Source organism: Mitsuaria sp. PDC51 (genome assembly GCF_900113225.1).
Lineage (GTDB): Bacteria > Pseudomonadota > Gammaproteobacteria > Burkholderiales > Burkholderiaceae_C > Roseateles.
This window is the reverse complement of record NZ_FOZE01000001.1, coordinates 111,573-167,790: the sequence shown is the minus strand read 5'-3', so window position 1 is coordinate 167,790 and position 56,218 is coordinate 111,573. Positions and strand designations below refer to the sequence as shown.

Sequence of the window (56,218 nt, the reverse complement as noted above, 5' to 3'; positions counted from 1 at the left end):
CAGCTCAGCACCGACAGCACGTTGACCACCGCGCCGCCGCCCTGTTCCTTGAGCACCGGCGCGAACGCGCGGGTCAGCTCGAGCGGCCCCACGACGTTGGTCTCGAACTCATCGCGCAGCGCGGCGATCGCCTGCTCGCCCAGCAGCGGCGAGCCGCGGGTGATGCCCGCGTTGTTGATCAGCAGCGTGACGTCACCCGCCGCCCGCACCGCCGCGGCGATCTGGTCCGGCTTGGTGACGTCGAGCCGGAGCGGCGTCACGCCGGGCAGGTCGACGGACGCCGGATCCCGCGCCGCCGCGTAGATCTTCTTCACGCCGGCGGCCTGCAGCGCCTTGACGAAGCTCTTGCCGAGACCGCGATTGGCGCCGGTGACCAGCGCGACAGTGTTCTTGAAGTCCATGGTGAATCCTTGAGCAGTGGAACGGGGTGGAGTGGCTTTTTTCAATTTCACTCGACATGAATAATGTAATGTCGACCATCATCTAAACACCGGGCCGCCCACGCCTTGCCCCTGTCGGCGGAGGGGACGTCGCCGAGCCGCGTGGACCGATGTTGGCGCTCCGGCTACTCGCGCGCGCAGCTGGGTCAGGGGCAATAATCCCGGCCATCCCGTCGTCCGGAGAAGCCGTCGATGCCCACGATGCCGCGCCGCCCGCCTCACCGCCTCTTCCGTTGGAATGGGGTCCGGATCGGTCGCCAGGCCGAGGCGGTCCGCGCGGCCGGCCCGGCGACCCCGCAGGCTCCGGGGGCTCGGGAAGCAGGTCGCGCGAATGCCGTCCTGGCGCTGCTGGCCGCCGCGGCCCTCGCCGCCTGCGGTCGCGAACCGCCGCCAGCCTGGTCCGGTTATGCCGAAGGCGATCCGGTCTACGTCGCGGCGCCGGTCGCCGGCCAGTTGCTCGACCTCCAGGTGCAGCGCGGCGACACCGTGGCGGCCGGCGCGCCGCTGTTCAGCATCGACGTCACCCCGATGCGCGCCGCCCGTGCCGAAGCCGATGCGCGACTCGCCGCTGCCCGCGCGGAGCAGGCCGATGCCGCCAAGGGCCGCCGTCCCGACGAGATCGCGATGAGCCGGGCCCAACTGGCACAGGCGCGCGCGCAGTCCGCGCTGGCGGAGACCGACCTGGCGCGGCAGCAGCAGCTGATCGGCCAGGGCTTCATCTCGGCGGCGCGGCTGGACGACGCCCGGGCCGCCGCGGCGCAGGCGCGCCAACGCGTGCGCGAGCTCGAGTCCTCGCTGCGCGTGGCGGAACTACCCGCGCGCAGCGATCAGCAGGCCGCCGCGCGCGCCAATGCCGAAGCCGCCTCGGCCGCGCTCGAACAGCAGCTGTGGCGCGAAGCGCAGACCCGGCAGCGCGCGCCAACCGCCGGCCTGGTCGACGACACCTTCTATCGCGTCGGCGAGTACGTCAACGCCGGCCAGCCGGTCGTGGCGCTGCTGCCGCCGTCGCAGCGCAAGGCGCGCTTCTACGTGCCGGAACCGGAGCTGGCCTCCCTGCGCCAGGGACAGGCGGTGCTGCTGAGCTGCGACGGCTGCGGCGCGCCGATCGCGGCGCGCATCAGCTACATCTCGCCGCAACCGGAGTACACGCCGCCTGTGATCTATTCCAACAGCCAGCGGGCGCGACTGGTGTTCCTGGTCGAGGCCCGACCCGATCCCGCGCAGGCGACGCGCCTGCATCCGGGACAGCCGCTGGAGGTGCGCCCGTCTGCGGGCGCAGCGCCTGCGACGGCCGGTGCCGCGGCGTCGACGGCATCGGCCGCTTCCGGCGGACGCCCATGACCGAGCGCAGCGCGCCGACGACGCTCCCCGGCGACGGCGCCGGGTCGTCCGCGAGCGACCTGGCCATCGACGTCCGCGGCCTGACCAAACGCTACGGCCAGCGGACCGTCGTGGACCACGTCGACCTGCAACTCGGACGCGGGCGCATCTGCGGCTTCCTCGGCCCCAACGGCAGCGGCAAGACGACCACGATCCGGATGCTGTGCGGACTGCTCACGCCCGACGAGGGCGAGGGCCGTTGCCTCGGCCTGGACATGCGCCAGCGCGCGGCTGAGATCAAGCGCCAGGTCGGCTACATGACGCAGCGCTTCGGGCTCTACGAGGACCTCTCCATCCGCCAGAACCTGGACTTCATCGCGCGGCTGTTCGAACTCGACGCGCGGCCTCGCCGCGTGGACGAGGCGCTGGAACGGCTCGGACTGAAGACGCGGCAGGACCAGCTCGCCGGCGCCCTGTCCGGCGGATGGAAACAGCGGCTGGCGCTGGCCGCCTGCCTGCTGCATGACCCTCGCCTGCTGCTGCTCGACGAGCCGACCGCCGGCGTCGATCCGAAGGCGCGCCGCGACTTCTGGGACGAGATCCATCGGCTCGCCGCCGACGGCATCACGGTACTGGTCTCGACGCATTACATGGACGAGGCCGAGCGCTGCCACGAGCTCGCCTACATCGCCTACGGCCGGCTGCTCGCGCGCGGCACGCAGCGCGAGATCATCGCGCAGGCCGGCCTCACCGTCTGGGCGCTCCACGCCGATGATCCGCAGCGACTGACCGCCGTCTCCGCCGCCTTGAACGGCGCCGAGGGCGTGCTGAGCGTCGCCGCGTTCGGCAGCAGCCTGCACGTCGCGGGACAGGACGCGGTCGCGCTCGACCGGGCGATCGCGCCGCACCGCGCCGGCGACGGGCTGCGCTGGGCGCGGGCGGAGGCCAACCTCGAAGACGTGTTCATCAGCCTGATCAGCCGCACACCGGACAACTTCGAGGCGGCGACCGCGACGCCGTCCCACCCGGCAAGGCCCACGGACCGGGCGGGCGCGCGATGACCGATCGCCGCTTCAGCCTCGCGCGCGTGGTGGCGATCTTCATCAAGGAGGTCCAGCAGATGCTGCGCGACCGGCCGACCTTCGCGATGGCGGTCGGCGTGCCCATCCTGCAGCTGCTGCTTTTCGGCTACGCGATCAACACCGACCCGAAGGGACTGCCCACCGCCGTGGTGACGCAGGATCGCGGGCCGATGGCGCGCAGCCTGGTGGCGGCCATGGAACAGAGCGGCTATTTCCGCATCCAGTCCCGTCCGGCCTCGGAGCATGACGGCGACGCGATGGTCGAGGACGGCGAGGTGCAGTTCCTGATCGTGATCCCGCCCGACTTCAGCCGCCGCATCCTGCGCGGCGAGCGGCCGGCGGTGCTGGTGAGCGTCGATGCGACCGATCCGTCCGCGTCCAGCAACGCGCTGGCGGCGCTGGCGCAGCTTGGCGCGCAGGCGCTGCGGCGCGACCTGGTCGGCGCGGCGGCGGCCGGGACATCCGGCGGCGCCGGAGGCGGCATCGCCCCGACGACGTCGATCGCCACGGGCAGCGCCGCCGGCCAGCCTTTCGAGTGGCGCATCCATCGGCGCTACAACCCGGAGGGCCTGTCGCGCTACAACATCGTGCCGGGCCTGATCGGCACCATCCTGACGATGACGATGGTGATGCTCACCGGCCTGGCGATGACGCGCGAGCGCGAGCGCGGCACGATGGAGAACCTGCTCGCGACGCCGGTGCGACCGCTGGAGGTCATGGTGGGCAAGATCCTGCCCTACATCGTGCTGGGTTACGTGCAGCTGGGCGTCATCCTCCTGGCCGCGGCGCTGCTGTTCCAGATCCCGATGGCGGGCAGCTTCACGCTGCTGCTGGCCATGATCGGCGTGTTCATGCTGGCCAACCTGGCGGTGGGTTTCACCTTCTCGACGCTGGCGAAGAACCAGCTGCAGGCCCTGCAGGCGACGTTCTTCTTCTTCCTGCCGTCGATGCTGCTGTCGGGCTTCATGTTCCCGTTCCGCGGCATGCCGCGTTGGGCGCAGGTGATCGGCGAGGCGCTGCCGCTGACCCACTTCCTGCGCATCGTGCGAGGCATCATGCTCAAGGGCAACGGCTTCATGCAGCTGTTGCCGGAACTCTGGCCGATGCTGGTGTTCCTGCTGGTCGCCGGCACGATCGCGCTGATGCGCTACCGCCAGACACTCGACTAGCGCCGGATTGCTCCCGCGCCCGCTTGCGGGACAGCGCCGCGGCGCGGGGCGCGGGGCGCGGGAATTCTCCCTCTCCCGCTTGCGGGAGAGGGCGGGGTGAGGGCCAGCGTCCGCTCGCAGTCCGCGGGGAAGTCCCGACCCCGCCTTCAGCCGCCCTTCAGCACCGCTTCAGGAGCGCTTCAGCGGCGCCGCGCACTGTGGCGGCACGCGCTTGAAGGACGGAGGACGGCATGGGACACGCGACACGACGTGTTTGGCAAAGCGCTCGGGAACGGGCTTGGCAACGCGCCTGGCGGCGGGCCGGCGCGCTGGCGGCGCTCGGCATGAGCGGGCTGGTCGCGGCGGCGCCGTCCCTCCCGGATGCGGCGGCCTCGGCGCCGGACGTCCTCGCCCCGGCCTCGCCCGCGTCGGAAGCCGAGATCGACACGGCCGCCAATGCCGCCCGCCGGCCGCTCGCGCTGCAAGCCTCGCTGGCCGCCCTGCGCGCCCGCATGCAACCCGGGCGCCCCTCCGCCGGCACCAACGGCAGCAGCACGATGCTGCACCAGGCTCTCCAGATCCAGGTCATCGAACTCCCCCGCGAGGGCGCCCCGATCGGCCCGCCGCCCAAGCGCGCGCATCACGCGCTGAGCATCGGCATGGAAGGGCCGAAGCAGCTGCTCCGCGGCCTGGGCCTCGATGCCACCGAATGTGCCGGGCGCTTCCGCATGCCGTCCAAGCTCGGCCGCAAGGGCGACGGCTCGACGCAGGTCGACATCGCGGCCCAGCTCGGCATGGCCTGCAAGTTCTGAGGCGGCAACGCCACGCGAGGACGCGAGACCGCGTCAGGCGTACAGCGTCGCGCGTCCGTCGCGAACGAAGCCCGCCAGCCGCAGCCCGCAGGCCTGCGCGGTGCGGATCGCCAGGTGCGTGGGTGCGCTGACCGCCGCCAGCATCGGCATGCCGGCAAGCGCGGCCTTCTGGACCATCTCGAAGCTCGCGCGGCTGGTCACCGCCGCGAACCCTTGCGAGGCATCGACGCCGTCGCGCGCCATCGCGCCGATCAGCTTGTCGAGCGCGTTGTGGCGCCCGACATCCTCGCGCACGCATCGCACCGCGCCGTCGACGCCGCACCACGCGGCGGCGTGGATGCCGCCGGTGCGCTGCTGCAGGGGCTGCGCGGCCGCCAGCTCGCGCATCGCGCGCGACAGCGCCGCCACCAGCGCCTCATCCGCCGCCAGCGCGTCCGGCAGCGGCGGCACGGGCCGCTGCGGCGGCCGGAAGACCTGGTCGAGGTTGTCTGTCCCGCACAGGCCGCAGCCGGTGCGCCCGGCCATGCTGCGCCGACGCTCCTTGAGCAGCGCCTCGCAACGCGCGGTCACGCGCAGCTGCAGGGCCACGCCATTCGGACGCGTGCGAACTTCCACGTCGAGCAGGTCCGCCGGCGAGGCCAGCAGGCCCTCCGTCAGCGAGAAGCCCAGCGCGAAGTCCTCGAGGTCGAGCGGCGTCGCCAGCATCACCGCATGCGACAGGCCGTTGTACTCGAGCGCGACGGGCACCTCCTCGGCGACGAATTCCTCCTCGGCCGCGCGCGTGGCGCCGAGCCGCGTCGGATGCACCGCGACCAGCGCGGCGGGCAGTGGTGCGTCGTCGTCGTGATCGCCGACGCCGCCCTCACCGCGGCCCTCCGCGTCACCCGGCAGTGCGCAGGTCCCGCTCATGCCGTCGACTCCCCGTCGCCGGCAGCGGGCGCCTCGTCACCGCGGCCCACCGGCGTGATCCGCGCGATCCAGCGCCCGTCCTCGTCGACGTGAAGCCGCACCCAGCCGGGCCCCGGCTCGTCGCCGACGCGCGCGTCGCTCATCAGCGTGTACAGGCGCAGCAGCACGCTGACCCGCAGCCCGGTGCGCTTGGCCAGCCGCGGCAGCGACACGCCGTTGCCGGCGTCCAGCTCGGCGAGCGTCTCCAGCGCGAAACGCGCCTGCGCGGCCATGTCGCCCGGACCACCGTCGTCGCCGCCATCACCGTCCGCGCCCTCCCGGTCGTGGACCTCGTCGCCGGCGGACGCGTCAGCGCGGCTCATGCGGCGATCCTCAGGCCCGTGCGTCCGCCACCGAACGCGCCTGCGCCTGCGGCACCGGCTCGTCCTGCGGCCGCAGCGTCAGCACCACCGGGATGGACTTGGACGTCGGCGTGCCGGCCCCGATCGAGATGCTGCTCAGCGGCACCAGCGCGTTGGTCTCGGGGAAGTAGCTGGCCAGGCAGCCGCGCGGGATGTCGTACTCGATCAGCACGAACTTCTCGGCGCGACGCGTGTCGCCGTCGCTGTAGACGCTGGTGATGTCGACCCACTGGCCGGCCTTCATGCCGATCTGCCGCAGGTCTTCCTTGTTGATGAAGACCACGCGGCGATGGCCCCAGACGCCGCGGTAGCGGTCGTCCATGCCGTAGATCGTCGTGTTGTACTGGTCGTGCGAGCGCACCGTCGCCAGGTTGAACACCACCGTCTTGTGCTCGATCGCCCGCGCCTGCGCCAGATGGAAGGGCGTGTCCGTGGGCAGCGCGTGGGTGATGAAGTTGGCCTTGCCGGTGGGCGTGTTCCAGACCCGCTCCGACGCGGTGTTGCGCAGCCGGAAGCCGCCCGGCTGCTTGATCTTCTCGTTGAAGCCCTTGAAGTCGTCGAAGACCTCTTCGATCTTGTCGCGGATGCGCGAGTAGTCCTCCACCAGCCACAGCCACGGCGTCTTCGAGCGGCCCTTGAGGGTCGCGGCGGCCAGGCGGGCGACGATCATCGGCTCCGACAGCAGGTGCTCGGACGCCGGCGCGTTCATGCCGCTGGAGATGTGGACCATGCTCATCGAGTCCTCGACGGTCACGCCCTGCGGGCCGGTGGCCTGCATGTCGATCTCGGTGCGGCCCAGGCAGGGCAGCACCAGCGCTTCCTTGCCGTGGATGGTGTGGCTGCGGTTGAACTTGGTGGTGACATGCACCGTCAGCTCGGTCGAGCGCAGTGCCTTCCAGGTGGCCACCGTGTCCGGCGTCGCGGCGGCGAAGTTGCCGCCCAGCGCGATGAAGACCTTGCCCTTGCCGTCGAGCATCGCCTGGATGGCCTCGACGGTGCCATAGCCGTTCTCGCGCGGCGGCTCGAAGCCGAAGACCTGGCCCAGCCGGTCCAGCAGCGCCTTGGGCGGCTTCTCGTAGATGCCCATCGTGCGGTCGCCCTGCACGTTGGAATGACCGCGCACCGGGCAGGCGCCCGCGCCGGGACGGCCCAGGTTGCCGCGCAGCATCAGCAGCGCCGCGATGTGCTGGATGGTCGCCACCGAATGCTGGTGCTGTGTGATCCCCATGCCCCAGCAGATGATCACGCGCTTGGCCTGCGCGTACAGGTCGCCGGCGGCGCACAGCTGCTCCTGCGACAGGCCGGACTCGGCCTCGAGCGCTTCCCAGGATTCGGCGCGGATGCTGGCCTCGAAGGCCTCGAAGCCATGCGTGTGCTCGGCGATGAAGCCCAGGTCCAGCACGCGCTCGCCGCCGGCGGCCACGGCCGCGTCGTCCAGCTCGAAGACGCGCTTGCACAGCGCCTTCATCACGGCCATGTCGCCGCCGATGCGCAGCTGGAAGTAGTGGGTGGAGATCGGCGTGCTGCCCAGCGTCGCCATCTCCATCTTGTCCTGCGGATCGGCGAAGCGCTCCAGGCCGCGCTCGCGCAGCGGATTGAAGCTGACGATCTTGCAGCCGCGCTTGGAGGCCTCGCGCAGCTCGCCCAGCATGCGCGGGTGATTCGTGCCGGGGTTCTGGCCGAAGATGAAGATCGCGTCGGCCTGCTCGAAGTCGTGCAGCGTCACCGTGCCCTTGCCGATGCCGATGGTCGGCTTCAGGCCCTGGCCGGACGGCTCGTGGCACATGTTCGAGCAGTCGGGGAAGTTGTTGGTGCCGAACTCGCGCACGAACAGCTGGTAGAGGAAGGCGGCCTCGTTGCTGGCGCGACCCGAGGTGTAGAACATCGCCTCGTTGGGATCCTTCAGCGCGTTCAGCCGCGCGGCGATCAACTCGAAGGCGTCGTCCCAGGCGATCGGCACGTAGCGGTCGCTGGCGGCGTCGTAGACCAGCGGCTCGGTGATGCGGCCCAGGTTCTCGAGGTCGAAGTCGGACCACTCGGCCAGCTCGCTGACGGTGTGGCCGCCCAGCACCTGCGCGGTGGCGCGGTGCGAGGTCGCCTCGGCGGCGATGGCCTTGGCGCCGTTCTCGCAGAACTCGAAGGTCGAGCGGTGATCCCGGTCGGGCCAGGCGCAGCCCGGGCAGTCGAAGCCATCGGGCTGGTTGGCCGACAGCAGCGTCTTGGCGCCCTTGACCGCGACACCCTGGTGTTGCAGGTGCTTCGCGACACTGCGCAGCGCGCCCCAGCCGCCAGCCGGCCCTTTGTAGAAATGGATCTTCTGCTCGGTCATTGTTGGTGCCCCCGGATAGAACGGGCCGCGGCCCGTTCTATCCCCCCCGAGGGGGTGGCGGGCCGGCTTGGGGCGGCCCGGCGCTCGGCCCGCCCCTCGCTAACAAGGAAGAATGGCAGACCGAGGTCTGCCATCGATGATCACAGTATCGGCGCTGCCTGGCGGCGCCGTACGGTGAGGGTCAATTGAAGAACTTCGCGACCGTCAGCAGGGTCTTGTAGATGCCCCAGGACAGCGGGATGCCGACGGCCAGCCAGGCCAGGACCACCAGGCCCACCGGCGTCGCCTTGCCGGCACCCGGGCCGCTGCCGACTTCGCTGGCAGCGGCCTTCTCGTGGGCCAGCTTCTTCTCGATGGCCAGTTCCTCGTCGCTCATGAAGTGCTTCGCGGCGACCGGGCGGATGGCCAGGTTGGCGATCAGGCCGATCACCAGCATGCCGACCAGCACATACATGGTCTGGTTGTAGACCTGCTCGCGGGGAATGCCCAGACCCAGCTGGTAATCCCGCATGTAGCCGATCACGACCGGGCCGAGGATGCCGGCGGTGGCCCAGGCGGTCAGCAGGCGGCCGTGGATCGCGCCCACCATCTGCGTGCCGAAGAGGTCACCCAGGTAGGCCGGCACGGTGGCGAAGCCGCCGCCGTACATCGACAGGATGATGCAGACCGCGCCCACGAAGGCCAGCTTGTGGCCGGCTGCAGCGCTGCTCGGCAGCGAGGCGTACAGCAGGCCGCCCAGCACGAAGAACACCGTGTAGGTCATCTTGCGGCCCAGCTTGTCCGACAGCGAGGCCCACACGAAGCGGCCGCCGATGTTGAACAGGCTCAGCAGCGCGGTGAAGCCGCCGGCGATCGCGGCGATCGCAGCCAGTTGGGTCTTGTCCAGGTCAGAGAACTTCAGGTCCACGCCGATCAGCGAGCCGCCGAAGATCTCCTGCAGCATCGGGCTGGCCATGCCGATCACGCCGATGCCGGCCGACACGTTCATGCAGAGCACGATCCACACCAGCCAGAACTGCGGGATGCCCCACACCTTCTTCACGTGCACGTGGCGCTGCGTGATCATGGCGTTGTTGGCCTGCGCCGGCGGCGGGGTCCAGCCCGCGGGCTTCCAGCCGGTGGGCGGCACGCGGTAGCCCAGCGCGCCCGCGACCATGAAGACGAAGTAGATCAGCGCCATCACGACGAAGGTCTGCGTCACGCCCGGGTCGGTCGGGGTGGCGAACTTCTTCATCAGCTCGACGGCCAGCGGCGAACCGATCATTGCGCCGCCGCCGAAGCCCATGATGGCCATGCCGGTGGCCATGCCACGGCGGTCGGGGAACCACTTGATCAGCGTCGACACCGGCGAGATGTAGCCCAGGCCCAGCCCGATGCCACCGATCACGCCGGAGCCGAGGATCATCATCCAGAACTGGTGGGTATGGATGCCGACCGCGGAAATCAGCATGCCACCGCACCAGCACACGGCCGACACCAGGCCTGCCTTGCGGGGACCGGCGCGCTCCAGCCAGCCGCCCCAGATCGCGGCGGCGCAGCCCAGGAACACGAAGAACAGCGTGTACATCCACTGCAGCGTGGAGATCTTCCAGTCGCAGCCCGTGGCGAACAGCTCGGCGAAGAAGCTCACGTCCTTGCCGCAGGCGGCGCCGGCTCCGGCGGTCTGCAGCATCTTGGACAGCGGCAGCCAGAACACCGAGAAGCCATAGGCCATCCCGATGCACAGGTGAATGGCCAGCGCGCTGGGCGGCACGAGCCAGCGGTTGAAGCCAGGAGCGGCGATGGTGCGCTCCTTGTCCAGCCAGCTCGAGCCAGCGGATCCGACGCTCGGGTCGGTCAGCACAGTAGACATGGGTCCTCCTCAAACAATGAATGGCGACCGCGACGCGGCCCGCTGATGGGCGACCCTCTCCGAACCCTCAAACGGGATGGGTCGGCCGCGTCCCGCGTTCCGGGGTCCCCGTGTCCCTTTCGGCATCAACGACCTGCAAACACAGCAGGGGTTGGTTACGGCCTGAAAGAGTTGAGGCAGAACGCTCGCGGCGGGCGCGATCTTGACGCATGTCATTGACATTCATTGACAACCACACATAGCAAACGGACATCTATCGCACGAAACCGACAGCCGGTAACTATGGGGCGGCCGGCGGTTACCCGTAGAGCCGGCGTTAATTGGGGCGAATCGCGCACACCACCCCCGGTTTGGGGGCGATCCCCGGGGCGGCGATTGTTGAGCGCGCCACAACGGTGCATTTCCGCTCACGCATTTTTACGGTCCGGGTCTTTGCCTATTGTTGGGACCGTTCCCCCGTCTCCGAAGGCGTCCATCAGCGCCTTCTTCACCGGACCGCCTCATCGAGGTCGTCCGGTTTTTTATTGCGCGGGAATCGCGTTTGCCCCGATGAACACGAGGATGTATCGGGGTGAAACCTGCCGTTTGTCCTACAAGACCTCGCGTCCTCTGCCCACGTTCCGCTCCCCGCCCACGGTCCACAGTAGGTCCTAACCGATCTCACCGATCGGCCCCTCAAGCCCAAAGGAGAGACTAGATGAACGCGACCAAATCCCTCGTGACCGGTGCCGTTGCCCTGACCGCCTTCGCCAGCGTGCTGGGCCTGGCTTACGCCCAGGTGGAGAACTCGACCGAGTCGACCCAGACGCAGACGACGCAGGAGCAGTACCCCGCCACGCAGACGGAGCAGCAGGCCCCCGCTGACCAGAGCATGACGCCGGCCGACCAGGCGGCCCCGGCGACCCAGTCGACCGACCCGCAGTCGCAGACCCAATCGGAAGCGCAGTCGCAGCAGGCTCAGCCGCAGTCCTCGGACCAGTGGCAGAACCAGCAGTCGCCGTCGTCGCAGCAGCCGCTGCCGAGCGAGCCGACCAGCGCTGGCGAGCCGGCCCCGCGCGCCGACCGCAACTGAGCGTGACCCGCTCATCGCCGTCCAGCCCCGCTGACGCCTTTCCCTGAAAGCCCTCCATGCTGCGCGCCTCCAGCGGCTATTTCTTCAGCGATCCCCCGCCGGCCGAGCCGGCGCGGCGGCGGATTCCTGAAGCGCTGAAGGAACGCGCCGGATGGGCGGCGCAGGGATTGGCGATCGGGCTGGCCGGTGCGCTGCTGGCCTGGCCGGCGGCGACCTTCCTGATGAAGCAGCTGCGCCCGGCGCCCGTCGCCGTCGCGAAGCACGTCTCCTCTTCCCCGGTCCAGCCCGTCGTCCAAGCCCCCGCGCCAGTGCCGCGGACCGGCACGGCCGATTTCGGCAAGACCAAGGTTTCCAAGCAGGCCCGCCAGCTGGCCCAGTGGGTGATGGCGGGCTGGGATCACAACGGTCGTCCGTTCGCGATCCTCGACAAGCGCCAGGCGCGCGTGCTCGTCTTCAACGCCGACGGCAAGCTGCAGGCCACCACGCCGGTGCTGCTCGGTTATGCCGCGGGCGACGACAGTGTCGCGGGCATCGGCCTGCGCCCCATCGCCGAGGTCAAGCCCTCCGAGCGCACCACGCCGGCCGGGCGTTTCGTCGCGCAGCCGGGCAAGAACGCGCTGCACGAAGACGTGCTCTGGGTCGACTACGACGCGGCGGTGTCCATGCACCGCGTGCGACCGACCAATCCGGCCGAGCGCCGTCTCGAGCGGCTCGCCTCCCCGACGCCCAAGGACAACCGCATCAGCTTCGGCTGCATCAACATGCCGGTGAAATTCTTCGAGCAGACCCTGTGGCCGACCTTCGGCAAGCGCGGCGGCATCGTCTACGTGCTGCCCGAGAAGAAGTCGATGGAGCAGGTCTTCGCCGAGCAGATGCGCCGCGCCAAGGCCGGCCCTTCCACCTGACGCCCGGTCCATGACCGCGCGCCGCTCCGCCCGCCCCGCCCGCTTGTCCCGCCACGGCTCCGCCTGGCTCGTCGCGCTCGCGCTGGGCGCGGGCCTCGACGCGCCGGTGTCGGCGCAGGTCAGCCGCGCGACGGTCCGCGGGCTGGTCAACGCGCCGGCCGGCACGCAGTCCGGCGGACTGACGATCCTGGCGGTCAATGCTGCCACCGGCGCGCGTTATCGCACGGCCACGCGGGCCGATGGCCGCTATGCGCTGATCGGCCTGGCCCCCGGCGACTACACCATCACCGTGGTCGGCCCCGACGGCGCGACGCTCCGCTCCGAGCGCATCACGCTGTCCGTCGGCGAGAGCGCGGCGCTGGACCTGGGCGATGCGCCGGCGGCGCCCGGCGCGGCCGATGCGGTGCAGCTGGGCCGCGTCACCGTGCAAGGCAATGCGACGCGCCAGGGCGTGAAGGATTCGCAGCTGGGGACCGTCGTCTCGCAGCGCATGATCGAGGCGCTGCCGCAAAGCACCCGCAACTTCCTCAGCGCCGCGGACCTCGCGCCCGGCGTGGCCTTCTCGACCGACGCGGGCGGCTTGAGCCGGGTGCAGTCCGGCGCGCAGGACTTCGACCACCTCAACGTCTTCATCGACGGCGTGGGCCAGAAGAACAACATCCTGCGCGGCGGCGTCAGCGGCCAGTCCGACACCCGCGGCAATCCGTTCCCGCAGTCGGCGATCTCCGAATACAAGGTACTGACGCAGAACTACAAGGCCGAGTTCGACCAGGTCAGCAGCGCCGCGATCACCGCCGTGACGAAGTCCGGCACGAATGAATTCCACGGCGAGGTCTACGCCGATCGCACCGGCACCAACTGGCGCTCGATGAATGCGCTGGAGAAGGAACGCGAATCGCAAGGCGTGCCGCGCCCGTCGTCGCAGAAGTACGAGTACGGCGGCAGCATCGGCGGCCCCATCGTCAAGGACAAGCTGCATTTCTTCCTCGCCTACGACGGCAAGCGCATCGAGGACTCGCGCCAGATCGCCGGGCAGAACTTCGAGAAACTGCCCGAGGCCGGCATCATGCCCGCACTGCGCGCGCGGCGCGGCGGCCAGGTCGACCCGTTCCATGAGAACCTGCTCTTCGGCAAGCTCGACGCGCAGATCAACGACGAGCACAAGCTCACCCTGAGCGCGCGCCTGCGCCGCGAGACCGATCGCATCGCCGAGGACCGCAACCTTTCGCTGCCCGGCAACGACAAGGAACGCCGCAATGACGAGACGCGGGTCGACCTGAAGCACGAGTGGTCGCGCGGCGACTGGCTCAGCGAGGCGCGCCTGGGCTACGAGGACTACCTCTGGAATCCCAAGTCGGCCGCGGACGCGGCGCTGGTGCGCTACAAGGTGTCGACCGCGTCGCCGCAGGTGCTGACGACCTCGCAGGACGTGATCCTGGACGGCGGCTCGCCGGATGCGCAGCGGCGCCAGCAGCGCGGCGTCTTCGTGTCGGAGGAACTCACCTACACCGGCTTCGACGGCCACGTGATCAAGGGCGGCGTGAAGCTCAAGACGATGCGCTACGACCTCAGCGGCACGGCGAATTCGGTCGACGCGGTCGACGTGCTGATCGACACGGCCACCGGCCTGCCCTATTGGGACGGCACCAACTGCACCGGCACCAACGTTTCCAACAACGGCAGCAGCAGCGACGAGTGCAACATCCGCCGCGCCACCGCGCCGGCGCAGGCCCGCTTCAATAACCGGCAGTGGGGCCTCTACCTGCAGGACGACTGGAGCGTGACGCGCCAGCTCGAGCTCAACCTCGGCGTCCGCTGGGACTACGAGGACAACATGCTGAACAACGCCTATGCGACGCCGGCCGACCGCGTCGCGGCGCTGCTGGCGGCGGACGTGCCGCGCTTCGGCATCGCGCCGCCGGCGGGGCAGAGCTACGCGCAGTCGCTGGCCAAGGGCGGCATCGACGTGTCGCGCTACATCAGCAGCGGCAACTCCCGCAAGGCCTTCAAGCAGGCGATCGCGCCGCGGCTGGGCTTCTCTTACGACGTCTTCAACGACCGCAACACGGTGGTCTTCGGCGGCTACGGGCGCAGCTACGACCGCACGATGGCCAACCACGCGCTCGACGAGCTGCAGAAGAACCAGGCCCCGGGCGGCGAGATCTGGTTGATCCGCAACGACCTGAAGATGCCCTACGCGGACCAGTTCAGCATCGGCGTGCGGCAGGCGCTGTCGCCGACCTGGAACGGCGAGATCGCGCTGAGCCGCATCGAGGCGAAGCACCAGTTCGTCTGGTTCAGCGGCAACCGCGACGCCAACGGCGGCTTCGCGCAGCAGTCGGCGCTCGATCCGCTGTGGGGCGGCCCCGATGGCTTCGGCCAACTGGTGCTGGGCGACTCGATCGGCCGCACGCGCACCGACTCGGTCTTCGTGAAGGTGGACCGGCCCTACAGCGCGGCCTCGGGCTGGACGGCGACGCTGGCCTACACCTACAGCGATGCCAGGACCACCAACCTGCAGTGGAGCAACGACACCTTCGACTGGACTTACGGACGCGCGGGGCGCGGCTGGAATCCCAGCACGCTGGTCGACAGGCACCGGCTGGTCGGCGCGTTCATGACCGACAAGCTGCTGCCCTGGGGCCTGAGCTTCTCGGCCAAGGGCACCTACGCGAGCGGCTTCCCGCGGCGGCTGACCAACTGCATTGCGGGCACCGCGCAGTGCTTCCTGATGCGCGGCGATGCGCCGAGCTACCGCCAGGTCGACATCAGCCTCGGCAAGGCCTTCAAGTACGGCCTGCACCAGGTGGCGCTGCGGCTCGATGTGCTGAACGTCTTCGGCGCCGACAACTACGCCGGCTTCGACGACTGGGTCGGCATCGCCCCGCCCGCGGGCCAGCCGACGAATCGCCTGGGCGGCGACAACCTCAACCTCGACAAGCCCAATACCGCCCGCGGCGACAACCGCGCGCTGCGGGTGGTGCTGACCTACAAGTTCTGAGGCGTCTGGAGCGGCCGGAGCGGCGTATGCTCGCCGCCTTCTCCCCTGCCCGGCGACCGTCATGACCACTGCCCTGCTCATCATCGACCTGCAACGCGCGCTGTGCGTGGGCGAGTACGCCTGCCACGAGGTGGACGCGGTGATCGGCCGCGTCAACGGCCTGATCGCACAGGCGCGCGAGACCGGCACGCCCGTCGTCTTCGTGCAGCATGAGGAGGACGGCTGGGAACCGCTGCGCCATGGCAGCGAGGGTTGGCAGCTCGACGACCGGCTGCAGGCGCGGCCGCAGGATCCCCGGGTGCGCAAGACCTCGCCCGACTCATTCCACCGGACCGAGCTGGACGCAGTGTTGAAGGGCCTGGGCGTGACCCACCTGGTCGTGTGCGGCGCGCAGAGCGACTTCTGCGTCGACACCTCGACGCGCCGCGCGCTCAGCGCGGGCTACGACGTCACGCTGGTCGAGGACGGTCACACGACGATCGCCAACGGTGCGCTGACCGCGCCGCAGATCATCGAGCACCACACGCTGATCCTGCGAAACCTCAACAGCTTCGGTCCCGCGATGAGCGCGAAGCCGGCGGCGGAGATCCGCTTCGGCGCGGCCTGAGCCGACGGCTGCCGAGCGTCCCTCCCGCCGACCGCTCCCGCCGGCCTCCCGCCGCGCTACTTCAACGCCGTGCGCGCGCTGGCCAGGCGCGACAGCGTCATGTCGCACTGGTCGACGGTGCCGATGCAGTCCAGCCCGCGCGACTCCACTTCGCTCATCAGGCTGAGCCAGGCGTTCAGGCCCTCGAGCGTCACCTTCGTGCGCGAGGTCCGGCTCCAGCCGCGTTCGGCGAGCTGGCCCAGGTAGATCCAGGTCTGCCGGCGCGACAGGCCCGACAGCTGCCCGATGCAGGCCTGCGACACCGGCAGCGCCAGGCTGTTGCTGGCCGCGCCGCCGCGCTGCGAGCTGCTGAGCGCCGCCGCCAGCGTGGCCAGCACGCTGATCAGGCGCTGGAAGCCGTTGCCGGCCAGTCGCATCGTGATCTGGTCCTGCAGCCGCGACGCGGTCGCCGCGTACAGCTCGCCGGTGGCCGCGTCGCGTTGCGGGGCGTGGGTGTCCTTCATCCGCGGCAGCGGGATGTGGATGGTGGTGACGTCGACCAGCGCCGTCACGTCGTAGCGCGCCGCCAGCTGGCCCAGCGGCGAATCCGCGCCGATGACGTCGCCCAGCCACAGCGCCGCCACCGCCACGCGGGTGTCGGCCGCGACCTTGGCCGCGAGGAAGGCGGCACCGCCGCTGATCGCGATCCATTCGGCCAGCGGGCTGCCGGCCTCGATGATCTTCTGGCCGCGTCGATAGGTCCGCACCTGGCCGTCGGCCAGCCAGTCGTCGGGGTTGTCCGTCTCGCCGTTGTGCGGCACCTGCGTCGCCTTCGTGTTCATGCTCATGCTGGATGGGATCCACCGGGCCAGGCTCCGCCCTCCGCGCTGCATGCGGAAGGTCGGCGAAGGCCTGACGGCGAACCGTGGGTTATAGAAGCGGACCGTCCCCGCCGATCGGTCGATAAGGCCGGTGAGGTCGGCCCGGTTTGCCGGTTGACCGCGCGCCGGTCACCAGATGGACAGGCTCCGCGCCAGGACGCGCTGCAGCCAGCTGCGCGACGAGGCCTCGGACACATCGCCCTGCGCGACGCTCTCCAGGCTGGCGTTCACCACGTCGCGGGAAGCCACGACGTTGCCCGGGCGGATGTCGCGCGGATTGACGATGCCGGAGAAGCGCAGCGTGTTGACGCCCTTGTTCAGGCCCACGTTGCGCTCGCCCGCCACCAGCAGGTTGCCGTTGGGCAGCACGTTGATCACGCTCACCGCCACCTGCGTGACGAAGCTGTTGTCGGTCTCGGTCGTGCCCGAGCCCTTGAAGGCATCGCTGCCCGAGGCGGTCGCGTCGATGTTGAGCAGCCGCTCCACCGCGCCGACCTTGCTCTGGCCGCCCGGCCCGCGCACCGCGAGCCGGTTGTCGCGGCTGGTGTCGGTGGTCTGCTTCTGCGTGGCCTTGAGCGTCTCCTGGATGTCGACCTTCAGCGTGTCGCCGATCGCGCTGGGCCGCTTCTCGCCCGAGAACAGCGAGGTGGGCGACATGCCGGGCTGGTAGATCGCGCCGTTGCTGGGCCGCTCGATGTACATCGGCGCCTGCGGCGGCGCGACCAGCATCGGCCCGGGCACCGTGGGCGGCGCACCGGCGCAGCCGCCCAGCGCGATGAGCGCGCCGGCGGCGACCGCCAGCGCGGCGGCGCGGCAGGCCGCGCGCGTGCGGCGGCGAGATTGCTTGCTCGAGATCACATCCCTCTCCCTCAGCTCTGGAAGCCGGTGACCAGCGCCTTCACGACCGGCGCGATCTTGTTGCGTGTCCCGGCCCATCGGGCCAGGCCGAAGTTCTCGTCCGCGACGTAGCTGCTGGTGGACAGCAGCGTGCCGTCCGACCGATGCAGGCTCAGCGACGCGGCGCTCAGGTTGGCGCGGTAGCCGCTGGCCATCGGCGGCACGCCCCATTCGATGGTGGCGACGTAGCGCAGCCAGACGCCGCATTGCTGCAGGCCGGTGCCGGGCTCGTAGACGCGGCTGTCGACGCCCTGCCCCTTGAGCTCCACCTGCAGCGCCGGGACCAGGTCCTCGAGCGGCGCGTTGCGGTTGAATTCGATGCACACCGCACGCACCGGCGCATCACCGTGATGCACGGTGTTGCTCGCCCGGGCCGGCGCGGCGGTCGCCAGCGCGGTCGAGGTGGCCGCGCTGGCGCCCTTCACCAGTTCCCAGGCAGGGACCGGGCTCAGCACCGCGCAGCCGCCGAGCGCCATCGCCGCGGCGTGGGCCATGACGACGGCGGCGAGCGGCCGGACGAAGGACGGGCGCATGGCGGCGGGCCTCACACCAGCTCGTCGAGCACGGCGCCGCCGCCCAGCGCGGCCATCACGCCGTAGGCGACCACGTTGCCCAGCACCTGGCCCACGGTGCCGGCGACATCGCCGACGGTGTCGGTCACCGTGTCGGCGGCGGTCTCGACCGCGTCCAGCGTGTGGTCGGCCAGCGCCTGCAGGCCCTGGGCGCTGATGGTGGCGGTGACGCCGAGCACCGGACCCAGCGTCAGGCCCGGACCGCCGCGGGACGGGCCCGACGACGCGCCGGACAAGGTGGCGCGGCTGGCCTCGGCGGAGGGACCGTCGGACGAGGTGGCGAGGCTGGCCAGGCCGGACAGGAAGGGTACGCTGCTCAAGGCGGTCTCCCGGCGGGGTTCAAGGCCGCGCGGCCAGCGCGGCCGTGTCCAGCGACAAGGTGCTCGGCACCGGCGAGGCGGGCGTCGGCGAAGCAGCCATTGAAGGAGTGGGCGCCGCGGTGGTGGCTGCAGCGTTGGCCGCGCTCGCGACGGCCGACGCGAAAGGCGATGCGACGGGCGCGGTCGCGGCCGGACCGGGGGCGGCCGCCTTGGCCTCGTTCAGCGCCTTGGAGAAATCGGCTGCGCCCGACTTGGCGCCCTTGGCCGGTCCCGAAGGCGCCGGCGCGCCGGCCCGGACGGCCGGCGACGGAGAAGCGGAGGACTTGACGTGCATGGCGAAGCGCTCTCGTTCGTTGGGGTGAACGGATTCTTCGCCGCGGCCGTCGGGCGGCATGCGCGGATGAGCGCGAGGAACTCAGCGGTCGCCGCGAGCTCGGTGAACTGCGTCACCGAGGCCAGGAACTGGGCGGCGTCGACCCCGTTCCCTCCGCTCAAGTTCGCGCGGAAGCGGCGTCGTGCGGGCGATCAACGCCCTCGGCGCGCGAGGCGCGTGCAGGCGGCCATGAAGGGGGGAAGGGAACGCGGAGGGCGGTCAGGGGCGACGCTGGAGTTCGAGCGCCTCGGTCCACTCATCCCAGCTGGACTCGCTGACCTCCAGGCCTTCCAGCGCGGGCGTGTCCTCGATGGGCCAGCCGGACGGGCTGAACGGGATGCGCCGCTGCAGCAGCAGTTCGGTCTGGCGCAGGATGTGCTGCATGACCGAACCGAGGGGGTGACCGGCGTCGCCGGTCGGGGGCGCGAATCGTTGTCGCATGGTCCTCTCCTGTCGAACCCCCACTATCGGCGGGGGCCGGCGCAAGTGCCATCCCACCATAGGGTGGACCTGGAGGGATGCAGGCAGGAGCAGGACGAAAGGCGGTGGGGGGCGGTCGAGCGGTCACGGGGGGATGCGACACGCGCGCCGACAGGCCGTCGCAGGTTCAGATCGATCATTTCGAGGTGATCGATCTGAACATCCCGGTGGCTCAGATCACCTGTCGCAGCAGCGCGTACAGCGCGATGCCGCCGGACACGACAGCGCAGGCGGTCTTCACCGAGCGATTGGCCACGAAGGCGCCGATCAGGCTGCTGACCAGGATGGCGGCGAGGAGGTAGTTGGTTTTCATGGGCCGCGATTGTGGCGGCGTGCCGGTGCCGGTCGACCCGGCGCCGCGGCGCGGATCAGACAGTCGCGCTCGCGGGCCGGTTGATCTCGACGGTCACGTGAACAAGTTCCTCATGCACGGACAGCAGGCGGCGGACCTCGTCCGGCCGTGCCTCGGGATGGTCGGTGACCAGCGACACGATGCAGGCGTACTGGGCCCGGCCCACGCGCCACACATGCAGGTCGGCGATCACCGCCGGCCATGGGGCGGCGGCGATGACCTCGCGGACCTCGTCGACGACCGGCGCGTCCATCTCGGCGTCCAGCAGCACGCGGCCGGTGTCGCGCAGCAGCCCGCGCGCCCAGACCGCCACCAGCGCCGCGCCGGCGATGCCCATCGCCGGATCCAGCCAATCGGCCCCCCAGAACCGCCCGCCCAGCAGGGCCACGATGGCCAGCACCGAGGTCGCCGCGTCGGCCAGCACATGCAGATAGGCGGCGCGCAGGTTCAGGTCGTCATGACCGTGGGGCGCCGCGTGCGCGTGCTCGTGGGTGTCTCCGTGCTCATGCCCGTGGCCGTGGCCGTGGCCGTGGCCGTGGCCGTGGCCGTGGCCGTGGCCGTGGCCATGATGATGGTGCTCGCCGCGCAGCAGCCAGGCGCAGGCGAGGTTCACGATCAGCCCGAGCGCCGCCACCGCGATGGCCTCGTCGTAATGGATCGGCGTCGGCGCGAGCAGCCGCTCGATCGACTGCCACAGCATCAGCCCCGCGACGCCGATCAGCAGCAGCGCGCTGCTGTAGCCGCCCAGCACCTCGATCTTCCAGGTCCCGAACGCGAAGCGGCCGTCCTTCGCCCAGCGCCGCGCCGCGCCATAGGCCAGCACCGAAACGCCCAGCGCCACCGCGTGCGAGCTCATGTGCCAGCCGTCGGCCAGCAGCGCCATCGAGTTGAAGAGATAACCGCCGGCGATCTCCGCGACCATCATCACGACGGTGAGCAGCACGGCCCAGCGCGTGTTGCGGGCAGCGAGCGGGTTGCCCTCGTCAAAGACATGCGTGTGCTGCCAGGCGGCGATGGAGCTCGTGGAAGGCATGGGGAAAAGCCGGTCCCGGCCGGCGTTGTCATACTCCCCCCCAGTATATGAGCCGACTGCGCGGCGTCGCTAGAATGCCGCGCCATGGCACACACGACCACCGGCCGGAAGAAGCTGCTCACCCGGATCCGCCGCATCCAGGGGCAGGCGGCGGCGCTGGAGCGCGCCGTCGAGCAGGACGCGGACTGCATGGCCGTGCTGCAGCAGATCGCCGCCATCCGCGGCGCGGTCAACGGGCTGATGGCCGAGGTGCTGGAAGGCCATGTGCGCGAGCACCTCGGCGCGCCGGGCCTGAGCGCCGAGCGGCGCGCGGCCGAGACCGACGCGGTCGCGGCGCTGCTGAAGTCCTATCTGCGCTGAGCGCCCACGGGCGCGGGGCGCGAGGGGTAGACTCCGCCGCACCTTTCAAGACAACGGGGTCTCGGGTGGATACAGAGGAGCGGCGTCCCTTGCGGGTGGTGGTGCTGGGCGGCTCGGCAGGCAGCATCGACGCGCTTGGCGCCATCCTCGGTGCGCTACCGCACGAACCGGGCTTCGCGGTGCTGGTCATCACGCACCTCGATCCCAACGAGGAATCCCATCTCGCCGAGGTCCTGCAGGAGCGCACCACCCTGCCGGTGGAGCGGCTCGAGCACCTGGCCAAGGTCGAGCACGGCCGCGTCTACGTGCTGCCCGAGAACGCCGGCGTGATCGCGCTGGACGGCCACTTCCGCCTCACCCGCCGCCAGCCGGGCCTGCACCTGCCGATCGACGGCTTCCTCGCCACCCTGGCGCAGGACCCGGACCAGGACGGCGCGGTGGTCATCCTGTCCGGCACGGGCCAGGACGGCGCGGCCGGCATCGTCGACCTGAAGGCCAGCGGCGGCTTCGCGATCGCGCAGGCGCCGGGCACCGCGGCCCATGACGGCATGCCGGTCGCGGCGATCAACACCGGCCTCGTCGACGAGGTGCTGCCGCCGGCCGACATCGCCGCCGCGCTGGTGCGGCGCTTCGGGCAGCCGCACCAGGAAGGCGGGCTCCCCGGCTTCGCCTCCGGCACGCAGGACGCCGATGCGCTGGAGACGGCGCTGTCGATCGTGCAGCAGAAGGCCGGCGTCAACCTGGGCTACGTGAAGGACGTCAACCTGCGCCGGCGCTTCCTGCGCCGCGTGCTGCTGCAGAAGGACCGCGACGTCGCCGCCTACCTGCAGCTGCTGCGCAGCGACCCCTACGAGGCCGCCGCGCTGCGCGACGACGTGCTGATCGGCGTGACGGCCTTCTTCCGCGATGCGGAGTTCGTCAACGTGCTGCGCCAGGTCGTGCTGCCCAAGCTGCTGGCGCTGCGGCATGACCCGATCCGCATCTGGGTGCCCGCCTGCTCGACCGGCGAGGAGGTGTACACCATCGCCATGCTGCTCAAGGAGGCGATGAACGCCGAGGGCATCGCGCGCCGCGTGCAGATCTTCGGCACCGACATCAACGAGGCCTCGATCGAGACGGCGCGCGCCGGCCGCTACGGCGCGGCGGCGCTGGAGAACGTGCCGCAGGCCTTCCGCGACGCCGCCTTCCTGCCCAGCGCCGGCGGCTACCTCGTGGCCAAGGACCTGCGCGAGATGTGCGTCTTCGCGCGGCACAACCTGCTGGCGCATGCGCCCTTCTCCGGCATGGGCCTGATCAGCTGCCGCAACATGCTGATCTACCTGCGCAAGGAAGCGCAGCAGCATGTCTTCGAGGTGCTGCACTACGCCTGCCGCAACGACGGCTTCATGCTGCTGGGCCGGGCCGAGGCCGCCTCGGTCGCCGATGGCTTCGAGCATGCCGGCGCGCCGCACCTGTACCGCAAGCTGCCGAACTCGCGCCGCCAGCGGCCGCTGTTCCCGATCGACGCGCTGCGCCCCTGGGTCAGCGACAGCGATGCGCCGCGCGTGCCGCAGGCGCCGCCGCCGGACCTGGTCAGCGGGGCGGCCGACCGCGTGGCGCTGGCGCGCTACGCGCCGCCCGGCTTCGTCGTGAACGAGAGCGGCGACGTCGTGCAGTTCCGCGGCGACGTGGCCGCCTTCATCGCGCCGGCCAGCGGCGAGGCGACGCTGGCGCTGCCCCGGCTGCTCGACGCCGAGCTCAACGTCCCGGTGCGCACCGCGCTGATCGAGGCCAAACGCACCGCGCAACCGGTGCGGCGCGAGCGGGTGGCGTTCCGCGATCGCCGTTATGCGCTGGAGGTGCTGCCGCTGGAGACGGGCGAGGCGCTGCAGCATTTCCTCGTCACGCTGGCGCCCGAGCCGGACGAGCCGGTCGCCGGCGTGGCCTCGGCGCTGTCGGCGCCGCCGTTCTCGCCGGGCGGCGCGCGGGCGCGCGTCGACGAGCTCGAGCGCACCGTCACGACGCTGTCCGATGAACTCGAGGCCACGCAGGCCCAGCTGCGCACGCTGGTCATCGAGTTCGAGTCGGCCAACGAGGAGCTGCGCACCGCCAACGAGGAGATGCTCAGCACCAACGAGGAGCTGCAGAGCGCCAACGAGGAATTGCAGAGCGCGAAGCAGGAACTCGAGTCGGCCAACCAGGAGCTGATCTCGCTGAACGAGGAGCTCAAGTCGCGCAACGACGAGCTGGACCAGGTCAACGACGACCTCAGCAACCTGGTCGAGGGCATCCCGCTGCCGGTGGTGCTGCTGGACCGCCAGCTGCGCCTGCGCCACGCGTCGCCGCAGGTGGCGCAGCTCTTCGGCTTCGAGCCGGCGGCCATCGGCCAGGCGATCGGCCAGCCGGTCGCGCTGGTGACCTCGCGCTTCGCGGTCGGCCAGCTGGAGCAGCTGGTGCAGGCCGCCGTGCAGGGCCTGGCGCCGGTGGAGCACGAGCATCAGGACAACGAGGGCCGCTGGTGGCTGATCAACGTGCGGGCCTACCGCACCGCGGATGAGCGCATCGACGGCGCGGTGATCGCCTTCCAGGACATCCACGAGCTCAAGTGCGCGCTGGGCTCGGCCCAGCATGCCCGCGACGACGCGGAGCGCGCCAACACCGCCAAGGACGACTTCCTGGGCATGGTGTCGCACGAGCTGCGGGCGCCGCTCAACGTGATCGCCGGCTGGGCCTCGGTGCTGAAGCAGTCGCAGGAGCGCGGCGTGCTCGCCGAGGCGACCGCCACCCGCGCGATCAGCACCATCCTCAAGCACTGCCAGGCGCAGGCGCAATTGATCGACGACCTGCTGGACGTGTCCCGCATCGCCTCGGGCCACCTGACGCTGGAGTTGCGGCCGCTGGACCTGTCGGCTTGCGTGCGCGCGGTCGTCGACGGCCTGCAGCCCACCGCCGAGGCACGCGGCCTGACGCTGAGCGGGACCGGCCTGCAGCAGCCGCACCGCATCCAGGGCGACCAGCGCCGGATGCAGCAGATCGTCTCCAACCTGGTCGGCAACGCGCTGAAGTTCACGCCGCGCGGCGGCCGCATCGGCGTGACGCTCAGCCGCATCGGTCCCACGGTCGAGCTGGCGGTCGTGGACACCGGCATCGGCGTCGCCGTCGAGTTGCTGCCGCGGCTGTTCGACCGCTTCACCCAGGCCGACATCACCCGCACCCGGGAGTACGGCGGGCTGGGCCTGGGGCTGTCCATCGTGCGCCACCTGGTGCTGGCGCACGGCGGCACGGTGACCGCGCACAGCGAGGGCGAAGGCCGCGGCACGCGGCTGACGGTGCGTTTCCCGGCGGCGGAACTGGTCTCGGACACACTCGACACGCCGCCGCGCGAAGGCGTCACCGCCGACCTGCGCGGCCTGCGCGTGCTGCTGGTCGACGACGACCCGCATGCGCTGGACGCGCTGCGGCACCTGATCGAACTGGCCGGCGCCCAGGTGCGCGCGGCCGGGTCGGTCGACGAGGCCTGGGCCGCGGTCTCGGCCGCGGCGCCGGACGCCGCGCCCCATGCGCTGGTCAGCGACGTGGCCATGCCGGGGGCGGACGGTTATTCGCTGATCCGTCGGCTGCGGGCGCATGAGCGCGAGCGCGACCGCGATGCGGCCGGCGGCCCGCCGCTCTATGCGGTCGCGCTGACCGGCCTGGCCACGCTCCAGGACCGCGATGCCGCGATCGCGGCGGGCTTCGACGACCATCTCGCCAAGCCAGTGGACGTCGACCTGCTCGTCGAGAAGCTGCTGATCGCCAAGCCGCGCTGAGCGGGCCCCGAGCTCACGCCATCACGCGGCCAGGTCGTAGCGGCGGATCAGTCCGCCGCCTGCGCGATGACCGCGGGCACGATCACGCTGCGGCGGCGGGCGCGCTTCACGTCGTACATGCGCTCGTCGGCCAGGTGCAGGGCCTGTTCGACGCTGAGCCCGGTCGGGTCCAGCGCGACAACGCCGACGCTCGCGCCGGCGTACTGCAGCGCATGGCCTTCCAGTTCGAAGCGCCCGACGCTGGCGAGCGACGCGCGCTGCTCCAGCGTGCGCGCCGCCTGGGCCGGCTCGCCACGATCGAGCAGCGGCGCCTGCGCGGACGAGGCCCCGCCCAGCGCCACGCCGGGTCCGACGACCACGAACTCGTCGCCACCGACCCGCGCCAGCATGTCCGAGCCGCGCAGCTCCAGCGACAGGCGCTGGGCCATCTCGCGCAGGAACAGGTCGCCGCGGTGATGGCCGAGCTGGTCGTTGACGGTCTTGAAGCCGTCCAGGTCGATGCAGCCCAGCAGCACGCAGGTGCCGTCGCGCGCGGCTCGCTGCAGCTGGCGCTGCAGCTCGTCGAACAGCGCGCGGCGGTTCGGCAGGCCGGTCAGCGCGTCGGTCAGCGCGTAGGTCGCCAGCTGCTCGTTGGCGGCGCGCAGGTCCGCCACCAGCCGCTCGCGCTGCAGGAATTGCCCCACCAGCGAGGAGAACAGCCGCAGCAGCGACTCCGCCTCCGGTGCGATCGGCCGGCGCTGCGCGCTGGCCGCGCACAGCGTGCCCATCAGCGCGCCGCCGTCGTCGCGCACCGGCGCGCTGACATAGGTCTGGATGCCCAGCTGTCGCGCCGCGTCGGAGTCCCCCCAGCAGTCCGCCACGTCGCTGGTGGCCATGCGGCCGGCGTCCAGCGCGCGCTTGCACAGGGTGTCGGACCAGGCCACCGTCAGCCCCTCGGGGATGGTCATCGCGCCGGTGTTGCGCGCGATCAGCACGTGCTGCTCGCCGGCGCGCAGGTCGATGGTCGTCAGGTAGGTCGATTCGAGTCCGGTGATCGAGCCCAGCATCTCCAGCAGCGGGCGGGTGAGCTGGTCCAGGTTCCGGGCGACCGGCACGGTCGAGGTCAGGCGGGCGAGCAGGGCATCCAAGATCGGCATCGAAGGTCGGGACTGAAGCCGCCGATGTTGTCACAACTGCGCCGCGTCACCGGACGCCGTCCGTCATGGCGTTGGCGCCGTCCGCCGGATGCGGCCGAGGACATCGCCGTCCCGGCGCGGCGGGCTACGCCCCTGCATGTGCGCCGAGCGCGCCCGCCGGGCCTGGGGCGTCGGGGTCCGCATGCGCGCCGGGCGTGTGAATTGCCGCGAACGCTTCATCGAAGGCACAGGGAGAACCCCCATGCAACGCGACGGACAGTACCGCGGCGTCTCGTACCGGGTCGAATCGACGCCCACGCCCGGCGGCGCCTACCTTGGCCGCTACCAGCTGCTGGATACCGGGCGACGGCGCCATGACGCGACCGATCATGAATTCCTCGGCGGCGGACCGGCCGCCAACGACGCGTTCGGTGAGGAGCTGGAAGCACCGCCGGCACGGCGCGCGGCGATGGACGCCGCTCCGGCGCGCGAGGCAGCGGCGTCCGGCGGGGCCGCGCTCGGAGCCGGCCCGGCGACCGGCGCCGAGGACGTCGTCCACCCCTCGCTCGACGCCGTCTGGGCGACGGAGAACGAAGCCCTCAGCTACGCCACCGAAGCGGCCTGCCACGCCATCGAGATCATGCAACTCGGCCGCCCGCAGGCCCAGGGTCGCGGCAGCGGCTCGAGCTGGCGCCGCACCGACACGCTGGGGCAATGAGCGCCGGATGAAAAACGGCGCCGGCCGCGATGCGGTCCGGCGCCGGAGCGCGGGCGGGGCCGCCGCCGGCCTCAGGACGGCTGGCGCGCCGGGTCCAGGCCGCCGCCCAGCACCTTGTAGAGCTGCACCTGGTTCTGCAGCTGCGCCAGGCGCACCTGCAGCGCCGCCTGCTGCGCCGCGAAGCTGGCGCGCTGCGCGTCCAGCAGGTCCAGGCTGGACGCCGCGCCGTTGCGGTAGCTCAGGTCCACCAGCTCGAGGCGGGTCGCCTCCGCCGCGGCCTGCGCGTCCTGGGCGCGGAGCTGCTCGTCCAGCGTCGCGCGGCCCGCCAGCGCGTCGGCCACTTCCTTGAAGGCCGTCTGCACGGTCTTCTCGTACTGGGCGACCGCGATCTCGCGATTGGCCCTGGCCGCCGCGACGTTGTTCTTCACCCGTCCCGCGTCGAAGATCGGCATCAGCGCCGAGCCCGCGATGCTCCACGCGCTCTGGCTGAACAGGTCCTTCAGCGCGCTGCTGGCCGTGCCCACGCTGCTGGTCAGCGTGATGCTCGGGAAGTAGGCCGCGCGGGCGACGCCGATGTTGGCCTCGGCCGCCACCAGCTGCTGCTCGGCCTGGCGCACGTCGGGCCGGCCCACCAGCACCTGCGAGGGCACGCCCGCCAGCAGCGCGCCCATGGTCTGGTCGCTCAGCGGGCGCGCTTGCGGCAGCGCGTCCGGCAGGGTCTGCCCCACCAGCAGCGTCAGCGCGTTCAGGTCCTGCTGGCGCGTGCGCTCGGCCTGCGCGAGGGTGGCCCGCGCCGATTCATAGGATGACCTGGCAGTGCTCAGGTCCAGGTTGGACGCGGCGCCGTTGTCGAACTTCAGCTGCATCAGCTTGAGGCTGTCCTCGCGCGTGGCCAGCGTCTGGCGCGTGAGCGCCAGCAGTTCCTCGTCGGCCTGCACCGCCAGGTAGGCCTGGGCCACGCCCGCGACCAGGCTGATCCGCGCCGAGCGCGCCGCCTCGTCCGTCGCCAGGTACTGGGCGAAGGCCGCGGCGCTCTGGTTCTTGACCCGGCTGAACAGGTCGAGCTCGTAGGACGTGACCTGCAGCCCCGCCTGGTAGACGCTGACGATCTGGCTGTCGCCGCTGGACGTGGTCTGCGGACCGCGCTGCGCCGACAGTCCGAGGTTGACCGTCGGCCAGCGGTTGGCCGCCGTGACGTTGGCCTGCGCCCGCGCCACGTCGACATTCAGCAGCGCCACGCGCAGATCGCGGTTGTTCTTCAGCGCGAGGTCGATCAGCTGCTTGAGCCGCTCGTCGCGGAAGAACTGCTGCCATTGCAGCTCGGTGGCGGCCTTGGCGTCGGCCGCCTCGGCGCCCGGGCCCTGGGGCCACTGCGGCGCCACCGGCGCCTCGGGGCGCTGGTGCTCGGGCGCCAGGTTCACGCAGCCCGCCAGCAGCGCCACCGTGGCGGCGGCCGCGGCCATCACTGAGAGTTTTCTTTTCATCATCGTCAGACTCCGTCCGCGTTCTTCGCGGCGTGGGCGGCCCGGGTCGCGTCAGGGCCGTCGAGCTCATGCGAGTACAGCTTCTGCTGGCGCTCGCTGCCCTTGAAGAAGCGGCGCACCACCAGGAAGAACACCGGCACGAACACCACCGCCAGCACCGTCGCGGTCACCATGCCCGACAGCACGCCGGTGCCGATCGCCCGCTGGCTCGCCGAGCCCGCGCCCGAGGCGAAGAACAGCGGCGTCACGCCCAGGATGAAGGCCATCGAGGTCATGATGATCGGGCGGAAGCGCAGGTGCGCCGCCTCCAGCACCGACTCCACCAGCCCCTTGCCCTGCGCCTGCAGGTCCTTGGCGAACTCGATGATCAGGATCGCGTTCTTCGCCGACAGGCCGATGATGGTGATCAGGCCGACCTTGAAGTACACGTCGTTGGGCATGCCGCGCAGCGTCGCGCCGAGCAGCGCGCCCAGCAGGCCCAGCGGCACCACCAGCATCACCGACAGCGGGATGGACCAGCTCTCGTAGAGCGCGGCCAGGCACAGGAACACCGCCAGCAGCGAGAACGCCAGCAGGATGCCGGCCTGCGAGCCGGAGAGCTGCTCCTCGCGCGACAGGCCGGTCCACTCGTAGCCGATGCCCGGCGGGAGCTGGCGGATCATCGACTCGAGTTCCTTCATCGCCTGGCCCGTCGAGGCGCCGGCCGCCGCGTCGCCGGCCAGGCGCATCGCCGGATAGCCGTTGTAGCGGGTGGCCTGCATCTGGCCGGTGATCCAGCGGCTGGAGGCGAAGGCCGACAGCGGCACGTTGGCGCCCTGCGCGTTGGTCACGTTGATGGCCAGCACGTCCTCCGGCGTCATGCGCTTGGGCGCGTCGGCCTGCACCACCACGCGCTGCATGCGGCCGGTGCTGGGGAAGTCGTTGACATAGGTCGAGCCCAGCTGGATGCCCAGCGTGCGCGCGATCGTGTCGTAGCCGACGCCCAGCGCCTGCGCCTTGTCGCGGTCGATGTCGACCTGCAGCTGCGGCGCGTCCTCCAGGCCGTCGGGCCGCATGCCGGTGATGATCTTGCTCTTCTGCGCCATGCCCATCAGCTGGTTGCGCGCGTTGAGCAGGGCCTCGTGGCCGAGGCCGCCGCGGTCCTGCAGGCGCAGCGCGAAGCCGGTGGCGGTGCCCAGTTCCGGGATCGGGGGCGGCGAGAGCGGGAAGATGAACGCGTCGCGCACGCCCACCATCATCGCGCCCATCACGCGGCCGGCCAGCGCCTGCGCGCTGTGGTCCTTGCCCTTGCGCTCCTCCCACGGCTTGAGCGGCACGAACACCAGCGCGGCGTTCTGGCCCTGGCCGGAGAAGGAGAAGCCGATCACGCCGATGGTGTCGGCCACTTCCGGCTGCTTGTGCAGGAAGTTCTCGACGGCGGCGACGGCGGCCTCGGTCCGGTTGGAGGTCGCGCCCGGCGGCAGCTGCACGTTGACGATCAGGTAGCCCTGGTCCTCGTTCGGCAGGAAGGAGGTGGGCATGCGGATGTACAGCCAGCCCACCACCGCGACGACCGCGGCGAAGGCCACCATCATCGTGCCGCTGCGCTTGAGCAGCCTGGCCACCCAGCCCTCGTAGCCCTTGGCGGTGCGCGAGAAGCCACGGTTGAACCAGCCGAAGAAGCCGCGCTTCTCGTGGTGGTGGCCCGCCTCGACCGGCTTGAGCAGCGTCGCGCACAGCGCCGGCGTCAGCGACAGCGCCATCAGCGCCGACAGCGCCATCGAGGCCACCATCGCCAGCGAGAACTGGCGGTAGATGTTGCCCACCGAGCCGGCGAAGAACGCCATCGGCACGAACACCGCGATCAGCACCGTGGTGATGCCGATGATGGCGCCGGAGATCTGGCCCATCGCCTTCTTGGTCGCCTCGCGCGGGCTCAGGCCCTCCTCGCTCATGATGCGTTCGACGTTCTCGACGACGACGATCGCGTCGTCGACCAGGATGCCGATCGCCAGCACCATGCCGAACAGCGTCAGCACGTTGATCGAGAAGCCCAGCGCCAGCATCACGCCGAAGGTGCCCAGCAGCGCCACCGGCACCACCAGCGTCGGGATCAGCGTGTAGCGCCAGTCCTGCAGGAACAGGTACATCACCAGGAACACCAGGATGATGGCTTCCACCAGCGTCTCGACGACCTGCGAGATCGAGATCTTCACGAACTTCGACGAGTCGTACGGGACGGTGTAGACGACGCCCGCGGGGAAGTACTTCTTCAGCTCCTCCATCCGCTGCTTGATCGCGGTGGCGGTGCCCAGCGCGTTGCCGGTGGGCGAGAGCTGCACGCCGATGCCGGTGGAGGGCTGGCCGTTCAGGCGGGTGTAGGTGGCGTAGCTCTGGCCGCCCAGCTCGATGCGGGCGACGTCCTTGAGCAGCACCTTGGAGCCGTCGGTGTTGGCGCGCAGGACGATCTTCTCGAACTGCGCCTTGTCCTCGAGCTGGCCCTTGACCACGATGGTGGCCGACATCGTCTGGCTGCTCGTGTTCGGGCGGTCGCCCAGCACGCCGGCCGGCACCAGCGCGTTCTGCGCGGAGACGGCGGCGCTGACCTCGGCCGGGCTGAGGTTGTAGGACTGCATCTTGGCCGGGTCCAGCCAGATGCGCATCGCGCGCTCGGAGCCGAACAGCTGCGCCTGGCCCACGCCGGGGATGCGCTGGATCTCGGGGACGATGTTGCGGGCGGCGTAGTCGCCCAGCGCGATCGGGTCCATCGAGCCGTCCTGGGACGCCATGGTCACGAACAGCAGGAAGTTGGAGCGCGACTTGTCCACGCGCACGCCCTGCTGGGTGACCGCTGCCGGCAGGCGCGGCGTGGCGCGCGAGAGGCGGTTCTGGATCTCGACCTGCGCCAGGTCGATGTTGGTGCCGGACTCGAAGGTCACCGTGATCGAGCCGGTGCCGTTGGCCTGGCTGATCGATTCCATGTAGGCCAGGCCGGGCGCGCCGTTGAGCTCCTGCTCGATGACGGAGACCACCGCCTCGTCCAGCGTCTTGGCCGACGCGCCGGGGTAGGCCACGGAGATCACCAGCGAGGGCGGCGCCACGGTCGGGTACTGCGCCACCGGCAGCTGGGTGATCGCCACCCCGCCGAAGACCAGGATGAACAGGGCGATCACCCACGCGAAGATGGGGCGATCAATGAAGAAACGTGCCATGTCTTGGATCCTTCCTGAGCGTCAGGCGCTCAGCGGCTCGCCGCGCCGGAGGCGGCGGGCGCCGCGCCGGAGGCCGCTCCGGACGCCGCGCTGGCCGGGTTGAACGGCACCGGATTCACCGGCGCCCCCGGCACGAACATCTTCTGGAAGCCGTCGGCGATGACCTTCTCACCGGGCTTGAGGCCGTCCAGCACCACCCACTGGTTGCCGATCGCGTTGCCGATCTTGACCTTGCGCGGGGCGGGCTTGTTGTCGGGGCCGACCACCAGCACCGTGTCGCCGGTGGAGCCGCGCGTCACCGCCTGCTGCGGCAGCAGCACCGCCGAGGGCAGCTCCGCCTGCGCGACGCGCACCCGCACGTACTGGCCGGGCAGCAGCAGGCCGTCGGGGTTGGGCACCTCGGCGCGCAGCGTCACCTGGCCGGAGGTCGGATCGACGCTCAGGTCGGTGAACAGCAGCTTGCCGGTGCGCGGGTAGACGGTGCCGTCGTCGCCGACAACCTCGACCTGCGCCGCATTCGCGCCCGCGCTGCGCAACTGGCCCGCGGCCAGCGCGCGGCGCATCGCCTGCACCTCGTTGGCCGACTGCGTGAAGTTGACGTAGACGCTGCTGACCTGCTGGATCAGCGCGAGCTGCGTCGCGTCGGACGCGCCGACCAGCGCGCCCTCGGTCACCAGCGCGCGGCCGATGCGGCCCGAGATCGGCGCGTACACGTGGGCGTAGTCCAGGCTCAGCTTGGCCTGCACGACGGCGGCCTTGGCGGCGGCCACGTCGGCCGCGGCGGCCTTGGCGGTCGCCACCGAGGTGATGTATTCCTGCTGGCTGATCGCCTTCGCGTCGGCCAGCGGCTTGTTGCGCGCGGCCTGCGCGGCGGCCTGCGCCTCGTTGGCCTGCGCCTTGGCGAGGTTGGCATTGGCGCTGTCGAACTGCGCCTGGTAGGGCGCCGGGTCGATCAGGAACAGCGCCTGGCCGGCCTTGACCTCCGAGCCTTCGGTGAAGAGCCGCTTGAGCACCACGCCGTTGACGCGCGCCCGGACCTGCGCGGTGCGCAGCGCCTCGACCCGGCCCGGCAGCTCGGTCTGCAGCGCGACCGCCTGCTGGCCCACCGTGACCACGCCGACATTGGCCGGCGGCATCCCGCCGCCGCCCGGCCCGCCCTTGCCGGCCGCCGCCTCGTCCTTGCCGCAGGCGGTCAGCACCGCCGCGATCGAGATCACCAGCGGCAGCAGGTAGAGCATGCGCGCGCCGGCCTTCAGGCTCGGGCGCTCCGACCCCGGCGTTGCTTTTGTCAGAGGGGTAGACATCACGATGGGATTCCTCTCGCAGTACAGATCAGTTCTTCGGATGAGCGGCCCGGCGCGACGTCGCCAGGCGGGAGATCGGCGGCCGCTTCCGGCAAGCCCGGGCCCTCCCCGCCACGACGCCTGGCGCCGTCACGGTTCGACCCAAAGTCGCGCAGTATATACATACATTCATGCATGTATGTTTCTGGAACGTGCTTCTACAATCGCGCCCCATGGCCCGCCGAACCAAACAAGAAGCCCAGGAAACCCGCGCCCGCCTGCTGGACGCCGCGGAGCAGCTGTTCCATGAACGCGGCGTCTCGCGCACCTCGCTGCAGGACATCGCGCAGGCCGCCGGCGTGACGCGTGGCGCCGTCTACTGGCACTTCGAGGACAAGGTCCAACTCTTCAACGCCATGATGGAACGCGCCACCATGCCGCTGGAGGAGGACTTCGAAGCCTCGGTCTCGCCCGGTCCGGACCGGCCATTGGACGACTTGCGGCTGCGCCTGATGAACGTCATGCACTGCGCAGCGTTCAACGCTCGCACACGCCGCGCCTTCGAGATCGCCAACACGCGGGTCGAGTTCGTCGGCGAAATGGCCACGGTGCGCGAGCGCAAGGTCGCCGCGCACCGCGAATGGACCGGCCACAACCGCGAGGCCTTCGAGCGCGCCAAGGCGCTGGGCCAGTTGCCGGCGGAGGTGGACTCGCAGCAGGCGGCGATCGGCCTGATGGCGCTGGTGGGCGGGCTGCTGCACCACTGGATGCTGGATCCGGAGGCCTTCGACCTGATCGAGGTCGGGCAGGCGCGGCTGGAGCATTACCTCTCCTCGTTGACGGTGGCGGTGCCGAACCGCTTCGCGCCGCTGACCGCCGCCGAGCGCGGCGCGCTGGGGCGCCAGCCGGTGTGCTCGGCCAATCGGGCGGAAGACGACCGCGGCGACGACGGCGACGACGGCGACGACCACTGAACGTCGCCGGACGCGGCGTCCATCGTCGCGATTAACCGTTAATCCGGTGGAAAGCCCTGCATTTGTGCAGGGTCCCCTCAGGGAAACCCCAGGGTGCGGCGACAATAACCGGTTGCCCACGCCCGAGCCGCCGCCGTGTCCATCGCCCCGCCCCCCACCCGTCCGCTGTCCGATCTGAAGAAGACCGGCCAGAAGGCGCTGACCGCGTACCGCCCGTTCTGGGCCAAGCGCTTCGGCCCCGCGCCCTTCCTGCCGATGTCGCGCGAGGAGATGACGCAACTGGGCTGGGACAGCTGCGACATCATCATCGTCAGCGGCGACGCCTACGTGGACCACCCCAGCTTCGGCATGGCGGTGATCGGGCGCACGCTGGAGGCGCAGGGATTCCGGGTCGGAATCATCGCGCAGCCGGACTGGAATTCGGCGGATCCGTTCCGGGCCCTGGGCAAGCCCAACCTGTTCTTCGGCGTGGCGGCCGGCAACATGGATTCGATGATCAACCACTACACGGCCGACCGGAAGATCCGCTCGGACGACGCCTACACGCCGGGCGGCGCCGCAGGCAAGCGGCCGGACCGCGCGACGCTGGTCTACACCCAGCGCTGCAAGGAGGCGTTCAAGGACGTCCCCGTGATCATCGGCGGCATCGAGGCTTCGCTGCGCCGCATCGCGCATTACGACTACTGGCAGGACAAGGTCCGGCGCTCGATCCTGGTGGATTCCAAGGCCGATCTGCTCGTCTACGGCAATGCCGAGCGCGCCATCATCGAGATCGCCCACCGCCTGGCGCAGAAGAAGCCCATCGAATCGATCACCGACGTGCGCGGCACCGCCTTCATGCGCAGGCCCGACGACGCGTCGCTGGACGGCTGGTTCGAGATCGACTCCACCGAAGTCGACGCGCCCGGCAAGATCGATGCGCTGCTCAGCCCCTACATGACGACCGAGGAAGCGGCCGCCGACCAGGGCACCGATTGCTCGAAGCAGCAGGCGCAGGCCGCGGGCGCGGGCGGCGCGGGCGGCGCCTCGGCCGCCGCGGCCGGCATGCCGGAGATCAAGCCGATCAAGATCGTCCGCCAGACGCTGGCCAGGAACGGCAGCGACGGCCGCGCGCTCGTGACGCCGCGCGACCGCACCGTGATCCGCCTGCCCGCCTACGAGCAGGTCAAGAGCGATCCGGTCCTCTACGCCCACGCCAACCGCGTGCTGCACCTGGAGACCAACCCGGGCAATGCCCGCGCGCTGGTGCAGCGGCATTCGTCGGGCGGCGTCGACCGCGACGTCTGGCTGAACCCGCCCCCCATCCCGCTGACGACGGTCGAGATGGATCACGTCTTCGACCTGCCCTACGCGCGCAGCCCGCATCCGGTCTATGCCGACGAGAACGGCAGCCACGACCACGGGACCAAGATCCCGGCGTGGGAAATGATCCGCTTCAGCGTGAACATCATGCGCGGCTGCTTCGGCGGCTGCACCTTCTGCTCGATCACCGAGCACGAGGGCCGCGTGATCCAGAGCCGCAGCGAGGACTCGATCATTCGCGAGATCGAGGACATCCGCGACAAGGTCAAGGGCTTCACCGGGATCATCTCGGACCTGGGCGGCCCGACGGCCAACATGTGGCACATCGGCTGCAAGAGCCCCGAGATCGAGGCCGCCTGCCGCAAGCCCAGTTGCGTCTATCCGGGCATCTGCCCCAACCTGCACACCGACCACGGCCCGCTGATCAAGCTGTACCGCCGCGCCCGGGCGCTGCGCGGGGTGAAGAAGATCCTGATCGGCTCGGGCCTGCGCTACGACCTGGCGATCGAATCGCCCGAGTACATCCAGGAGCTGGTGACGCACCACGTCGGCGGCTACCTGAAGATCGCGCCCGAGCACACCGAGGGCGGCCCGCTGTCCAAGATGATGAAGCCGGGCATCGGCACCTACGACCGCTTCAAGCAGCTGTTCGAGCAGGCCAGCGCCGCCGCCGGCAAGAAGCAGTTCCTGATCCCCTACTTCATCGCGGCGCATCCGGGCACGGCCGACGAGGACATGATGAACCTGGCGCTCTGGCTCAAGCGCAACGGCTTCCGCGCGGACCAGGTGCAGACCTTCTACCCGAGCCCGATGGCCACGGCCACGGCGATGTACCACTCGGGCAAGAACCCGCTCAAGAAGGTGACACGCGACAGCGAGCCGGTCGACATCGTCAAGGGTGAGCGCCGGCGGCGCCTGCACAAGGCCTTCCTGCGCTACCACGACCCGAACAACTGGCCGCTGCTGCGCGAGGCGCTCAAGGACATGGGCCGCGCCGACCTGATCGGCAACGGCAAGCATCACCTGATCCCGACCTTCCAGCCCACGGGCACGGACGGCGGCTACGAGTCGGCGCGCCGGAAGAACTCGACCAACGCCGGGCAGAAGGTCGCGCCGAACAAGCCGCGCGCCGGCCAGCTGCTCACGCAGCACACCGGCCTGCCGCCGCGCGAGACGGGCGCGGCTCGCGCGCCGCAGCGTCCGGCCGGCGCCGCCGCGCGACCGGCCGGCAAGCCCTTCGCCAAGCCGGCGGGCAAGCCGGGCGCGAAGCGCGGTCCGCGCTGACGCGGCGTCAGCGGGCGGGCGTCGAGGGGGACGTCGGGCAGGCGCCCGGTGTCGCGCTGTCGGCGGCCTCGGTCGCCGGCGTGGGCTTCACCCACTGCCACACCTTCCATCCCAGGCTCAGCCACGCCCACAGCCGCGCGATGCGGCCCGGCGGGCTGTCCGCGGCCTCGGGATCGCGCCGGCGGAAGGCGCGCGTCAGTCCCGCCAGGCCGCCCGCCGCGGCCAGCGCCGCCACCGTGCGCCACAGGCGCGGCAGGCTGCCCGCCAGGCGATAGAGCGCATGACCGCGTTCGGCCCATTGCATCGGGCGCTCGAGCGCCCGCGCCTCGTGCAGGAGCCCCAGGCGCAGCTCTGCGCTGCGCAATTGCAGCTCGAGCTGCCGCAGCTTCAGCCGCTGGCGCGCATCGCCCCACATCATGGCCGCGCCCCCGGCTCCGTCTCGGGCTCGAGCGCGCGCTGATCGCGCGCCAGCTCCGCCACGCTGGCCGCGAACGGCCGCCCCGCCGCCAACTGGCGCTTCGCCCAATACCAGCTGCCCACCGCCCCCAGCAGGAAGGCCGCGCCCAGGCCGGCGCCCAGCGGCGCGCGCCAGGCATCGGGCACCCACAGCAGCGCGGCGAAGACCAGCATCAGCAGCGCGGCCACGCCCAGCAGCAGCGCCAGCAGCAGCGCGGTCAAGGCGCCGAACAGGCGCAGCAGCTCCGCCTGCAGCTCGACGCCCAGCAGCTCCAGCCGCACGCGGGCCAGTTCAAGCGCCCGCTCGGCCATCCGCCGCAGCCGCTCCGTCAGCCCCGGATCGCGTGATTCCATCGAACGTCTCTCCTCTGTGTCCGGCCCCTCCGGTGTGCGGAAGCTATCACTGAATCGGGGGAAACGAGGGCGTTCTTTGTCCATACCGGCTCCAGGCCTTGGGCTACAGTGCGGTAACGCTTGGTTGCGCGGACCCCGCGCGGCCGGCCTTTCAAGGTTGATTCAATGCCTGATCGCCAGCACACGCACTCCGACGTCGTCGAGGACGACGACCTGCTGCAGTTCCTGGACGACCACGAGCACGCCGTCCTCGACGACCTCCCGCCACGCAAGCCCTGGCGGGTGCTGATCGTCGACGACGACACCGACGTCCACAAGGCCACCGAGCTGGCCATGCAGGGCCTGCAGGTCGAGGGCCAGCCGCTGGCCTTCCTGCATGCGAAGTCCGCGGCCGAGGCGCGCGCGCTGTTGCGCCAGGAGCCCGACATCGCCGTCGTCCTGCTGGACGTCGTGATGGAGTCCGACGACGCCGGCCTCCAGCTGGTGCGCCACATCCGCGAGGAACTGCGCCTGCGCGCCGTGCGCATCGTGCTGCGCACCGGCCAGCCCGGCTACGCGCCGGAGATCGAGACGGTCCAGGCCTACGACATCAACGACTACAAGACCAAGTCGGAGCTGACCCGCACGCGGCTGTACACCGTGCTGACGGCGGCGATCCGCTCCTACCGCCAGATCCGCGCGTTGGAAGCCAACCGGCAGGGGCTGGAGATGATCGTCGAGGCCAGCACCGAGCTCGGCCGCCAGCACGGGCTGCACCGCTTCGCCGAGGGCGTGGTGACGCAGCTGTGCGCGCTGCTGGGCACGCTGCCGGAAGGGCTGGTCTGCGTGCAGGCGCACAACGACGCCAGCGGCGATGCCCGCGTCATCGCGGCCGCCGGCCAGTACAGCTCGCTGATCAATCGCCCGCTGCACGCGGTGCCGGCGGGCAAGGTGCGCGACCTGCTGGCGCGCTGCCTGGCCGTCGGCCACAACCTGCACGAGGACGGCTGCACCGTGCTGTTCTTCGGCCTGCCCAGCGGCCGCGCCATGGCGGCGCTGGTCGAGGTGCAGCGCGAGCTCGACGAGCTCGACCGCCAGTTGCTGCGCGCGTTCTGCTCCAACATCGCCGTCGGCTTCGAGAACGTCATGCTGTACACGCAGCTGACCGACCAGGCCTACAACGACCCGCTGCTGCAGCTGCCCAACCGCACCCGCTTCATCGAGCTGCTCGAGCACAACCTCAAGTCGCCCGAGGGCATCACGCTCGCGCTGATCGACCTGGACGACTTCGCCGACGTCAACGACGCCTTCGGCCACCGCTTCGGCGACCAGGTGCTGCAGGCGGTCTCCCAGCGGCTGGCGCAGCGGCTGGGCTTCAACACCGCGATGGCGCGGATCTCGTCGAACGCCTTCGGGCTGCTCGGGCCCGACGACATGGTCAACGGCCACCGCATCGGCGGCGTCTTCGACGACCCCTTCACCGTCGCGGGCGAGCGCCTGCAGCTGTCCGCCACCACCGGGCTGGTGCGGCTGGCCCAGTCCCGGACGCTGGGCTCGGAACTGCTGCTGGACGCGCAGATCGCGCTCAAGCGCGCCAAGGCGGGCAACCGCGGCGCATCGCAATACTTTTCGCCGGAGATGGGCATCGACGCCCGCGAGCGCTTCAAGCTGCTCAAGGGCCTGCGCGCCAGCTTCGAGGAGCGCCGGCTGTTCGTCGTGTACCAGCCGCAGGTGGAGCTCGCCTCGCTGCGCGTCATCGGCGCGGAGGCGCTGCTGCGCTGGCGCACCGCCGATGGCAAATTCGTCCCGCCCGACCAGTTCATCCCGCTGGCGGAGCAGTCCGGCCTGATCGTCCCGATCGGCGAATTCGTGCTCCGCGCCGCCTGCCGCCAGGTGCGCCAGCTGCGCGATGCCGGCTACGCCGACTTCCGCATCGCGGTGAACATCTCGCTGGCGCAGTTCCGCCATCCCGCCTTCATCGACACCGTCCGGCGCGCGCTGGCCGATGCCGACGTGCCCGGCGCGGCGCTGGAGCTGGAGATCACCGAATCGATGGCGATGGAGGAGGTTTCGGCCGTGCTGCGCGTGCTGGCGGAGATCCGCGGCACCGGCGCGTCGGTCGCGATCGACGACTTCGGCACCGGCTTCTCGTCGCTGAGCCAGCTGCGGCGGCTGGACGTCGAGCGGCTCAAGATCGACCGCGCCTTCGTGCGCGAGGCGCAGAGCTCGGCGGCCGGCGCGACCATCGCGCAGATGGTGGTGAACCTGGGTTGCAGCCTCGGCATGCGGGTCGTCGCCGAGGGCATCGAGACCGAGGAACAGCGCCAGCACCTGCTGGCGCTGGGCTGTCACGAAGGCCAGGGCTGGCTGTTCGCCAAGCCGATGCCGGCGGAGGAACTCGATCGCTGGCTGGCCGCGCCCAAATCCTGGGCACTGGACCCCGCGCCCGCAGCAGCGACGGCGACGGCGGCCCAGCCGGTGGCGGGGGCGCCTTGCGTCGCCCCCTGTGCCGCGGCGTCCAGCGCCACGGCGTCGCCGATCAACGGCGGCTGATCAGCAGGCCCAGCAGCAGGCCCACGCCGGCGGCCACGCCGATCGACTGCCAGGGGTTGTCGTGCACGTAGTCGTCGGTCGCCTTGCTGGCGGCCTTGGCGCGCTCGACCGCGGCGGACTGGAACTCGCCCAGGCTGGACTTGGCGCGATCCAGCGTCGACTGCACGCGCGCGCGCAGTTCGGACGCGCCGGCGCTGGTCTGGTCGGCGGTGGCCCGCAGCAGCGACTCGGCGTCGGTCACCACCTGGTGCAGGTCGGACAGCAGGCGGTCGGAGGGAGAGGTCTTGGCCATGGGCGGGCTCCTTTTGGTCGGGTTGTGAGGATCAGGACGCGCATCGGCGCGGAACAAAGTCCGGTTGTACGTCTGCCGAGCAACCTCCGGCAAGTCGCCCTGACGGGTGTCCGACCGCGGCACACGGTTTTGACGATGCGCGAGGCTCGGTGGGTCTCCGGCAGATTTCGCTCCCGGCCTGGGCACCCATTGGGCGGCGCCAGCCGTTCGCTCATCCCGAGGAAGGGGGATCGTCGCCGCAAACGGTATAGCGGCGCACCAGGAAATAGCTGCTGCGCCGTTCCCCTTCGACGATCAAGACCTGGCCCTCCAGCGCTTCCAGTTCCGGATCGCGGAAGGGATTGGCGCCGGCGCGGCGCAGCACGACCCGGTCGCCGTCGTCGACGACCAGCAGCACCGCCAGGCGCTCGCTTTTGCTGCCGAGGTCCAGGCGCTCGCGGCACAGGCGTCCGCGCAGGCACTCGGCGGTGCCGTCTTGGGCGGCGTCGCGATCAGCGGGCATGCATGCGCCTCACATGGAGCAGCCGCCCGTCCTGCTCGGTCGCGATCAGCGCCAGCAGGCGGCGTTCGACCCAGCCCTTGTAGACATGGATCGCCCGATGGCCGGGGGCGCCGGAGATCCGGTAGCTGACCCGCGCGCAGTGCTCGGCGTCCAGGCCGGATTCCTTGAGCATGGGCCGCACCGCCTCGAGCACGGCCGGGGCCGGCGCCGCCTCGGTGGGCAGCAGGCGCGGCAGCGAGCGCGCCAGGTTGCGACCCTCGCGCTCCAGGCGCTCACGGCGCAGGCCGCGCACGCCGCGGTCCTCGACGGTGGCGAAGGCCTTGCGGAAGGCCTTGGTGCGGGCCAGCGCATGTGACACGCCGGCCACCGGCTGCAGCGACGGGTCGCCCAGCAGGTAGAACTGCCCCAGCGTCTTGAGGTCCATCGGGTCGAGGTGGGTGCGCTCGCCGGCGAATTTCTGACGCGCCTCCAGCAGCGCCCGGCCCAGCGAGGCCCCGGCCAGCACGCGTTGCAGGAAGTACTGGCACAGCAGGTCGGCGGAGCCGTTCCCGTCGCTCGGTCCGTAGGCGATGGTGGTGCTGCCGAGGAAGGCGCAGGCGCCGTCGGTCAGGTAGCGCAGGGCCATGGGCCAGTCGCCGTCGGCCAGCGCCGGATCGAAGAGCTGCGCGCCATAGCAGCATTCCGCGGCGACCACGGTGCCCGCCGTGACCCGGTCGCGCAGCAGCGCCGAGCGCATCGAGACCGGGAAATCCTCGCCCCGCTGGCCGTAGTACTCCGGCATGTCCGCGGCGCCGTGGCAGTTGATGAAGTGCATGCGCGGCGCCAGGTCCGCCTTGTTCCACTTCGGCCCGTCCGGCGGCGACAGGCGCAGCCCGTCCGCATGGCCGAAGGTGTTGGTCAGGCTGAGCCGCGTCGAGCCCTGCCAGACCTCGGCCGACAGCGCGAAGCTGTCCACGAAGGACGCGCGCGGCAGGCCCTTGTGGCGGGACGCCGCGCGGATCAGCTGCAGCAGCAGGTCGGGCCGCGTCGCGCCGGGCAGGTCGGGCAGCCGCCCGACGACCCGCGTCGGCCCGAGGAACCGGTTCGGATCGGTCGAGTAGGCGGCCTCGCAGGCATAAGGCAGGTCGCTGGGGACGATGCGGTCCTCGTCGCCCAGCTCGCCGCCGTGGGCCGGATTCTTCAGCGGCACCATCGGCAGCAGGTCGGGGCCGCCCAGCAGCATCAGGTAGTGGGGCTGGCGGGCGCGGGCCAGCGCGTCGATGGCCGTCTTCAGCGCCTTGGCGTCGGGCCGGGCCGGCACCGGTGCGGCGCCGTAAGGCTTCATCGCGGAGGCGAGGTCGACCGCCACCACCAGCGTGTCGACGCCACGCCGCTTGTCCGCGGTGGCCAACGCCTTCAGCGCCGCGTCGACCTTCGCCAGCGCGGTGGCGCCGTACTTGGCGCGCAGCGCGCCGCGATGAACGATGACCAGCTTGTCCATGTGAAGTCCCTCCCCGCCCGGGACGGCGCCCGGAAAGCCGGATCGTAGGCAGCGGCGGCGCGTGCGGCAATCCACAAGCTGGGGAGGCCTACGCCGGACTGTCATCAAGCCTGCATGCGGCCTTCGCAACATCCGGCCCGCCATGCAAACTTCTGTTACTCCTCCCCGCAAGACCGAGCTGGCGCGCCAGATGCTGGCGCCGGGCCAGCGCCAGTTGGCGCCCGCGTTGCGAGCGCTGCTCATCACCGTCGACGGCAAGCGCGACGCGCAGGAGTTGCAGCGCCTGGCCCGCGGGCTGGGCCTGGGCGACGACGGCCTGTCGCGGCTGGTCGACCAGGGCCTGGTGGAGCTGCCGCGGGCCCTCAAGCCCGCGGTGGCCGCCGCGGCACCGGCACCGGCACCGGCGTCGGCGTCGGCGTCGACGTCGACGGCGTCCGCGATCCAGGCCGTGGACGCGGACGAGGTCGCCGAAGCGGCCGCCCTGGCGCGCGAGGCGCAGGCGCGTGCCAAGCGCCTGGTCGCCACCAAGTTCTTCGCGCTGGACCTGGTCACGCGGATGCTGGCCGGCCGCGAGGGCGAGCTCCGTGACCTGGTCCGCCAGGTCGACACCGAAAGCCGCTTCCAGGAGTGGGTCCACCAGTGCTGCGAGCGCATCGAGGCGCATGCGGACGCCGAGCGCGCGGCGAAGTTCCGCGACAGCGTCGGCCAGACCCTCGCCGCCAGTTGAGCGGCCCGGACTAGCGGCCCGGCCGAGCGGGCCGCCCGCTAGGAGGTCAGCACGGCGACGTACAGCTGCGCGACCTTCGGGTACTGGCGCAGGACGCGGCTGGCGGCCTCGAGGGTGACGCCGGTGTCGATGTGGTCATCGATGAGCAGCGCGTTCCATCGTCCCGGGTTGCGGATCTCGTCGTGCAGCGAGAAGGTGGCGACGAGCCACCCCAGCGTCTCTTCACGGGTGGCGCAAGCGCGCGCCGCGCTGGCCTGCGGCGCCTTGAGCAGCAGGCGCTCGAACACCGGCACGCGCAGTTGCTGCCCCAGCGCGCGCGCCACCAGGGCCACGGGCTGCCAGGGCCGGGCGCGTGACGGCGGCATCGGCACGATGAAGCCGATCGGCCCGAGGCGCGGCAGCGCGCGGAGGCGCAGCGCGCGGGCCAGCGGCTCGGCCTTGGAGAGGTCGCCGCGGTGCTTGAGCTGGAACAGCGCCTCGCCGACCTCGGTGCGGGTGGTCGTGATGCGCGGCCGCCCGGCCGGGTCCTCGCCGAGGTAGGCGCTGGCGAGCAGCGTCCGGTCCAGCACATAACCCGCGGTCCAGGGGCCTTCGATCGGTCGCAGGGAGACATCCATCCGGCTGCCTTCAGGAGGTGGAAAGCCGGATGGGTTGGTCCACCGCACGGGTGGTTCGACACCGCCCGGAGAGGGATGTCGCCGCTCAGGCTTGCGGACGCCGGGAGGCGACGCCTATGCTGGATGTTTCCTCGATCAGGGAGTCGCCATGAAGCCCACGCCCGCCGGTTGGCCGCGTCTGTCCAGCGCCGTGTTCTACGAGAGCGCCGCCAAGGCCATCCCCTGGCTGTGCGAGGCCTTCGGCTTCGAGCTGCAGCTGCGCATCGACGGCGACGACGGCTCGGTCGTCCACAGCCAGCTGACCTTCGGCGAGGCGCTGATCATGGTCGCCGAAGGCGGCGAAGGACAGCACTCGCAGCGCTTCGGCATCCCGCTGCGCAGCCCGAAGGGCGTCGGCGGCGCCAACACGCAGAGCCTGATGCTCTACGTCGACGACGCGGACGCGCACTGCGAGCGAGCGCGCCGCGCGGGCGCCACCATCGTCCACGAGCCCAAGGTCGAGGACTACGGGCCCGAGTACTGGGCCGACAAGAACTACGGCGTGCTCGACCTCGACGGCCACCTGTGGTGGTTCGTGGAGCGCGTGCGGGGCTGACGGCGTCGGCCGGTCGATCCGGCGCGGAGGTAAAGAAGTTCGAACTCACCGCGCCTCCACGTCGCGCGCATGCTTTGGTCACGCGTCTCGGATGCATCCTGCACGAGGGCCTGAGGCCGTCTGAACCATTCCCCCTCCGGTGGGTTTGGTGGTCGATGGCCGCCAACGTACGCTTCCCGGCACGACATCCATCCCCGGGGCGGACCGCCCCTTTCCCACTCATGCGCAACGACAACTCCCGCTTCCGGACGCTCCTGTGGCTCATCGGCGCGGTCAGCCAGGCCCTGGTCGGGCTGGCGCTGCTCGGCATCGTGCCGGGCGCCAATCACACCGACGGCTGGTTTGCCCGCTTCGCCGGCCCGGTACTGCTGGCATCCGCCGTCTTTCAACTGGTGGCGCTGGCGCGCGGCCGCGGCAGCAGGCGCGACGCCGGTTGAGGCGGTTCAGGAGCGCGAGCCGCCTCCCGCGACGGCGGCCAATGGGCTCGGCGAGGCGGGGCCGCCTCGCGGCGATCAGCCCTTGCGCTTGGCCAGCACCGCCTTGCCCACGCGCGACACCGGCGGGCGACCCAGCACGCCCGAGATGAAGGCGCCCGCATCGACCAGCTTGTCCAGGTCGATGCCGGTCTCGATGCCCAGGCCGTTCAGCAGGAACACCACGTCCTCGGTCGCGACGTTGCCGGTCGCGCCCTTCGCATACGGGCAGCCGCCCAGGCCGGCCACGCTGGCGTCGAAGGTGTGGATGCCGAGCTCCAGGCAGGCATAGATGTTGGTCAGCGCCTGGCCGTAGGTGTCGTGGAAATGTCCGCTGACCTCGACCAGCGGGTAATGCTTCAGCGCCCGCTCCATCGCCGCCTGCACCTTGCGCGGCGTGCCCACGCCGATCGTGTCGGCGACGCCGAGGTGGTCGACGCCGATGTCCTTCATCAGCTTCACGACGCGCTCGACCTCGTCGGCCGAGACCTCGCCCTGGTAGGGGCAGCCGACCGCGCACGACAGCGCGCCGCGCACCTTGATGCCGGCCTCGTGGGCCGCGGCCACGACCGGGGCGAAGCGCTCGATGCTCTCGGCGATCGAGCAGTTGATGTTCTTCTGCGAGAAGGCCTCGGACGCGGCGGCGAAGACCACGATCTCATCGGGCCGGGCCGGCAGCGCGCCTTCCAGGCCCTTCATGTTGGGGACCAGCACGCTGTGGCGCACGCCGGGGCGGCGCTCGATGGCGGCCATCACGGCGGTGTTGTCGGCCATCTGCGGCACCCACTTCGGCGAGACGAAGCTGGTGACCTCGATCTCCTTCAGGCCCGCGTCCTGCAGCAGCGACACCAGCCGGGCCTTGTCGGCGGTGGCGACGGTGTCCTTCTCGTTCTGCAGGCCGTCGCGCGGGCCGACGTCGACCAGGGTGACTCGTGCAGGCAATGTGGTCATGGCGTGATCCTTGGGCTTCTGACGTATCGCGTGCGAGGTCTTCAGGCTGCCTGCAGCCGCAGCAGTTCGGCGCCGTCGCCGACCTGGTCTCCGACCGCGAAGAGCAGCTCCGCGACGACGCCGTCGCGCGGCGCGGTGATCGTGTGTTCCATCTTCATCGCCTCCATCACCGCCAGCGGCTGACCCTTGGCAACCGTGTCCCCCGCCTGCGCCAGGAAGGCGACCAGTTTGCCGGGCATCGGCGCGGTCAGCCGACCGCCTTCCGATCCCCCCTCGCCCGCATGGGCGATGACGTCGACCTCGGTCACCAGCGCCGAGCCGTGCGCGCCGAACACCGCCACCTGCTCGCCGACCTTGTAGGTCGACACCGCGACGCGCCGCTCGTTCAGATGCAGCTCATGCCGCTCCGGCGAAGCCGAGCGCACCGCCAGCGCGATCGCCTCCCCGGCCGCGCCGCCCGGCAGCGTCAACGACAGCCCGCCGTGATGGTGCCGCGACAGCAGCACCTGGTGATGCACGCCATCGACGTCGAGCTCGAAGCGCCGCTGCGCCGCGCCGAACAGGCGCCAGCCATCGCGGCGGCTCCACGGGTCGGCGGACTCGGTGGCCGACTCCTCGGCCAGCGTGTGGGCGACGACCGCGGCGGCGGCCTCGGCCAGCGGCAGCCCGGGCTGGCCGAACAGCGCGTCCTTCTCGCGCTCGATCAGCGCGGTGTCCAGGTCGGCATGCGCGAAGGACGCCGTCGCCGCGCAGCGCCGCAGGAAGGCGACGTTGGTGTGCAGGCCCACGATGTGCGTGTCCCGCAGCGACGCGTCCAGCAGCGCCAGCGCCTGCTCGCGCGTCTCGCCCCAGACGATCAGCTTGGCGATCATCGAATCGTAGAACGGGCTGATCGCGTCGCCTTCGCCCACGCCCGAATCGATGCGTACCGCCGCGCGGCGGAAGGCCTCGTGCGCCGGCCAGCGCGCCACCGACAGCGTGCCGGTCGCCGGCAGGAAACCGCCTTCGGGGTTCTCGGCGCAGATGCGGGCCTCGATCGCGTGGCCGTGCATGCGCAGCTCGTGCTGCTTGAGCGGCAGCGGCTGGCCCGCCGCGACGCGCAGCTGCCACTCCACCAGGTCCTGCCCGGTGATGGCCTCCGTCACCGGATGCTCGACCTGCAGCCGGGTGTTCATCTCCATGAAGTAGAACCGGCCGTCCTGCTCGGCGATGAACTCGACCGTGCCCGCGCCCTGATACCCGACCGCCTTCGCGGCCGCGACCGCGGCGGCGCCCATCTCGGCGCGGCGTTCGGCCGTCATGCCGGGCGCGGGCGCCTCCTCCAGCACCTTCTGATGGCGGCGCTGCACCGAGCAGTCGCGCTCGAACAGGTAGACGCACTCGCCGTGGCTGTCGCCGAAGACCTGGATCTCGATGTGGCGCGGCCGCTGGACGTAACGCTCGATCAGCACCGCGTCGTCGCCGAAGCTGTTGATCGCCTCGCGCTTGCAGGACGCGAGCGCGGCCTCGAAGTCCTCGTCCGCATGCACCGCCCGCATGCCCTTGCCGCCACCGCCGGCGCTGGCCTTGATCAGCACCGGGTAGCCGATGCGCTGCGCCTCGCGGCGCAGCAGCGCCGGGTCCTGGTCCGCACCGTGATAGCCCGGCACCAGCGGCACGCCGGCCTGCTCCATCAGGCGCTTCGATTCAGCCTTCAGGCCCATCGCCTGGATCGCCGCCGGCGGCGGGCCGATGAACGCCAGGCCCGCGTCCGCGCAGGCCTGCGCGAACTCCTCGTTCTCACTCAGGAAGCCGTAGCCCGGATGGACCGCCTCGGCCCCGGTGGCCTTGGCCGCCTCGAGGATGCGCTGCCACTGCAGGTAGCTGTCGCGCGGCGCGGGACCGCCGATGCGCACCGCCTCGTCGCAGGCATGGACGTGGCGCGCGCGCGCGTCCGCATCGGAATAGACGGCGACCGTCTTCACGCCCAGTCGGCGCGCGGTGGCCGCGACGCGGCAGGCGATTTCGCCACGGTTGGCGATCAGGATCTTCTTGAACACGGGTGTCTCCTCATGCTTCAGGTCCTCGGCGCGTCGCGGCTTGTGGCCGCTCGGCGCCGGGTGCGCCCGGACGGCGCGATGCGCTCGTCCGGGGCGGCGCGGCGGTCGGTGCCGTCGCGCCCGTCGGGTCGGTTCAGATCGGTGCGGCCCTGGCCGGCCCGATCAATGACGATGGCCGCAGCCCGCCGCCGCGCCCTCGCCGGCCGGTGCGCAGCCCGGGGCGCGGTCACCAGCGGCATCGGCATCGGCGCTCAGTTCGGCCTCGGTGGCGCAGTGCATGCCCAGGCGCTGGATCAGCTGGCGATCCTTCTCGGCCTGCGGGTTGCTCGTGGTCAGCAGCTTGTCGCCGTAGAACATGCTGTTCGCGCCGGCCAGGAAGCACAGCGACTGCATGGTCTCGGGCATCTCCTCGCGGCCGGCGGACAGGCGCACCATCGCGCGCGGCATCGTGATGCGGGCCACCGCGATGGTGCGGATGAACTCGAAGGGGTCCAGCGCCTGCGTGCCGGCCAGCGGCGTGCCCTCGACCTGCACCAGGTTGTTGATGGGCACCGACTCCGGATACGGATCCAGGTTGGCCAGCTGCGCGATCAGGCCGGCGCGCTGGCGGCGCGTCTCGCCCATGCCGACGATGCCGCCCGAGCACACCTTCAGGCCCACGCCGCGCACGCGCTCCAGCGTGTCCAGACGGTCCTGGTAGGTGCGCGTGGTGATGATCTGGCCGTAGAACTCGGGCGAGGTGTCCAGGTTGTGGTTGTAGTAGTCCAGGCCCGCCTCGCGCAGCTGCTCGGCCTGGCCGTCGCCCAGCATGCCGGCCGTCAGGCAGGTCTCCAGGCCCAGCGCCTTGACCTCGGTGATCATCTCGCCAATCGCCTCCAGGTGGCGCTCCTTGGGCGAGCGCCAGGCCGCGCCCATGCAGAAGCGGGTCGCGCCGTTGGCCTTGGCGGCGCGGGCGGCTTCCATCACTTCCTCGAGCGGGATCAGCTTCTCGGCCTTCAGGCCGGTGTCGAAGTGCGCGGATTGCGGGCAGTACTTGCAGTCCTCCTCGCAGCCGCCGGTCTTGATCGACAGCAGCGTGGACAGCTGCACCGCGTTCGGATCGAAGTGCTCGCGGTGGACCTGCTGCGCGCGGAACAGCAGGTCGTTGAACGGCAGCTCGAACAGCGCGGCGATCTCGTTGACGGTCCAGGGCTTGGCGTTGCGACGCAGTTCGTCGGTGGTCGGGGTCAGCGTCTGGATCTGGTTGACGGTCTGCTTCATCGTCATGCTTTCAAGGCGTTCAGCAGCAGCGCTTGCTGCAGGTGCGCGGCCACGGCCGCGGGAGAGGGATCGGGAAGGCGGGGCACATGGCCCCAGCACGGCGCGCCCAGGGCCTGGTCGAGGCCGGCGCGCAAGGCGGCCAGATTGTCCGCCACATGGGCTTGATGGGGGTCGGCGGTGTTGGCGACCCAGCCGGCCAGGCGCAGTCCGCGCGCGAGGATGGCTTCGGCCGTCAGCAGCGCATGGTTGATGCAGCCCAGCCGCAGGCCGACGACCAGCACCACCGGCATCGCCAGGTCGACGGCCAGGTCGGCCGTGTCCCAGCCGTCGGTGAGCGGCACGCGGAAACCGCCGACGCCTTCGATCAACGCGAAGTCGCCCTTGGCCGCCGAGCGCCGGATCGCCGTCAGCAGCGCCAGGCGGTCGATCGCGCGGCCCTCGAGCCGCGCGGCGATGTGCGGCGCGCAGGGCTCGCGGAATTGCAGCGGGCCGACCTCGTCCATCGTCATGCCCTGCCGCTGCGCGGCGTGCAGCAAGGCGACGTCCTCGTTGACCCAGGCGCCGTCGGCGTCCTGCGCCTGGCCGGCCGCCAGCGACTTGATCGGCGTGACGTAGCGGCCCAGGTCGTCAAAGGCGCGCGTCAGGCCGGCGGTGATGCAGGTCTTGCCGATCTCGGTGTCGGTGCCGGTGATGAAGAAGCCATGCAGCGGATGCGGCGTCGTGGCCGGGTTCGGTGCCGGGGCATTCGTGGACGGGGTCATGCGCAGGCCTCCAGTGCGGCGAGCAGCCGGTCGACGTCAGCCTCGCTGTGGGTCGCGCACAGCGTGATGCGCAGCCGCGCCTCGCCCTTGGGCACGGTCGGCGGCCGGATGCCCGGCACGCGCAGGCCCTCGCGCTCCAGCGCGGCGGCCAGCGCCATCACCTCGGCATTGCCGCCGACGATCAGCGGCTGGATCGGCGTCTGCGAGTCGGCCAGCGTCCAGGTGAGCGTCGGATGGCGATCGAGCAGCGCGCCGATGCCGGCACGCAACCGGGCCTGCAGGGCGCGCAGCGCGGCGCGGCGCTGCGTGCCGACCTCGCCGCGGATCAGGTCGAGGCTGGTGAGCAGCGCGTGCTCCACCGCCGGCGGCGAGGCCGTCGAGAAGATGTAGTTGCGGGCGGCCTGCAGCAGGTAGTCGGTGACCGTCCGGTGTGCGACGACGAAGGCGCCCGCCAGCCCCGCCGCCTTGCCCAGCGTGCCCACCAGGATCAGCCGCTCGCTGCGCAGCCGGAAGTGTTCCAGCGTGCCGACGCCGGTCTCGCCGAGCACGCCCAGCCCATGGGCGTCGTCGACGATCAGCCAGGCGTCGAAGTCCTCGGCGGCCTGCAGCAGCGCGGGCAGCGGCGCGATGTCGCCGTCCATGCTGAAGACCGCATCGGTGACGATCAGCTTGATGCGCGCGCTGCTCGCCCCCAGTTGCGCGCGCAGGTCCTCGACATCGCAATGCGCGTAGCGCGACACCTTGGCCTTGGCCAGCCGCGTGCCATCGATCAGCGAGGCATGGTTCAGCGCCTCGCTGAAGATCTCCGCGTCGGCATCGCCCAGCGCGGTCACGACCGCGAGGTTGGCCATGTAGCCGGTGCAGAAGCCGATCGCCTTGGCCTCGGGGACGTGCGGCTCGAACCAGCGGCCCAGCAGCGCCTCGACCTCGTGGTGCGCCCGCGAATGCCCGCTGACCAGCGGTGACGCGCCGGAGCCACCGCCATACACCTGCGCGCCTTCCGCCAGCGCCGCGGTCACCGCTGGATGCGCCGCGAGGCCCAGATAGTCGTTGCTGCAGAACATCGTCAGCTCGCGCGCGACGCCGTCGGCGCCTCGCACCGTCTGGTGCGGCGCGGTGCCGGTCTCGGCGATGCGGGTGAAGCGCGTCAGGTCCTGGGCGCGGATCGCGTCCAGCTTGGCTTGCAGGTGATCAAGCAGCATGGACCACCTCCTCCAGCGTCGCGGCCACGGCCGCCGCGAGGAACTTCGCGGCCGCTTCATCGATGAGATAGGGCGGCATCAGATAGACGGTCTGCCCGATCGGCCGGATCAGCAACTCGTGCCGGCGCGCGGCGAGGTGGAATTTCTCAGCGAAGCGCTCGACCGGCACGGTCGTCGCCGGATTGATGTCGAAGGCCAGGATCATCCCGCGCTGACGCAGGTGCGTGATGCGCGGATCGGCCGCCAGCGGCGCGAAGGCCTCGGCCAGCCAGGCGGCCTGCTGCTGGTTGCGTTCGAGCTGCCCCGCGTCGAAGCGGTCCAGCACCGCGTTGGCCGCGGCGCAGGCCAGCGGGTTGCCGGTGTAGCTGTGCGAGTGCAGGAAGCCGCGCGTCACGTCCTGCGACCAGAAGGCCTGGTAGACCTCGTCGGTCGTCAGCACCAGCGACAGTGCCATCGTGCCGCCGGTGATGCCCTTGGACAGCAGCAGGAAGTCGGGCCAGTCGGCCTTCGTGGCCGGCACCGTCTGTTCCCAGGCGAAGAAGGTGCCAGTGCGGCCGCAGCCGACCGCGATCTCGTCCGCGATCAGGTGCACCTCGAACTCGGTGCACAGCGCGCGCAGCGCCTTCAGGTAGCTGGGCCCATACATCGACATGCCCGCGGCGCCCTGCACCAGCGGCTCGACGATGACGGCGGCGATGTGCTCATGCCGCTCGGCGAGCAGCGCGCGCATCTCATTGAGCGCCTGCGCCTCGTTGCCCAGGCGCTGGTCGGGCGAGGCCACGATGTGGCTGCGCATCAGCAGCGGGTCGTAGGCATCGCGGAAGATCGCCACGTCGGTGACCGCGAGCGCGCCAATGGTCTCGCCGTGATAGCCGTTGCGCAGGCAGACGAACTCGCGCTTGTCCGCGCGGCCGCGGTTGCGCCAGCTGTGGAAGCTCTGCTTGAGCGCGATCTCGACCGCCGAGGCGCCATCGCTGCCGAAGAACAGATGGCCCAGCGCGCCGCCGGTGCGTGCGGATAGCCGCTCGGCCAGGCGCACCGCCGGCTCATGCGTGCAGCCGGCCAGCATCACGTGCGGCAGCGTGTCGAGCTGCCGCTTGATCGCGTCGTTCAGGCCCGGGTCGGCGTGGCCGAACAGGTTGACCCACCACGAGCTGTTGGCGTCGAAATAGCGGCGCCCCTGGTGGTCGATCAACCAGGGGCCCTCGCCGCGGGCGATCGGCAGGGGCGGCACGTCCTGCGCGCGCGCCATCTGCGTGCACGGGTGCCAGACCGCCGCGAGGCTGCGGCGCTGCCAGTCTTGTCGTACTGCTTCAGACATTCGGAACTCAGCTCTTGGGAAACAGCGGCGCGACGCTCGAGCGGGGCGATCGCGACGCGTCCGTCAGGCCAGCCATGACGGCTTGCCCTTGGACAGGAAGCTCTGCACGCCCTCGCGCCCTTCGGCGCTGGCGCGGATGTCGGCGATGCGGCGCGCGGTGTCGTCGCGCAGCGTCTCGGTGATGGGCGCGTGGGCCACGTCCTGCACCAGGCGCTTGCAGGCGCGCACCGCGGCCGGGCCGTTGGCCAGCAGCGACGCGACCAGCGCGTCGACCTTCGCATCGAGCGCCTCGGCGTCGGCGGCCAGTTCATGCACCAGGCCCAGGCGATGGGCCTCGGCGGCGGAGAAGCGCTCGGCCGTCACGAAGTAGCGGCGCGAGGCCTGCTCGCCCAGCGCGCGCACCACGTAGGGACCGATGGTGGCGGGCAGCAGGCCGAGCTTGGCTTCGGACAGGCAGAAGCCGGCGGCCTCGCTGGCGACGACGATGTCGCAGACCGACACCAGGCCCACGCCACCGGCGTAGACGTCGCCCTGCACGCGCGCGATGACCGGCACAGGGCAGCGGTAGAGCGTCCACAGCATGTGGGCGAGGCGGCCGGCGTCGGCGTGGTTCTCGTCCCAGCTGTAGCCGGCCATCGCCTTCATCCAGTTCAGGTCGGCGCCAGCGCAGAAGGCCTTGCCCTCGGCGGCGAGCACGATCGCCCGCAGCGACGGATCGGCGCCCAGGGCCTCGAACACCGCGGTCAGCTCACCGATGACGGTGTCGTTGAAGGCGTTGCGCACGTCCGGGCGGTTCAGCGTGACGCGCGCCACGGCGCCTTGCGGGCCGGAGCGCTCGACGCGCAGCGTGGTCGGGTTCAGGTCGGTCGAGGTCATGGCGATGATCGATGCGGAGGGACGATGGCGATGGCGATGGCGGTGACGCACGGGCCGGGGCTCACGGGGCGCTCCAGACGATGGTCCGGTTGATGGCGTAGAGGCGGCAGCGCTCCTCGCCATCGGTGAACTGGTCGCACAGCGCGAGCGCGCGCGATGCGGCGTCGTCGCCGACGGCCAGGCCCCAGTGGCTGCCGTTGGTGGCGAAGGCGCGCGGCTCCCTGGCCGCCAGGAACTTGCGATAACCGTTGACGATGCGGCCGTCGGCCGGCAACGCGGCCGTGTCCTCCACCGCGCTGCTGCCGACGCCGGCCACCCGCAGCGCGCCAGGGATGGGGAAGCCGAGCGGCTTGAGGAATTCGTCGACGACCGGTTGCCAGACGTCGTTGCCCTTGGCGAAGAGCTGGTGACCGTCCTCGCCGAAGGCGGGCATGAGCCGCGTCTGCGCCAGCCCACCGGCGTCGCGGTAGGCCGCGGACCAGCGCTCCTGGTAGCGAGGTGCGATGAAGCGGTCGTTCTCGGTGAAGACCCACAGCGTCGGCACCGGGTGGCCGCCTTGCGCGGCGCGCCGGCCGAAGTCGGCGAAGCGGCGGGCGAGCTCGTCGGGCCGGCAGGGCTCGCCGGTGTGGGTGTCGGGATTGCCGCCATGGCCCCCGGCGAAGTCGATCGCCGCGACGACACCGGGCAGCCGTTCGCCGGTCGCGGCCATCGTGGCGAAGCCGCCCAGCGATTGGCCGGCCAGCACGACGCGGCTGGCGTCGATGTCGGCGGCCGATTGCATGTGGCGCACCACCGCGGCCACCTGCGCAGCCGCGGCGGCGGCGGCGGCCTCATAGCGCGGCGCGTCGCAGCGGACGCTGGATTCGGGATCGCCGGCGCCCGCCAGCTCGCCGTAGCCGATGCGCGTGGGCACGGCCACGGCGAATCCCTTGCGCACGAAGAAGCGCGCGGCGCCTTCCAGGCGCTGGCGCTTCATCGCCGCCCGGTCCTGCTCGGAGACCGGCCGGCCGTGATTCAGCACCACCAGCGGGAACGGCCCGGGACCGGCCGGGCGGAAGGTTGTCACGATCAGCTCGGCGTCGATGCGGCGGCCCAGGTGGTTCTCGACCGAGACCGGCACGCGGATCACCGCTTCGCGGATGTCGTTGGCCAGTCGGGGCGGCGAGCCGGTCGCGGAGGCCGCGAGCGGCAGGTCGCCGGTGGTCGCGTCCTGCGCGCGCGCGGCGGACGGCACGCCGAGAACGAGTCCGCCTCCGAGCAAGGCCGCCAAGCCCAGCACGGCGAAACGCGACGTGCCCCATCCCGTGCCGGTGCCGGCGCCATCAATGATCGTGCGGTGCTTGACGCTCATGGGTGGGCCTCCGTCGACGCCGCCGTGGGGCCGAGCGCCTTGCGCATCAGCACGCTGCGATAGGTCTTGCCGGCCCACTGCACGTCGCCGATCCGCGCGTAACCGCGGCGCTCGTAGCGGCGGCGCAGGGCCTCGGCAGGAACGGCCGTATCGAGCGCGACATGCGCATAACCCTGCGCATGCGCCCAGTCCTCGGCGAGATCCATCAGCCGCTCGGCCACGCCCTGGCCGCGGCAGGACGGATGCACCGCCAGCTGCGCCAGGATCGCCGTGTCGGGCTGCGTGTAGCAGTCCGGCACGGGGTCGCCGAGATAGCGCCCGTCGGGCCGCTTCGGCGGCGCGATGGTCACCGTGCCCACGAGCTCGCCCGAAGCGCTCAGCGCCACGAAGGCCTGGCCGGCCTCGACCCGCTCGCGGGTGGTCTGCACGCTCTGGTTCACCGCCGTGAAGTTCCAGCCCTGCGCCGCCAGCGACGCATAGGAGGCGTGCAGCAGCGCGGTCAGCGCCTCGATCGAATCGGTGGCGGCAAGCGGTCGCAGGGTGATGGCGGTCATCGTCGGAGCGTGGGCAGCGGTCGGAGCCCGGACCTTACATCCGGAACACGCCGAACTTCGTCTCGGGGATCTCGGCGTTCAGCGCAGCCGACAGGCCCAGCGCCAGCACGCGGCGGGTGTCGGCGGGATCGATGACGCCGTCGTCCCACAGGCGGGCGCTGGCGTAGTACGGATGCCCCTGGTCCTCGTACTGCTGACGGATCGGGGCCTTGAAGGCCTCCTCCTCGTCGGCGGACCACTGGCCGCCCTTGGCCTCGATGCCGTCGCGCTTGACAGTCGCCAGCACCGACGCGGCCTGCTCGCCGCCCATCACCGAGATGCGGGCGTTGGGCCACATCCAGAGAAAGCGCGGCGAATAGGCGCGGCCGCACATGCCGTAGTTCCCGGCGCCGAAGCTGCCGCCGATGATCACGGTGAACTTGGGCACCTGCGCGCAGGCCACCGCCGTCACCATCTTGGCGCCGGCGCGGGCGATGCCCTCGTTCTCGTACTTGCGGCCGACCATGAAGCCGGTGATGTTCTGCAGGAACACCAGCGGGATCTTGCGCTGGCAGCACAGCTCGATGAAGTGGGCGCCCTTGTTGGCGCTCTCCGCGAAGAGGATGCCGTTGTTGGCCACAATGCCCACCGGCATGCCCTCGATGTGGGCGAAGCCGCAGACCAGCGTGTTGCCGTAGCGGGCCTTGAATTCATCGAACTCGCTGCCATCGACGATGCGGGCGATGACCTCGCGCACGTCGAAGGGCTTGCGCGTGTCGGTCGGGATCACGCCGTGCAGCTCGGTCGGGTCGTAGGCGGGCGGCTTCGGCGGCTGGGTCAGCAGCTCGCCCCGCTTGCGCCAGTTGAGGCGGGCCACCGACTGGCGCGCGATCGCCAGCGCGTGGGTGTCGTTCTCGGCCAGGTGATCGGCCACGCCGGACAGGCGCGTGTGGACGTCGCCGCCGCCCAGGTCCTCGGCGCTGACGACCTCGCCGGTGGCGGCCTTCACCAGCGGCGGGCCGCCCAGGAAGATCGTGCCCTGGTTCTTGACGATGACGGTCTCGTCGCTCATCGCCGGCACGTAGGCGCCGCCGGCGGTGCAGGAGCCCATCACCACGGCGATCTGCGGGATGCCCTTGGCCGAGAGATTGGCCTGGTTGAAGAAGATGCGGCCGAAGTGGTCGCGGTCCGGGAAGACCTCGTCCTGGTTGGGCAGGTTGGCGCCGCCGCTGTCGACCAGGTAGATGCACGGGAGGCGGTTCTGGTCCGCGATCTCCTGCGCGCGCAGGTGCTTCTTGACGGTGATCGGGTAGTAGGTGCCGCCCTTGACCGTCGCGTCGTTGCAGACGATCACGCACTCGACGCCCGAGATGCGGCCGATGCCGGCGATCACGCCGCCGCCCGGCGCGGCGTTGTCATACATGTCCAGGCCCGCGAGCGGGGCCAGTTCCAGGAAGGGCGTGCCCGGATCCAGCAGCATCTCGACGCGGTCGCGCGGCAGCAGCTTGCCGCGCCCGACGTGCTTGGCCCGCGCGGCCTCGCCGCCGCCTTCGGCGATCTTCGCCAGCCGGGCGTTGAGGTCGTCGATCAGGCCGCGCATCGCGTCCGCGTTGGCCTTGAAGTCGGCCGAGC

Annotated in this window: 50 protein-coding genes (2 of these 50 only partly in view); 18 read left to right on the top strand and 32 right to left on the bottom strand. The window is 71.1% G+C overall.

Annotation, left to right across the window (positions count from 1 at the left end):
- Positions 1-401: the 5' portion of an SDR family oxidoreductase gene (locus BM393_RS00735; RefSeq protein WP_091720148.1), read on the bottom strand. The gene continues 301 nt to the left of window position 1, outside the view; 401 of the gene's 702 nt are visible here — the first part of the coding sequence; the start codon lies at positions 399-401; the stop codon falls past the left edge of the window.
- A 231-nt stretch (positions 402-632) separates the two neighbouring features.
- Between BM393_RS00735 and BM393_RS00730 the strand changes: the two genes are divergently transcribed.
- The 4 genes from BM393_RS00730 to BM393_RS00715 all read left to right on the top strand — a co-directional run bounded on the left by BM393_RS00730 (position 633) and on the right by BM393_RS00715 (position 4,802).
- On the top strand, positions 633-1,781 hold the full coding sequence (locus BM393_RS00730; RefSeq protein ID WP_254783158.1) for an HlyD family secretion protein: 1,149 nt from the start codon (positions 633-635) through the stop codon (positions 1,779-1,781).
- Positions 1,778-2,821: an ABC transporter ATP-binding protein gene (locus BM393_RS00725; protein WP_091720143.1), complete on the top strand. Its 1,044-nt coding sequence runs from the start codon at positions 1,778-1,780 to the stop codon at positions 2,819-2,821. Before BM393_RS00730 ends, BM393_RS00725 begins: the two co-directional genes overlap by 4 nt.
- Complete coding sequence (locus tag BM393_RS00720; protein ID WP_091720139.1) at positions 2,818-4,011, top strand: ABC transporter permease; 1,194 nt, start codon at positions 2,818-2,820, stop codon at positions 4,009-4,011. Before BM393_RS00725 ends, BM393_RS00720 begins: the two co-directional genes overlap by 4 nt.
- A 323-nt stretch (positions 4,012-4,334) precedes the next feature.
- The gene (locus BM393_RS00715) at positions 4,335-4,802 is read left to right on the top strand and encodes a hypothetical protein (RefSeq protein WP_091720135.1); all 468 of its coding nucleotides are present in this window, start codon (positions 4,335-4,337) and stop codon (positions 4,800-4,802) included.
- Between the two features lie 33 nt (positions 4,803-4,835).
- On the opposite strand, the gene fdhD is transcribed toward BM393_RS00715, so the two are convergent.
- The 4 genes from fdhD to BM393_RS00695 form a co-directional block, all read right to left on the bottom strand.
- Positions 4,836-5,711 (bottom strand): formate dehydrogenase accessory sulfurtransferase FdhD, encoded by an 876-nt coding sequence (fdhD, locus tag BM393_RS00710; protein WP_091720131.1) that lies wholly within the window; start codon positions 5,709-5,711, stop codon positions 4,836-4,838.
- Positions 5,708-6,073 carry a hypothetical protein gene (locus tag BM393_RS00705; protein WP_254783157.1) on the bottom strand — a complete coding sequence of 122 codons (366 nt, stop codon included), beginning with the start codon at positions 6,071-6,073 and terminating at the stop codon, positions 5,708-5,710. Before BM393_RS00705 ends, fdhD begins: the two co-directional genes overlap by 4 nt.
- Before the next feature lie 10 nt (positions 6,074-6,083).
- Positions 6,084-8,441 carry an FdhF/YdeP family oxidoreductase gene (locus BM393_RS00700; RefSeq protein ID WP_091720129.1) on the bottom strand — a complete coding sequence of 786 codons (2,358 nt, stop codon included), beginning with the start codon at positions 8,439-8,441 and terminating at the stop codon, positions 6,084-6,086.
- A 181-nt stretch (positions 8,442-8,622) separates the two neighbouring features.
- Positions 8,623-10,293 carry an OFA family MFS transporter gene (locus BM393_RS00695; protein ID WP_091720120.1) on the bottom strand — a complete coding sequence of 557 codons (1,671 nt, stop codon included), beginning with the start codon at positions 10,291-10,293 and terminating at the stop codon, positions 8,623-8,625.
- 697 nt (positions 10,294-10,990) lie between these two features.
- Between BM393_RS00695 and BM393_RS00690 the strand changes: the two genes are divergently transcribed.
- The 4 genes from BM393_RS00690 (at position 10,991) to BM393_RS00675 (ending at position 15,878) form a co-directional block, all read left to right on the top strand.
- Positions 10,991-11,365 (top strand): hypothetical protein, encoded by a 375-nt coding sequence (locus tag BM393_RS00690; protein ID WP_091720115.1) that lies wholly within the window; start codon positions 10,991-10,993, stop codon positions 11,363-11,365.
- Positions 11,366-11,421: 56 nt separating this feature from the next.
- Positions 11,422-12,270, top strand: coding sequence for a hypothetical protein (locus BM393_RS00685; protein ID WP_254783156.1), 849 nt, complete (start codon positions 11,422-11,424; stop codon positions 12,268-12,270).
- Between the two features lie 10 nt (positions 12,271-12,280).
- The gene (locus BM393_RS00680) at positions 12,281-15,271 is read left to right on the top strand and encodes a TonB-dependent receptor (RefSeq protein WP_091720112.1); all 2,991 of its coding nucleotides are present in this window, start codon (positions 12,281-12,283) and stop codon (positions 15,269-15,271) included.
- 61 nt (positions 15,272-15,332) lie between these two features.
- On the top strand, positions 15,333-15,878 hold the full coding sequence (locus BM393_RS00675) for a cysteine hydrolase family protein (protein WP_091720111.1): 546 nt from the start codon (positions 15,333-15,335) through the stop codon (positions 15,876-15,878).
- Between the two features lie 56 nt (positions 15,879-15,934).
- On the opposite strand, the gene BM393_RS00670 is transcribed toward BM393_RS00675, so the two are convergent.
- The 4 genes from BM393_RS00670 to BM393_RS25540 all read right to left on the bottom strand — a co-directional run bounded on the left by BM393_RS00670 (position 15,935) and on the right by BM393_RS25540 (position 18,527).
- Complete coding sequence (locus tag BM393_RS00670; protein WP_091720109.1) at positions 15,935-16,705, bottom strand: Crp/Fnr family transcriptional regulator; 771 nt, start codon at positions 16,703-16,705, stop codon at positions 15,935-15,937.
- A gap of 162 nt (positions 16,706-16,867) precedes the next feature.
- Positions 16,868-17,596, bottom strand: coding sequence for a flagellar basal body L-ring protein FlgH (locus BM393_RS00665; RefSeq protein ID WP_254783155.1), 729 nt, complete (start codon positions 17,594-17,596; stop codon positions 16,868-16,870).
- Between the two features lie 11 nt (positions 17,597-17,607).
- Positions 17,608-18,168 (bottom strand): hypothetical protein, encoded by a 561-nt coding sequence (locus BM393_RS00660; protein ID WP_091720107.1) that lies wholly within the window; start codon positions 18,166-18,168, stop codon positions 17,608-17,610.
- Positions 18,169-18,179: 11 nt separating this feature from the next.
- Positions 18,180-18,527 (bottom strand): hypothetical protein, encoded by a 348-nt coding sequence (locus BM393_RS25540; protein ID WP_091720105.1) that lies wholly within the window; start codon positions 18,525-18,527, stop codon positions 18,180-18,182.
- A 44-nt stretch (positions 18,528-18,571) separates the two neighbouring features.
- Between BM393_RS25540 and BM393_RS25535 the strand changes: the two genes are divergently transcribed.
- Entirely contained in the window at positions 18,572-18,889 is a 318-nt protein-coding gene (locus BM393_RS25535) for a hypothetical protein (RefSeq protein WP_175538136.1), read from the top strand.
- Between the two features lie 230 nt (positions 18,890-19,119).
- Here BM393_RS25535 and BM393_RS25000 read toward each other — a convergent pair whose 3' ends face one another.
- From BM393_RS25000 to dmeF, 3 genes are all read right to left on the bottom strand, one after another.
- Positions 19,120-19,341: a hypothetical protein gene (locus BM393_RS25000; protein ID WP_141225181.1), complete on the bottom strand. Its 222-nt coding sequence runs from the start codon at positions 19,339-19,341 to the stop codon at positions 19,120-19,122.
- 211 nt (positions 19,342-19,552) lie between these two features.
- A complete protein-coding gene (locus BM393_RS25530; RefSeq protein WP_158238683.1) occupies positions 19,553-19,693 on the bottom strand; it encodes a hypothetical protein in 141 nt (46 codons plus the stop codon).
- Positions 19,694-19,748: 55 nt separating this feature from the next.
- The gene (dmeF, locus tag BM393_RS00645) at positions 19,749-20,765 is read right to left on the bottom strand and encodes a CDF family Co(II)/Ni(II) efflux transporter DmeF (protein WP_091720096.1); all 1,017 of its coding nucleotides are present in this window, start codon (positions 20,763-20,765) and stop codon (positions 19,749-19,751) included.
- Positions 20,766-20,849: 84 nt separating this feature from the next.
- Between dmeF and BM393_RS00640 the strand changes: the two genes are divergently transcribed.
- Entirely contained in the window at positions 20,850-21,125 is a 276-nt protein-coding gene (locus BM393_RS00640; protein ID WP_091720091.1) for a metal/formaldehyde-sensitive transcriptional repressor, read from the top strand.
- Positions 21,126-21,220: 95 nt separating this feature from the next.
- Positions 21,221-24,913 (top strand): CheR family methyltransferase, encoded by a 3,693-nt coding sequence (locus BM393_RS00635; RefSeq protein ID WP_254783361.1) that lies wholly within the window; start codon positions 21,221-21,223, stop codon positions 24,911-24,913.
- Positions 24,914-24,960: 47 nt separating this feature from the next.
- Here the strand turns inward: BM393_RS00635 and BM393_RS00630 are convergent, their stop codons facing one another.
- A complete protein-coding gene (locus tag BM393_RS00630) occupies positions 24,961-26,040 on the bottom strand; it encodes a sensor domain-containing diguanylate cyclase (protein ID WP_091724889.1) in 1,080 nt (359 codons plus the stop codon).
- Between the two features lie 250 nt (positions 26,041-26,290).
- Between BM393_RS00630 and BM393_RS25525 the strand changes: the two genes are divergently transcribed.
- Positions 26,291-26,746 (top strand): hypothetical protein, encoded by a 456-nt coding sequence (locus BM393_RS25525; RefSeq protein ID WP_091720085.1) that lies wholly within the window; start codon positions 26,291-26,293, stop codon positions 26,744-26,746.
- Between the two features lie 71 nt (positions 26,747-26,817).
- On the opposite strand, the gene BM393_RS00620 is transcribed toward BM393_RS25525, so the two are convergent.
- Genes BM393_RS00620 through BM393_RS00610 form a run of 3 tightly spaced genes read right to left on the bottom strand, consistent with a single transcriptional unit; the run spans position 26,818 to position 32,659 of the window.
- Entirely contained in the window at positions 26,818-28,209 is a 1,392-nt protein-coding gene (locus BM393_RS00620) for an efflux transporter outer membrane subunit (RefSeq protein WP_254783154.1), read from the bottom strand.
- A 26-nt stretch (positions 28,210-28,235) separates the two neighbouring features.
- Complete coding sequence (locus BM393_RS00615; protein WP_091720076.1) at positions 28,236-31,421, bottom strand: efflux RND transporter permease subunit; 3,186 nt, start codon at positions 31,419-31,421, stop codon at positions 28,236-28,238.
- Between the two features lie 29 nt (positions 31,422-31,450).
- Positions 31,451-32,659 (bottom strand): efflux RND transporter periplasmic adaptor subunit, encoded by a 1,209-nt coding sequence (locus BM393_RS00610; RefSeq protein ID WP_254783359.1) that lies wholly within the window; start codon positions 32,657-32,659, stop codon positions 31,451-31,453.
- A 278-nt stretch (positions 32,660-32,937) separates the two neighbouring features.
- On the opposite strand from BM393_RS00610, the gene BM393_RS00605 reads away from it, so the two are divergent.
- Both BM393_RS00605 and BM393_RS00600 read left to right on the top strand, forming a co-directional pair.
- Positions 32,938-33,678, top strand: coding sequence for a TetR family transcriptional regulator (locus BM393_RS00605; protein ID WP_091720067.1), 741 nt, complete (start codon positions 32,938-32,940; stop codon positions 33,676-33,678).
- Positions 33,679-33,813: 135 nt separating this feature from the next.
- On the top strand, positions 33,814-36,264 hold the full coding sequence (locus BM393_RS00600; RefSeq protein ID WP_404932362.1) for a YgiQ family radical SAM protein: 2,451 nt from the start codon (positions 33,814-33,816) through the stop codon (positions 36,262-36,264).
- Between the two features lie 7 nt (positions 36,265-36,271).
- Here BM393_RS00600 and BM393_RS00595 read toward each other — a convergent pair whose 3' ends face one another.
- Together BM393_RS00595 and BM393_RS00590 are read right to left on the bottom strand one after the other, a co-directional pair.
- The gene (locus BM393_RS00595) at positions 36,272-36,682 is read right to left on the bottom strand and encodes a hypothetical protein (RefSeq protein WP_141225180.1); all 411 of its coding nucleotides are present in this window, start codon (positions 36,680-36,682) and stop codon (positions 36,272-36,274) included.
- A complete protein-coding gene (locus BM393_RS00590) occupies positions 36,679-37,074 on the bottom strand; it encodes a phage holin family protein (protein WP_175538135.1) in 396 nt (131 codons plus the stop codon). The genes BM393_RS00595 and BM393_RS00590 overlap by 4 nt, the downstream gene beginning before the upstream one ends.
- 165 nt (positions 37,075-37,239) lie before the next feature.
- Between BM393_RS00590 and BM393_RS00585 the strand changes: the two genes are divergently transcribed.
- On the top strand, positions 37,240-39,606 hold the full coding sequence (locus BM393_RS00585; protein WP_091720059.1) for a bifunctional diguanylate cyclase/phosphodiesterase: 2,367 nt from the start codon (positions 37,240-37,242) through the stop codon (positions 39,604-39,606).
- Here BM393_RS00585 and BM393_RS00580 read toward each other — a convergent pair.
- The 3 genes from BM393_RS00580 to BM393_RS00570 all read right to left on the bottom strand — a co-directional run bounded on the left by BM393_RS00580 (position 39,593) and on the right by BM393_RS00570 (position 41,880).
- Complete coding sequence (locus tag BM393_RS00580; protein WP_091720058.1) at positions 39,593-39,898, bottom strand: YqjD family protein; 306 nt, start codon at positions 39,896-39,898, stop codon at positions 39,593-39,595. The genes BM393_RS00585 and BM393_RS00580 overlap by 14 nt on opposite strands.
- A gap of 211 nt (positions 39,899-40,109) precedes the next feature.
- Positions 40,110-40,400, bottom strand: coding sequence for a hypothetical protein (locus BM393_RS00575; RefSeq protein ID WP_091720050.1), 291 nt, complete (start codon positions 40,398-40,400; stop codon positions 40,110-40,112).
- Positions 40,390-41,880: a C25 family cysteine peptidase gene (locus BM393_RS00570; protein ID WP_091720047.1), complete on the bottom strand. Its 1,491-nt coding sequence runs from the start codon at positions 41,878-41,880 to the stop codon at positions 40,390-40,392. The genes BM393_RS00575 and BM393_RS00570 overlap by 11 nt, the downstream gene beginning before the upstream one ends.
- Before the next feature lie 142 nt (positions 41,881-42,022).
- On the opposite strand from BM393_RS00570, the gene BM393_RS00565 reads away from it, so the two are divergent.
- On the top strand, positions 42,023-42,607 hold the full coding sequence (locus tag BM393_RS00565) for a hypothetical protein (protein ID WP_141225179.1): 585 nt from the start codon (positions 42,023-42,025) through the stop codon (positions 42,605-42,607).
- A gap of 38 nt (positions 42,608-42,645) precedes the next feature.
- Here BM393_RS00565 and BM393_RS00560 read toward each other — a convergent pair whose 3' ends face one another.
- Positions 42,646-43,224 carry a hypothetical protein gene (locus tag BM393_RS00560; protein ID WP_091720042.1) on the bottom strand — a complete coding sequence of 193 codons (579 nt, stop codon included), beginning with the start codon at positions 43,222-43,224 and terminating at the stop codon, positions 42,646-42,648.
- A gap of 148 nt (positions 43,225-43,372) precedes the next feature.
- Between BM393_RS00560 and BM393_RS00555 the strand changes: the two genes are divergently transcribed.
- Together BM393_RS00555 and BM393_RS00550 are read left to right on the top strand one after the other, a co-directional pair.
- Complete coding sequence (locus tag BM393_RS00555) at positions 43,373-43,819, top strand: VOC family protein (protein ID WP_091720040.1); 447 nt, start codon at positions 43,373-43,375, stop codon at positions 43,817-43,819.
- Positions 43,820-44,040: 221 nt separating this feature from the next.
- Entirely contained in the window at positions 44,041-44,256 is a 216-nt protein-coding gene (locus BM393_RS00550) for a hypothetical protein (RefSeq protein WP_091720037.1), read from the top strand.
- 75 nt (positions 44,257-44,331) lie between these two features.
- Here the strand turns inward: BM393_RS00550 and BM393_RS00545 are convergent, their stop codons facing one another.
- From BM393_RS00545 to BM393_RS00500, 10 genes are all read right to left on the bottom strand, one after another.
- Positions 44,332-45,243 (bottom strand): hydroxymethylglutaryl-CoA lyase, encoded by a 912-nt coding sequence (locus BM393_RS00545; RefSeq protein WP_091720034.1) that lies wholly within the window; start codon positions 45,241-45,243, stop codon positions 44,332-44,334.
- 41 nt (positions 45,244-45,284) lie between these two features.
- Positions 45,285-47,282 (bottom strand): acetyl/propionyl/methylcrotonyl-CoA carboxylase subunit alpha, encoded by a 1,998-nt coding sequence (locus BM393_RS00540; protein ID WP_091720030.1) that lies wholly within the window; start codon positions 47,280-47,282, stop codon positions 45,285-45,287.
- Between the two features lie 162 nt (positions 47,283-47,444).
- Positions 47,445-48,548, bottom strand: a complete 1,104-nt coding sequence (bioB, locus tag BM393_RS00535) for a biotin synthase BioB (protein WP_091720027.1) — start codon at positions 48,546-48,548, stop codon at positions 47,445-47,447.
- On the bottom strand, positions 48,545-49,303 hold the full coding sequence (bioD, locus tag BM393_RS00530; RefSeq protein ID WP_091720024.1) for a dethiobiotin synthase: 759 nt from the start codon (positions 49,301-49,303) through the stop codon (positions 48,545-48,547). Before bioD ends, bioB begins: the two co-directional genes overlap by 4 nt.
- Entirely contained in the window at positions 49,300-50,505 is a 1,206-nt protein-coding gene (gene bioF, locus BM393_RS00525) for an 8-amino-7-oxononanoate synthase (RefSeq protein WP_091720022.1), read from the bottom strand. Before bioF ends, bioD begins: the two co-directional genes overlap by 4 nt.
- Positions 50,495-51,826 (bottom strand): adenosylmethionine--8-amino-7-oxononanoate transaminase, encoded by a 1,332-nt coding sequence (gene bioA / locus BM393_RS00520; RefSeq protein ID WP_091720021.1) that lies wholly within the window; start codon positions 51,824-51,826, stop codon positions 50,495-50,497. Before bioA ends, bioF begins: the two co-directional genes overlap by 11 nt.
- A 63-nt stretch (positions 51,827-51,889) precedes the next feature.
- Entirely contained in the window at positions 51,890-52,702 is an 813-nt protein-coding gene (locus BM393_RS00515) for an enoyl-CoA hydratase/isomerase family protein (protein ID WP_091720020.1), read from the bottom strand.
- 61 nt (positions 52,703-52,763) lie between these two features.
- Positions 52,764-54,053 (bottom strand): S9 family peptidase, encoded by a 1,290-nt coding sequence (locus BM393_RS00510; protein WP_091720019.1) that lies wholly within the window; start codon positions 54,051-54,053, stop codon positions 52,764-52,766.
- Positions 54,050-54,607 carry a GNAT family N-acetyltransferase gene (locus tag BM393_RS00505; RefSeq protein WP_091720018.1) on the bottom strand — a complete coding sequence of 186 codons (558 nt, stop codon included), beginning with the start codon at positions 54,605-54,607 and terminating at the stop codon, positions 54,050-54,052. The genes BM393_RS00510 and BM393_RS00505 overlap by 4 nt, the downstream gene beginning before the upstream one ends.
- Before the next feature lie 34 nt (positions 54,608-54,641).
- On the bottom strand, positions 54,642-56,218 hold the 3' portion of the coding sequence (locus tag BM393_RS00500; protein ID WP_091720017.1) for a carboxyl transferase domain-containing protein. It continues 31 nt past the right edge of the window; only the last 1,577 of its 1,608 coding nucleotides appear in the window; its start codon lies beyond the right edge, outside the window — the gene reads right to left on this strand; it ends in the stop codon at positions 54,642-54,644.

Bases quoted from the DNA above. Each gene is read 5' to 3' on its own strand.
- BM393_RS00685 (WP_254783156.1), top strand. From the start codon at position 11,422: ATGCTGCGCGCCTCCAGCGGCTATTTCTTCAGCGATCCCCCGCCGGCC.
- bioA (WP_091720021.1), bottom strand. From the start codon at position 51,826: ATGTCTGAAGCAGTACGACAAGACTGGCAGCGCCGCAGCCTCGCGGCG.
- BM393_RS00615 (WP_091720076.1), bottom strand. From the start codon at position 31,421: ATGGCACGTTTCTTCATTGATCGCCCCATCTTCGCGTGGGTGATCGCC.
- bioF (WP_091720022.1), bottom strand. From the start codon at position 50,505: ATGCTGCTTGATCACCTGCAAGCCAAGCTGGACGCGATCCGCGCCCAG.
- BM393_RS00555 (WP_091720040.1), top strand. From the start codon at position 43,373: ATGAAGCCCACGCCCGCCGGTTGGCCGCGTCTGTCCAGCGCCGTGTTC.
- bioB (WP_091720027.1), bottom strand. From the start codon at position 48,548: ATGACGATGAAGCAGACCGTCAACCAGATCCAGACGCTGACCCCGACC.
- BM393_RS00700 (WP_091720129.1), bottom strand. From the start codon at position 8,441: ATGACCGAGCAGAAGATCCATTTCTACAAAGGGCCGGCTGGCGGCTGG.
- BM393_RS00670 (WP_091720109.1), bottom strand. From the start codon at position 16,705: ATGAGCATGAACACGAAGGCGACGCAGGTGCCGCACAACGGCGAGACG.
- BM393_RS00610 (WP_254783359.1), bottom strand. From the start codon at position 32,659: ATGCTCTACCTGCTGCCGCTGGTGATCTCGATCGCGGCGGTGCTGACC.
- BM393_RS00725 (WP_091720143.1), top strand. From the start codon at position 1,778: ATGACCGAGCGCAGCGCGCCGACGACGCTCCCCGGCGACGGCGCCGGG.
- BM393_RS00510 (WP_091720019.1), bottom strand. From the start codon at position 54,053: ATGAGCGTCAAGCACCGCACGATCATTGATGGCGCCGGCACCGGCACG.
- BM393_RS00640 (WP_091720091.1), top strand. From the start codon at position 20,850: ATGGCACACACGACCACCGGCCGGAAGAAGCTGCTCACCCGGATCCGC.
- BM393_RS00550 (WP_091720037.1), top strand. From the start codon at position 44,041: ATGCGCAACGACAACTCCCGCTTCCGGACGCTCCTGTGGCTCATCGGC.
- BM393_RS25530 (WP_158238683.1), bottom strand. From the start codon at position 19,693: ATGAAAACCAACTACCTCCTCGCCGCCATCCTGGTCAGCAGCCTGATC.
- BM393_RS00585 (WP_091720059.1), top strand. From the start codon at position 37,240: ATGCCTGATCGCCAGCACACGCACTCCGACGTCGTCGAGGACGACGAC.
- bioD (WP_091720024.1), bottom strand. From the start codon at position 49,303: ATGACCCCGTCCACGAATGCCCCGGCACCGAACCCGGCCACGACGCCG.
- BM393_RS00575 (WP_091720050.1), bottom strand. From the start codon at position 40,400: ATGCCCGCTGATCGCGACGCCGCCCAAGACGGCACCGCCGAGTGCCTG.
- BM393_RS00695 (WP_091720120.1), bottom strand. From the start codon at position 10,293: ATGTCTACTGTGCTGACCGACCCGAGCGTCGGATCCGCTGGCTCGAGC.
- BM393_RS00620 (WP_254783154.1), bottom strand. From the start codon at position 28,209: ATGGCCGCGGCCGCCGCCACGGTGGCGCTGCTGGCGGGCTGCGTGAAC.
- BM393_RS00720 (WP_091720139.1), top strand. From the start codon at position 2,818: ATGACCGATCGCCGCTTCAGCCTCGCGCGCGTGGTGGCGATCTTCATC.
- BM393_RS25525 (WP_091720085.1), top strand. From the start codon at position 26,291: ATGCAACGCGACGGACAGTACCGCGGCGTCTCGTACCGGGTCGAATCG.
- BM393_RS25000 (WP_141225181.1), bottom strand. From the start codon at position 19,341: ATGCGACAACGATTCGCGCCCCCGACCGGCGACGCCGGTCACCCCCTC.
- BM393_RS00715 (WP_091720135.1), top strand. From the start codon at position 4,335: ATGAGCGGGCTGGTCGCGGCGGCGCCGTCCCTCCCGGATGCGGCGGCC.
- BM393_RS00690 (WP_091720115.1), top strand. From the start codon at position 10,991: ATGAACGCGACCAAATCCCTCGTGACCGGTGCCGTTGCCCTGACCGCC.
- BM393_RS00605 (WP_091720067.1), top strand. From the start codon at position 32,938: ATGGCCCGCCGAACCAAACAAGAAGCCCAGGAAACCCGCGCCCGCCTG.
- BM393_RS00580 (WP_091720058.1), bottom strand. From the start codon at position 39,898: ATGGCCAAGACCTCTCCCTCCGACCGCCTGCTGTCCGACCTGCACCAG.
- BM393_RS00515 (WP_091720020.1), bottom strand. From the start codon at position 52,702: ATGACCTCGACCGACCTGAACCCGACCACGCTGCGCGTCGAGCGCTCC.
- BM393_RS00590 (WP_175538135.1), bottom strand. From the start codon at position 37,074: ATGGAATCACGCGATCCGGGGCTGACGGAGCGGCTGCGGCGGATGGCC.
- BM393_RS00680 (WP_091720112.1), top strand. From the start codon at position 12,281: ATGACCGCGCGCCGCTCCGCCCGCCCCGCCCGCTTGTCCCGCCACGGC.
- BM393_RS00570 (WP_091720047.1), bottom strand. From the start codon at position 41,880: ATGGACAAGCTGGTCATCGTTCATCGCGGCGCGCTGCGCGCCAAGTAC.
- BM393_RS00565 (WP_141225179.1), top strand. From the start codon at position 42,023: ATGCAAACTTCTGTTACTCCTCCCCGCAAGACCGAGCTGGCGCGCCAG.
- dmeF (WP_091720096.1), bottom strand. From the start codon at position 20,765: ATGCCTTCCACGAGCTCCATCGCCGCCTGGCAGCACACGCATGTCTTT.
- fdhD (WP_091720131.1), bottom strand. From the start codon at position 5,711: ATGAGCGGGACCTGCGCACTGCCGGGTGACGCGGAGGGCCGCGGTGAG.
- BM393_RS00660 (WP_091720107.1), bottom strand. From the start codon at position 18,168: ATGCGCCCGTCCTTCGTCCGGCCGCTCGCCGCCGTCGTCATGGCCCAC.
- BM393_RS00505 (WP_091720018.1), bottom strand. From the start codon at position 54,607: ATGACCGCCATCACCCTGCGACCGCTTGCCGCCACCGATTCGATCGAG.
- BM393_RS00595 (WP_141225180.1), bottom strand. From the start codon at position 36,682: ATGATGTGGGGCGATGCGCGCCAGCGGCTGAAGCTGCGGCAGCTCGAG.
- BM393_RS00545 (WP_091720034.1), bottom strand. From the start codon at position 45,243: ATGACCACATTGCCTGCACGAGTCACCCTGGTCGACGTCGGCCCGCGC.
- BM393_RS00730 (WP_254783158.1), top strand. From the start codon at position 633: ATGCCCACGATGCCGCGCCGCCCGCCTCACCGCCTCTTCCGTTGGAAT.
- BM393_RS00705 (WP_254783157.1), bottom strand. From the start codon at position 6,073: ATGAGCCGCGCTGACGCGTCCGCCGGCGACGAGGTCCACGACCGGGAG.
- BM393_RS00560 (WP_091720042.1), bottom strand. From the start codon at position 43,224: ATGGATGTCTCCCTGCGACCGATCGAAGGCCCCTGGACCGCGGGTTAT.
- BM393_RS00675 (WP_091720111.1), top strand. From the start codon at position 15,333: ATGACCACTGCCCTGCTCATCATCGACCTGCAACGCGCGCTGTGCGTG.